The sequence below is a fragment of the Leuconostoc fallax genome, from assembly GCF_004354645.1.
In the GTDB taxonomy this organism is placed as follows: Bacteria; Bacillota; Bacilli; order Lactobacillales; family Lactobacillaceae; genus Leuconostoc_B; species Leuconostoc_B fallax.
The window spans coordinates 1-57,671 of sequence record NZ_PUFI01000002.1; the positions used below are offsets into that span (position 1 = coordinate 1).

58 protein-coding genes, 1 tRNA gene and 1 riboswitch (1 of these 60 running past the window's edge) are annotated in these 57,671 nt (G+C 37.3%); of the genes, 17 read left to right on the forward strand and 42 right to left on the reverse strand.

Features of this window, described 5'->3' with window-relative positions; genetic code table 11:
- Positions 1-5,705, reverse strand: a 5,705-nt coding sequence (locus C5L23_RS00015; RefSeq protein WP_133264108.1) for a glycoside hydrolase family 70 protein, incomplete at its 3' end; no start/stop codon positions are given.
- A gap of 450 nt (positions 5,706-6,155) precedes the next feature.
- On the opposite strand from C5L23_RS00015, the gene C5L23_RS00020 reads away from it, so the two are divergent.
- Positions 6,156-7,511 carry an amino acid permease gene (locus C5L23_RS00020; protein ID WP_029508572.1) on the forward strand — a complete coding sequence of 452 codons (1,356 nt, stop codon included), beginning with the start codon at positions 6,156-6,158 and terminating at the stop codon, positions 7,509-7,511.
- A 45-nt stretch (positions 7,512-7,556) separates the two neighbouring features.
- Here the strand turns inward: C5L23_RS00020 and rlmH are convergent, their stop codons facing one another.
- The 12 genes from rlmH to C5L23_RS00080 form a co-directional block, all read right to left on the reverse strand.
- On the reverse strand, positions 7,557-8,036 hold the full coding sequence (gene rlmH / locus C5L23_RS00025) for a 23S rRNA (pseudouridine(1915)-N(3))-methyltransferase RlmH (RefSeq protein ID WP_010006779.1): 480 nt from the start codon (positions 8,034-8,036) through the stop codon (positions 7,557-7,559).
- 649 nt (positions 8,037-8,685) lie between these two features.
- The gene (locus C5L23_RS00030; RefSeq protein ID WP_010006780.1) at positions 8,686-9,843 is read right to left on the reverse strand and encodes a S1C family serine protease; all 1,158 of its coding nucleotides are present in this window, start codon (positions 9,841-9,843) and stop codon (positions 8,686-8,688) included.
- A gap of 69 nt (positions 9,844-9,912) precedes the next feature.
- Positions 9,913-10,674, reverse strand: a complete 762-nt coding sequence (gene yycI, locus C5L23_RS00035) for a two-component system regulatory protein YycI (RefSeq protein WP_133264109.1) — start codon at positions 10,672-10,674, stop codon at positions 9,913-9,915.
- Between the two features lie 20 nt (positions 10,675-10,694).
- Positions 10,695-11,993, reverse strand: coding sequence for a two-component system activity regulator YycH (gene yycH, locus C5L23_RS00040; RefSeq protein WP_010006783.1), 1,299 nt, complete (start codon positions 11,991-11,993; stop codon positions 10,695-10,697).
- Positions 11,986-13,851, reverse strand: a complete 1,866-nt coding sequence (gene walK, locus C5L23_RS00045; RefSeq protein WP_010006784.1) for a cell wall metabolism sensor histidine kinase WalK — start codon at positions 13,849-13,851, stop codon at positions 11,986-11,988. Before walK ends, yycH begins: the two co-directional genes overlap by 8 nt.
- Before the next feature lie 88 nt (positions 13,852-13,939).
- Positions 13,940-14,647, reverse strand: a complete 708-nt coding sequence (yycF, locus tag C5L23_RS00050) for a response regulator YycF (RefSeq protein ID WP_010006785.1) — start codon at positions 14,645-14,647, stop codon at positions 13,940-13,942.
- A 137-nt stretch (positions 14,648-14,784) separates the two neighbouring features.
- Positions 14,785-15,765, reverse strand: coding sequence for a ribose-phosphate diphosphokinase (locus tag C5L23_RS00055; protein ID WP_010006786.1), 981 nt, complete (start codon positions 15,763-15,765; stop codon positions 14,785-14,787).
- A 116-nt stretch (positions 15,766-15,881) separates the two neighbouring features.
- Positions 15,882-16,379: a thiol peroxidase gene (gene tpx / locus C5L23_RS00060; protein WP_010006788.1), complete on the reverse strand. Its 498-nt coding sequence runs from the start codon at positions 16,377-16,379 to the stop codon at positions 15,882-15,884.
- Positions 16,376-17,200, reverse strand: a complete 825-nt coding sequence (locus C5L23_RS00065) for a Cof-type HAD-IIB family hydrolase (RefSeq protein WP_010006791.1) — start codon at positions 17,198-17,200, stop codon at positions 16,376-16,378. The genes tpx and C5L23_RS00065 overlap by 4 nt, the downstream gene beginning before the upstream one ends.
- Before the next feature lie 78 nt (positions 17,201-17,278).
- Positions 17,279-18,142, reverse strand: coding sequence for a histidinol-phosphatase HisJ (hisJ, locus tag C5L23_RS00070; protein ID WP_133264110.1), 864 nt, complete (start codon positions 18,140-18,142; stop codon positions 17,279-17,281).
- Positions 18,143-18,316: 174 nt separating this feature from the next.
- Positions 18,317-20,758, reverse strand: a complete 2,442-nt coding sequence (locus C5L23_RS00075) for a phosphoketolase family protein (RefSeq protein WP_010006793.1) — start codon at positions 20,756-20,758, stop codon at positions 18,317-18,319.
- 148 nt (positions 20,759-20,906) lie between these two features.
- Complete coding sequence (locus C5L23_RS00080) at positions 20,907-21,635, reverse strand: GntR family transcriptional regulator (RefSeq protein ID WP_010006794.1); 729 nt, start codon at positions 21,633-21,635, stop codon at positions 20,907-20,909.
- 81 nt (positions 21,636-21,716) lie between these two features.
- Here C5L23_RS00080 and C5L23_RS00085 point away from each other — a divergent pair, with 81 nt between their 5' ends.
- Entirely contained in the window at positions 21,717-22,223 is a 507-nt protein-coding gene (locus C5L23_RS00085) for an aminoacyl-tRNA deacylase (RefSeq protein WP_133264111.1), read from the forward strand.
- A 45-nt stretch (positions 22,224-22,268) separates the two neighbouring features.
- On the opposite strand, the gene dnaB is transcribed toward C5L23_RS00085, so the two are convergent.
- From dnaB to C5L23_RS00135, 11 genes are all read right to left on the reverse strand, one after another.
- Positions 22,269-23,738 carry a replicative DNA helicase gene (gene dnaB, locus C5L23_RS00090; RefSeq protein ID WP_133264112.1) on the reverse strand — a complete coding sequence of 490 codons (1,470 nt, stop codon included), beginning with the start codon at positions 23,736-23,738 and terminating at the stop codon, positions 22,269-22,271.
- Positions 23,739-23,740: 2 nt separating this feature from the next.
- Positions 23,741-24,193 (reverse strand): 50S ribosomal protein L9, encoded by a 453-nt coding sequence (rplI, locus tag C5L23_RS00095; RefSeq protein ID WP_010006800.1) that lies wholly within the window; start codon positions 24,191-24,193, stop codon positions 23,741-23,743.
- Positions 24,194-24,216: 23 nt separating this feature from the next.
- On the reverse strand, positions 24,217-26,244 hold the full coding sequence (locus C5L23_RS00100) for a DHH family phosphoesterase (RefSeq protein WP_010006802.1): 2,028 nt from the start codon (positions 26,242-26,244) through the stop codon (positions 24,217-24,219).
- A gap of 183 nt (positions 26,245-26,427) precedes the next feature.
- Positions 26,428-26,709 carry a 30S ribosomal protein S18 gene (gene rpsR, locus C5L23_RS00105; protein ID WP_010006803.1) on the reverse strand — a complete coding sequence of 94 codons (282 nt, stop codon included), beginning with the start codon at positions 26,707-26,709 and terminating at the stop codon, positions 26,428-26,430.
- A gap of 37 nt (positions 26,710-26,746) precedes the next feature.
- A complete protein-coding gene (gene ssb / locus C5L23_RS00110; RefSeq protein ID WP_010006805.1) occupies positions 26,747-27,304 on the reverse strand; it encodes a single-stranded DNA-binding protein in 558 nt (185 codons plus the stop codon).
- 30 nt (positions 27,305-27,334) lie between these two features.
- Complete coding sequence (gene rpsF, locus C5L23_RS00115; RefSeq protein ID WP_010006806.1) at positions 27,335-27,631, reverse strand: 30S ribosomal protein S6; 297 nt, start codon at positions 27,629-27,631, stop codon at positions 27,335-27,337.
- Positions 27,632-28,035: 404 nt separating this feature from the next.
- On the reverse strand, positions 28,036-28,182 hold the full coding sequence (locus C5L23_RS08475; protein WP_010006807.1) for a hypothetical protein: 147 nt from the start codon (positions 28,180-28,182) through the stop codon (positions 28,036-28,038).
- 18 nt (positions 28,183-28,200) lie between these two features.
- The gene (locus tag C5L23_RS00120; RefSeq protein ID WP_133264113.1) at positions 28,201-29,064 is read right to left on the reverse strand and encodes an SDR family oxidoreductase; all 864 of its coding nucleotides are present in this window, start codon (positions 29,062-29,064) and stop codon (positions 28,201-28,203) included.
- A gap of 335 nt (positions 29,065-29,399) precedes the next feature.
- Positions 29,400-31,100, reverse strand: coding sequence for a peptidoglycan amidohydrolase family protein (locus tag C5L23_RS00125; RefSeq protein WP_240034413.1), 1,701 nt, complete (start codon positions 31,098-31,100; stop codon positions 29,400-29,402).
- 188 nt (positions 31,101-31,288) lie between these two features.
- Entirely contained in the window at positions 31,289-31,840 is a 552-nt protein-coding gene (locus tag C5L23_RS00130) for a GNAT family N-acetyltransferase (RefSeq protein ID WP_010006810.1), read from the reverse strand.
- Positions 31,841-31,859: 19 nt separating this feature from the next.
- Entirely contained in the window at positions 31,860-32,549 is a 690-nt protein-coding gene (locus C5L23_RS00135) for a DUF4767 domain-containing protein (protein ID WP_010006811.1), read from the reverse strand.
- Positions 32,550-32,826: 277 nt separating this feature from the next.
- Here C5L23_RS00135 and C5L23_RS00140 point away from each other — a divergent pair, with 277 nt between their 5' ends.
- The 4 genes from C5L23_RS00140 (at position 32,827) to C5L23_RS00155 (ending at position 34,778) form a co-directional block, all read left to right on the forward strand.
- A complete protein-coding gene (locus C5L23_RS00140) occupies positions 32,827-33,162 on the forward strand; it encodes a helix-turn-helix domain-containing protein (RefSeq protein WP_133264115.1) in 336 nt (111 codons plus the stop codon).
- A 24-nt stretch (positions 33,163-33,186) separates the two neighbouring features.
- On the forward strand, positions 33,187-33,750 hold the full coding sequence (locus tag C5L23_RS00145) for an RBBP9/YdeN family alpha/beta hydrolase (protein ID WP_010006815.1): 564 nt from the start codon (positions 33,187-33,189) through the stop codon (positions 33,748-33,750).
- Positions 33,751-33,900: 150 nt separating this feature from the next.
- Complete coding sequence (locus C5L23_RS00150; protein ID WP_170168002.1) at positions 33,901-34,332, forward strand: LytTR family DNA-binding domain-containing protein; 432 nt, start codon at positions 33,901-33,903, stop codon at positions 34,330-34,332.
- Entirely contained in the window at positions 34,329-34,778 is a 450-nt protein-coding gene (locus C5L23_RS00155; protein WP_133264117.1) for a DUF3021 domain-containing protein, read from the forward strand. The genes C5L23_RS00150 and C5L23_RS00155 overlap by 4 nt, the downstream gene beginning before the upstream one ends.
- Before the next feature lie 203 nt (positions 34,779-34,981).
- Here C5L23_RS00155 and C5L23_RS00160 read toward each other — a convergent pair whose 3' ends face one another.
- The 4 genes from C5L23_RS00160 to thiD all read right to left on the reverse strand — a co-directional run bounded on the left by C5L23_RS00160 (position 34,982) and on the right by thiD (position 37,573).
- Positions 34,982-35,488: a folate family ECF transporter S component gene (locus C5L23_RS00160; protein ID WP_010006817.1), complete on the reverse strand. Its 507-nt coding sequence runs from the start codon at positions 35,486-35,488 to the stop codon at positions 34,982-34,984.
- Positions 35,489-35,498: 10 nt separating this feature from the next.
- Positions 35,499-36,104: a TetR/AcrR family transcriptional regulator gene (locus tag C5L23_RS00165; protein WP_133264118.1), complete on the reverse strand. Its 606-nt coding sequence runs from the start codon at positions 36,102-36,104 to the stop codon at positions 35,499-35,501.
- Between the two features lie 181 nt (positions 36,105-36,285).
- Positions 36,286-36,786 (reverse strand): ECF transporter S component, encoded by a 501-nt coding sequence (locus C5L23_RS00170; RefSeq protein WP_010006820.1) that lies wholly within the window; start codon positions 36,784-36,786, stop codon positions 36,286-36,288.
- On the reverse strand, positions 36,731-37,573 hold the full coding sequence (thiD, locus tag C5L23_RS00175; protein WP_010006821.1) for a bifunctional hydroxymethylpyrimidine kinase/phosphomethylpyrimidine kinase: 843 nt from the start codon (positions 37,571-37,573) through the stop codon (positions 36,731-36,733). Before thiD ends, C5L23_RS00170 begins: the two co-directional genes overlap by 56 nt.
- Before the next feature lie 150 nt (positions 37,574-37,723).
- On the opposite strand from thiD, the gene C5L23_RS00180 reads away from it, so the two are divergent.
- Together C5L23_RS00180 and brnQ are read left to right on the forward strand one after the other, a co-directional pair.
- Complete coding sequence (locus tag C5L23_RS00180; RefSeq protein WP_010006822.1) at positions 37,724-38,080, forward strand: hypothetical protein; 357 nt, start codon at positions 37,724-37,726, stop codon at positions 38,078-38,080.
- 301 nt (positions 38,081-38,381) lie between these two features.
- Entirely contained in the window at positions 38,382-39,740 is a 1,359-nt protein-coding gene (gene brnQ / locus C5L23_RS00185; RefSeq protein WP_010006823.1) for a branched-chain amino acid transport system II carrier protein, read from the forward strand.
- 138 nt (positions 39,741-39,878) lie between these two features.
- On the opposite strand, the gene C5L23_RS00190 is transcribed toward brnQ, so the two are convergent.
- The 9 genes from C5L23_RS00190 to C5L23_RS00230 all read right to left on the reverse strand — a co-directional run bounded on the left by C5L23_RS00190 (position 39,879) and on the right by C5L23_RS00230 (position 45,274).
- The gene (locus C5L23_RS00190; RefSeq protein ID WP_133264119.1) at positions 39,879-40,364 is read right to left on the reverse strand and encodes a Gfo/Idh/MocA family protein; all 486 of its coding nucleotides are present in this window, start codon (positions 40,362-40,364) and stop codon (positions 39,879-39,881) included.
- Entirely contained in the window at positions 40,324-40,869 is a 546-nt protein-coding gene (locus C5L23_RS00195; protein ID WP_010006826.1) for a Gfo/Idh/MocA family protein, read from the reverse strand. Before C5L23_RS00195 ends, C5L23_RS00190 begins: the two co-directional genes overlap by 41 nt.
- Positions 40,870-40,970: 101 nt before the next feature.
- On the reverse strand, positions 40,971-41,345 hold the full coding sequence (locus tag C5L23_RS00200; protein ID WP_010006828.1) for an ACT domain-containing protein: 375 nt from the start codon (positions 41,343-41,345) through the stop codon (positions 40,971-40,973).
- 48 nt (positions 41,346-41,393) lie between these two features.
- A riboswitch (guanidine-I (ykkC/yxkD leader) is annotated at positions 41,394-41,493 on the reverse strand.
- Positions 41,494-41,549: 56 nt separating this feature from the next.
- A complete protein-coding gene (murI, locus tag C5L23_RS00205; protein WP_133264120.1) occupies positions 41,550-42,335 on the reverse strand; it encodes a glutamate racemase in 786 nt (261 codons plus the stop codon).
- Between the two features lie 22 nt (positions 42,336-42,357).
- Positions 42,358-43,032, reverse strand: coding sequence for a type 1 glutamine amidotransferase (locus C5L23_RS00210; protein ID WP_133264121.1), 675 nt, complete (start codon positions 43,030-43,032; stop codon positions 42,358-42,360).
- Between the two features lie 171 nt (positions 43,033-43,203).
- Positions 43,204-44,124 (reverse strand): DMT family transporter, encoded by a 921-nt coding sequence (locus C5L23_RS00215; protein ID WP_240034412.1) that lies wholly within the window; start codon positions 44,122-44,124, stop codon positions 43,204-43,206.
- Between the two features lie 146 nt (positions 44,125-44,270).
- A complete protein-coding gene (locus C5L23_RS00220; RefSeq protein ID WP_010006832.1) occupies positions 44,271-44,519 on the reverse strand; it encodes a hypothetical protein in 249 nt (82 codons plus the stop codon).
- 86 nt (positions 44,520-44,605) lie between these two features.
- Positions 44,606-44,938, reverse strand: coding sequence for a DsrE family protein (locus C5L23_RS00225; RefSeq protein ID WP_010006836.1), 333 nt, complete (start codon positions 44,936-44,938; stop codon positions 44,606-44,608).
- Positions 44,939-44,986: 48 nt separating this feature from the next.
- Entirely contained in the window at positions 44,987-45,274 is a 288-nt protein-coding gene (locus C5L23_RS00230; RefSeq protein WP_133264122.1) for a YciI family protein, read from the reverse strand.
- Positions 45,275-45,479: 205 nt separating this feature from the next.
- On the opposite strand from C5L23_RS00230, the gene C5L23_RS00235 reads away from it, so the two are divergent.
- Complete coding sequence (locus C5L23_RS00235; protein ID WP_133264123.1) at positions 45,480-46,118, forward strand: NAD-dependent epimerase/dehydratase family protein; 639 nt, start codon at positions 45,480-45,482, stop codon at positions 46,116-46,118.
- An 85-nt stretch (positions 46,119-46,203) separates the two neighbouring features.
- Here C5L23_RS00235 and C5L23_RS00240 read toward each other — a convergent pair whose 3' ends face one another.
- The 3 genes from C5L23_RS00240 to C5L23_RS00250 form a co-directional block, all read right to left on the reverse strand.
- Entirely contained in the window at positions 46,204-46,698 is a 495-nt protein-coding gene (locus C5L23_RS00240) for a P-loop NTPase family protein (protein ID WP_010006839.1), read from the reverse strand.
- Between the two features lie 54 nt (positions 46,699-46,752).
- Positions 46,753-47,247, reverse strand: coding sequence for a MepB family protein (locus C5L23_RS00245; protein WP_133264124.1), 495 nt, complete (start codon positions 47,245-47,247; stop codon positions 46,753-46,755).
- A gap of 267 nt (positions 47,248-47,514) precedes the next feature.
- A tRNA-Ser gene (locus C5L23_RS00250) sits at positions 47,515-47,602 on the reverse strand.
- A 174-nt stretch (positions 47,603-47,776) separates the two neighbouring features.
- Between C5L23_RS00250 and C5L23_RS00255 the strand changes: the two genes are divergently transcribed.
- The 4 genes from C5L23_RS00255 (at position 47,777) to C5L23_RS00270 (ending at position 51,816) form a co-directional block, all read left to right on the forward strand.
- Positions 47,777-48,427: an NAD(P)H-hydrate epimerase gene (locus tag C5L23_RS00255; protein ID WP_010006840.1), complete on the forward strand. Its 651-nt coding sequence runs from the start codon at positions 47,777-47,779 to the stop codon at positions 48,425-48,427.
- Between the two features lie 127 nt (positions 48,428-48,554).
- The gene (locus C5L23_RS00260) at positions 48,555-50,411 is read left to right on the forward strand and encodes an FAD/NAD(P)-binding protein (protein WP_010006842.1); all 1,857 of its coding nucleotides are present in this window, start codon (positions 48,555-48,557) and stop codon (positions 50,409-50,411) included.
- A gap of 21 nt (positions 50,412-50,432) precedes the next feature.
- Positions 50,433-51,251, forward strand: coding sequence for a Cof-type HAD-IIB family hydrolase (locus C5L23_RS00265; protein ID WP_010006843.1), 819 nt, complete (start codon positions 50,433-50,435; stop codon positions 51,249-51,251).
- Between the two features lie 64 nt (positions 51,252-51,315).
- Positions 51,316-51,816 carry a DUF1440 domain-containing protein gene (locus C5L23_RS00270; RefSeq protein ID WP_010006845.1) on the forward strand — a complete coding sequence of 167 codons (501 nt, stop codon included), beginning with the start codon at positions 51,316-51,318 and terminating at the stop codon, positions 51,814-51,816.
- 27 nt (positions 51,817-51,843) lie between these two features.
- Here the strand turns inward: C5L23_RS00270 and C5L23_RS00275 are convergent, their stop codons facing one another.
- Positions 51,844-52,731 carry an alpha/beta hydrolase gene (locus C5L23_RS00275; RefSeq protein ID WP_133264136.1) on the reverse strand — a complete coding sequence of 296 codons (888 nt, stop codon included), beginning with the start codon at positions 52,729-52,731 and terminating at the stop codon, positions 51,844-51,846.
- A 141-nt stretch (positions 52,732-52,872) separates the two neighbouring features.
- On the opposite strand from C5L23_RS00275, the gene C5L23_RS00280 reads away from it, so the two are divergent.
- The 4 genes from C5L23_RS00280 to C5L23_RS00295 all read left to right on the forward strand — a co-directional run bounded on the left by C5L23_RS00280 (position 52,873) and on the right by C5L23_RS00295 (position 57,297).
- Positions 52,873-54,555, forward strand: coding sequence for an alpha-glucosidase (locus C5L23_RS00280; protein WP_133264125.1), 1,683 nt, complete (start codon positions 52,873-52,875; stop codon positions 54,553-54,555).
- Positions 54,556-54,581: 26 nt separating this feature from the next.
- Positions 54,582-55,982 carry a glycoside-pentoside-hexuronide (GPH):cation symporter gene (locus C5L23_RS00285; protein WP_133264126.1) on the forward strand — a complete coding sequence of 467 codons (1,401 nt, stop codon included), beginning with the start codon at positions 54,582-54,584 and terminating at the stop codon, positions 55,980-55,982.
- A 24-nt stretch (positions 55,983-56,006) separates the two neighbouring features.
- The gene (locus C5L23_RS00290) at positions 56,007-56,249 is read left to right on the forward strand and encodes a hypothetical protein (RefSeq protein ID WP_010006848.1); all 243 of its coding nucleotides are present in this window, start codon (positions 56,007-56,009) and stop codon (positions 56,247-56,249) included.
- Positions 56,250-56,319: 70 nt separating this feature from the next.
- Positions 56,320-57,297 (forward strand): LacI family DNA-binding transcriptional regulator, encoded by a 978-nt coding sequence (locus tag C5L23_RS00295; RefSeq protein ID WP_029508580.1) that lies wholly within the window; start codon positions 56,320-56,322, stop codon positions 57,295-57,297.
- Between the two features lie 182 nt (positions 57,298-57,479).
- On the opposite strand, the gene C5L23_RS00300 is transcribed toward C5L23_RS00295, so the two are convergent.
- Positions 57,480-57,671, reverse strand: partial view of a TetR/AcrR family transcriptional regulator gene (locus C5L23_RS00300; protein WP_133264127.1) — the 3' end only. 372 nt of this gene lie beyond the right edge of the window; 192 of the gene's 564 nt are visible here — the last part of the coding sequence; its start codon lies off the right edge, out of view — the gene reads right to left on this strand; the stop codon is at positions 57,480-57,482.

Here is a 57,671-nt window from a genome sequence, read left to right on the forward strand (position 1 = left end):
TTGTCAATCCACACTTGTTTATTATTAAGGTTTACCAAATACCAAGTTACTCCCTTAGCATCTTTATATTCTTTACTAGCTTTTACACGCTTACCATTGTATGCCTTTGTTGATGCAATACGCTTGGCTTTTTTATTGCCATATGGTGCGTTTAAGTAAATCCCATCATTACGTTTTGAACTGTTCACTTTAACATTGAGCGACACATTACGCGTGAAGGTTGGTGCAAATGCATGGCTGTCTACCCACAACTGCTTACTATCTACCTTAGTGAGATACCAAGTTACACCGTGAGTATCTTTACGTTGTAATGTCACTTGCACACGTTGCCCTGTATATGTCTTCGTTGAAGCATATCGTTTAGCACCTTGTGCACGATATGGTGCATTCAAGTACATACCATCATTACGACTATTGATATACAAGTTTTGGTTAACTTTCTTATCAATAACTGTTGCAAATGCTCGGCTATCTACCCAAAGTGTTTGATTGTTCACAGTCGCCAAATACCAGGTTACGCCATGACTATCTTTACGCTGCTTTGTAACTTGAACCAACTGACCGTTATATGTCTTAGTCGAAGCTGAACGCTTGGCACCTTGTGCACGATATGGTGCATTCAAATACATACCATCGTTACGTTGACTACTATCAATAAACATTTTTTGATTAATGCTTTTCTCAATAGTTGACGCAAATGCACGACTATCTACCCAAAGCTGTTTACCATTCAAAGTAATAAGGTTCCAAATAACACCCTTATTATCGTAATATTGTTGACTAACTGTTACGAGCTTTTCATTATAGAAGCGACTTGATGTTTCTCGCTTATAACCCTTCTGACCATACGGTGCATTCAAGTACATACCATCATTGCGTGTGGCACTATTAATCAACAAATTAATATTTGTCTTATGACTGAAATTAGTACCGACAGCTCGACTGTCTACCCAAACTTGCTTACCATCAAGGCCAACCAAGTACCAAGTTACCTTACGACTACCTGACCCTGTTGTATATTGACCAACAACTTCCAATAACTGTCCTTGGTGTGTTCGTGTAGAAGCAACCCACTTTGACTCAGTTTGCTTATATGGTGCACTAAGATAGAAGCCATCATACTTACCTTGACGCATACCGAATTGAACAAAATGCTTAGTTGGCTTTTGTGATGTAAAGTTAACCGTTACGAGTGCATTACTATCAACCCACCAAGTCTTATTCTCAAAGTTGATCAAATTCCAAACAACACCCTGACTATCTGTGTACTGGCGGCTGACTTGTACTTTCTGGTGGTTATACTCTGACGTATTGCCTACTAATGATGCCGACACAGTTTGGTTATTCTGGTCCTTCACACTAGTACCCAAAGGCGCATCTTTATAAATACCATCTTGACGTATAGCACTTGAAATATATGCTGTGTAATCCGTACGAACACCTATTGTATTAACAGCATCACGCTCAATGGCAATATAGTCATTTGTTGTCCAATTACTTTGCCAACTTTTATTAGCAAAATCAGAATCATTATTTCCGGTATTCGCATCGAAATAATATAACTTATTATCAGTGTCTTTGGCATATACACCCTTTAACTGAACACCGTTAGCAGCAAAGTATTGTAAATTATTATCAATCCAAACCAAGCCACGTGACATCGTACCATCCGAGTTGACATGATAAGTGTTATTTGCCTTATCAAAGATATACTGGTTTGTTACCATTTTACCTAATTTATCAAAGTAATAAGTATTCCCACTATCATCTTGACCAAATCCATCTCTCAACTCAACACCGTTTGGCATGAAGTAGTAAGTACCATTCTTTGTATCAGTATTAGTACTGATAACTGTCAATGGGCTCTTTCCATCTTGAGAACGTGCCATGTATCCCTTGTCATCAAAATAATACCAATTACCGTTACCATCTTCAATAAATGTATCTTTAGCTTGATAACCGCTAGTAGAATAATACTTAACACCTGTCGCATCACTCGTAAAGCCTGTATTAGATTCCTTATTCATTAATTGTAATGGTAAGAAAACTTCATCTGTTTTAGCAATGTTAAAGTATTGATTTGAAGCCCAATCTTTCAAAACATAATGTGCACCGCGACCTTGTAGGCTACTACCATTAAGATACTTAGCTGACCATTCCTTTATTTTGACAGATGGATCAATTGGTTCCCCAGTTGTTGCTTGGATTTCACTAAACAGTGTTGGATACAAACTTTGAAGAAGTGATAGATATTCTCCACCATATTGTGCTTGATATTTGCCACCACCCTTAGTCTTAGCAGCATACAAGACATCGTTCAGTTCAGAATCATTAACCGCATCCCCATTAACTGTACTTTTATTAACCGCAACAACTTCATAATCAGGGAAATTATACAGTTGATCAGGAACCCAATCAGCCATAACTTGAATGCCGGTATTATTGATTGTATTAATAGAATGCAACGCTTTAATGGCATCACGCAATTGTTGAACATTACCATATTTAGTTGGTGTATCAAAACCTAAATCATATCGATCAGTAAATGCATAACCATTATCAATCGTTGAATCAATAAAAGTACCATCTTGACTAGAACGATATTGCGGTGCTAACTGGAAACTCGTAACTCCCCAGCTCTTAAATAATTCCAAACTTTCTGGTTTTGCAATAATTGCATTAGTATATTCATCTGCAGGTGTACTATCTGTTGGTTTCTCTTGGAAATTAGAAAAGCCTTCATAAATCAGTTGCGAGTCCAAACTATCATTTGAGTGGAAACTAGAACCATCATTAGTAACAGTATCCGTACTTTGCGTACGAGCATCTTGATCTGAGGCAGCACCAACAGGAACCCATGCGCCGAGATAACCAGAAACTTGAACATTTTCAACACCATAAATCAAGTCATTACCAAGTATTAGCTGACCATCACTATTTGTACGTAATACCGGTGCACCAGTGTCAGTATTATATACTTTTAGTCCGTCTTTTGTCGTCAAAAGTAACGCTCTATAATCTTGATTGGCATGAGACTTACCCATATTCAAAATAACTTTTTCATTATTGGCTAAGTTCAAATTAGGGTTATTACTGATAACAACGCCGATACCTTCGTGAACACCTTCGGCATTTTTGTCAACGACTGTATTAGCATCATCGATACCTTTACCATATCGAACGCTTGTCAAAATGTCATCATGTCCATTCACAAACTCATCACCAGAATGTTGTGACTGTCCACCTGCTACATACTTAATTCTGGCTTTCATCAAAGCATCAATAGCTTCAAAGTATGGTGTTTTTTCAGCCATATACTTACCGTTATCAGTATATAGATCACCATAATACACACGAGGAATAGTATCTTTATTTGTTAATAGCAATGAATAGGCACTTGGCAAGTTGGAAAGTGTGTAAACTTTGTTGGACCCAAACTCGTCTTCATTATATTTCTTAAAAGCGGCGTCAACTTGTTCCTGAGTTGCCATGAAACCATTTGTCCCAGGATACATCATTGAAATAATGCTAGCAAGATTTTCTTGAACCTTACTATCATGTGCTCGAATAAAACTATAGTTAGGTGTTATAGTGCCATTATCTGCAGTATTCTTACGACTAACTAATGACCCATGATTCAAATAATCTAACATGGACTTTCGATTATTTGCAGAATTAGTCAAACTATCCACTAATGAAAATTGCTGATTAGCATCCATCGTTAGTTGATTATTACCCAATTGAGCGTTTTTATCTACTGAATCAAAATCCCAATTTTCCAGAATTGAAATATGTTGATTAGCGTTCTTATCACTTTGGTCAATCTGATATGCTTGCTTAAAGTAATCACCAGCTATCTTAAGTAGATCGGCATCCACATTTCCAACAGCATCAATACGAATACTATCAAAATTAGCATCCTTATCATTAGCAGTAATCGATCCGAAATTCATCAAGTAATATAGCCAGTTTAGCTGTTCAGCTTGCACAACAGGGTTTGAATTATCTACATCATTTGCAAGCAGTAATTCAAAACCTCCGGCGCTAGGGTTGCTACCATCCAAATTAGCTAACACACGATGGAATAAACGGTACTTAGAGTTTTGATCTGGTGTCGCATCATTATTCAAATATTTAACGAATCCTTTTGTTAACGACGTTGTACTCGTATCTGGATTTTCACTGTCAATATTCCAAGCAGGACGACTATTAACAAATTTCTCCATCTCTGATCGCAACCATGCCGTATTATTCGTTAGCGTAATCTTTCGTTCAATATTAGCTTGAACACCTATAGCTGCTTCGTTCAATGTGTTTTGTGAATCGTCGACAGTATAAACTTTAGGTTGGTCGTTTAGACCAACATTTTGCATATAGTTAAGGTAAGAAACCTGTGTCTCTTTATCCGGCCACCAAGTCATCAATAATGGACGCAAATCAGAATCAGATGATGCGGTCCATGTTTGGCCATCTTTCAAAATATCTGTAGGCCGATACCAAGTATCTGCTGTTAAGAAGCCATCAACATTTTCAAAACTCTTAGCATCATAAGACTTTGCAGCGTTATGTGGTGTGTTTTCGTTATTTTGTGATGTTAATCCTTGTTCAAACTGATACTCAATTGTTGTTTTACCAACACCCGTCTCAGCATCAAAATACATAAATTGCTTATTGAAAATACCGGCATAATTCTTTTTAAGATGCCCTTGCTCATCCAAATAATAGCTTTTACCATTAATTGATTGTAAACCAGTTAGCATTTTACCACTATCATCAAAGTAGTAAGTATTACCGGATGCATCATTACTAAAGGACTTTTTTACTTGATTACCTTGTGCATCATAACCTTGTAGTTGTCCATTAACTTTTTGAGTATTAGCTACTGCATTACCACTGTTAGGATCGAGATAAATGGTCTTGCCATTGGCTTCAACAAACTGTCCCTTGACTTGTAAACCATCGGTACCGAAATACTGTACATTACCATCAATATTTTGTAAGCCAGTTAATTGTTTACCATCTTTTGAGATATAAACAAAACCGTCACCCTTAGCCTCATAATGTCCACCAGTAACAACTTCTTGCTTTTCAGCTGTTACAGCCTTTTTATCTGCTACTTTTTTAGTAGTATTTTTAGACGTATCAGTTGATGTCTTTGTATCTGCGGCCTTATCAGTTGCTGTCTTGCCTGCAACGTCTGTACTTGCTGGCTTAACTGCTTCTTCTACCTTTTTATCAGTAGTAGCGTTTGTATCTGCGGCCTTATCAGTTGCTGTCTTGTCTGCAACATCTGTACTTGCTGGCTTAACTGCTTCTTCTACCTTTTTATCAGTAGTAGCGTTTGTATCTGTGGCCTTATCAGTTGCTGTCTTGTCTGCAACATCTGTACTTGCTGGCTTAACAGCATCTTCTACCTTTTTATCAGTAGTGGCGTTTGTATCTGTGGCCTTATCAGTTGCTGTTGTCGTCTTGGCTGTTTCAACCACGGCTTTAGTGTCTACAGTATTTGTATCTGCTGCAGACTTCGTGGTATCGTCTCCCACCTTAGAATTCGTGGCAACGACTGCGGTATCTTGTTGTACGTCAGCGTGCGCAACTGTTGTAACACTTGCCGTCCCCATTGCGGCGAACATTGTTGCGGCTACAACCCAACTTTTACCGGCTTTGTATAACTTCTTCCGTGTGATTGACTCTTGCTGTCTCATTAATCTCTCCCATTATGGATATGAAAAAATAAATTTTCAAACTTTTGGGCCATGTAAAACCCGTATTTTAATTAAACATTAAATATTCAACGTTGTACACAAAAAAATGGTAAATGTTATGCGAATTTAAATATTGTGACAACATAATGTAATTTATCAAAATGTCTTGACGTCCATGATCTAACCTAGTATAGTTATTGCTAATCTTAAGTTCACTTTGATGAAGAGAGAAAAGCAAATTAAAAATGTTGTAGAGAGCTTATGTTATTGGTGAAAATAAGTACTTTTTAACTTGTTATGGCAACTCTTGGAGAATTGTAATTAAGTCATGATATGAAGTTGCTTGACCCTTGAGTCAAGAAATAGGGTGGAACCGCGTTAATTGACGTCCCTATGTCAAATTACATTTGGCATGGGGATTTTTATATGCCCATGCAAAAGGGGTTTAATATGAACAACGAGAATTCTCGCGAACTATCGCGAAGTTTGAAGTCGCGCCACATTCAAATGATTGCCATTGGTGGTGCTATTGGAACAGGATTGTTCCTTGGATCTGGATCAGCTATTAAATCAGCAGGTCCATCATTAATTTTAGCGTATATGATTACCGGTGGTTTTGCCTATCTGATGATGCGTGCAGTTGGTGAATTATTACTTTCTAACACTAAAATGCGTTCATTCATTGATTTTATCCGTGTCTATCTCGGTGAAAAATGGGAATTCGCCATCGGTTGGGCTTACTGGTTATCATGGGCAAGTTTGGCCATGGCTGATTTAACTGCCACAGGAATTTACTTGCGTTACTGGTTCCCTTGGTTACCACAATGGGTTACACCACTCATTGTCATCCTTTTACTGGTTGCTATGAATCTAATGAATGTGCGCTGGTTTGGTGAATTAGAATCCGGTTTTGCATCAATTAAAATCATTGCCATTTTGGCCTTAATTATTGTTGGTGCCGGTATGATCACAACTGGCTTTCACACTGGTGATAACACCGCTTCTTTAACTAATTTAGTGAACCACGGTGGCTTCTTTGCAACAGGATGGCACGGTTTCCTATTTGCCTTTCCAATGGTCATTTTTGCGTTTACTGGTATCGAAATGGTTGGGTTAACTGCCGGAGAAACTGAAAATCCTGAAAAAGACTTGCCTAAAGCTATTAACTCAGTGCCAATGCGAATCGGTTTGTTCTATGTTGGATCAATGATTGTTATCATGTCAATTTATCCTTGGAATAATATTAACGCTGCACAATCTCCGTTCGTTCAGGTTTTCTCTGGTATGGGTATTAGCTTTGCTGCTACAATTGTTAACTTTGTTGTCTTGACGTCTGCTTTGTCAGCTGCCAACTCGGCTATTTTCTCAACAAGTCGTACCTTGTACGTCCTTGCCAAAAACAAGCAAGCGCCAGCTTTCTTCGGGAAAATTTCACGTCATCAAGTACCGGTGAATGGTTTAATCGTCTCTTCAGCTATCTTTCTAGCTATCGTCCTATTAAATTATTTCTATCCCTCACAGATTTTCACTTTGATTACCGGTGTGGCAACTATGAGCTTTATCTTCGTCTGGATTCTATTACTTGTGGCTCACTTGAAATACCGTCGAACACCTAACCGTAAAGAGCATGCGTTTAAAATGCCGTTTGCACCATACAGCAATTACCTAACCATTGCTTTCTTCGCTAGTGTACTTGTGATCCTCGCCTTCAACCCAGAAACCCGTATCTCAGTCATTGCGACAATCATTTTCTTCATGATGTTAGTTGGTGGCTATTCACTACTTAATTGGAATAAACGTAACTAAATAATGACATAAAAACACGACCCAACTTACGTTGGATCGTGTTTTTTATTTATGATACGGACTACCTTGTTGGATCATAAAGGCGCGATAAATCTGTTCAATTAAAACTAACCGCATTAATTGATGTGGCAAAGTTAATAAACCAAAACTCATCTTAAAATTAGCGCGTTGTTTAATTTCTGGCGTTAAACCTAATGAACCACCAATGATAAACGTAATTGTCGAAAAGCCATCTAACGTAATGTTGGCCATCTTGTCCGCAAACTGTTCCGACGGCACTTGCTTTCCTTCAATTGCTAATGCAATGACATAGTCACGATCACCAATTTTACTTTGAATACGATCACCTTCTTTTAGCATAATTTGTTGGTTTTGTGCAGCACTAGCTTTTTCTGGTGTTTTTTCATCGGCTAATTCAATGATTTCAACATGTGCAAAACGTGATAGACGCTTTGCGTATTCAGCGATACCATCTTTCAAATACTTTTCTTTTAACTTACCCACAGTAATTAACTTAATATTCATTTTAAACCCTCATATATTTTAAATATTTATCAGTTCTCGCTAACTACTCGTTTCGATGTAGTGCATCTTGTTTTTAACAAGTTATCCACACGAACAAATTAATTTTAGATAACGAACAATCCTTATTATATCAGCATTTAATCTGTTCGTCTTATATGTTATCAACAGATAATCCGTTATTTATCAAAAAATGTGGAAAACTTTTTCAACTGTTTTATTTATTGATTTTATCAAAATATGTTGAATCTATTATGATTTATCCACAGTTATCCACATACTTATGAACATCTGTGGATAAGCACACATGTTCGGGTTTATAATCACTGAATTGTTTCTATTTTTCGTTCAGTTTTTGACATCATTTTTCCAAATATTAGATTTAAAATCACTTACTATTTGGTTTTTTACGAACAAATAATTTTATTAACAAAATAAAATACCTCTTTGCTTAACATCCCCTGATTTTAGCCGTAAATTTGTTCGATTTTAATATTTCTTAATAAATAAAGGTACTTTTCAACATTTTATCAAAAGTTTTCCAAAAAATATTAAAAGTTATTATAACTTTTCAACATTTTATTGTATTTATCCACAATTTTGATGTTTCTTAAGCAAAATAAAAAAAGGCTGAGTTCACAGCCCTTTTATTTTAACTTGCTAATTTTTGCGTTAACTTAACATTAACAGTCTTCTTGTCCGAACCATGATAATAAGTCACCTTAATCGTATCACCTAACTTATGCTTATAAAGTTCTTCACGTAACTCACCTTGACCACTAATTGACTGACCATCAATACCGGTAATAACGTCGTATTTCTGTAATCCAGCTTTTTGCGCAGGACCATTCGCTGTTACACTCATAATCACTACGCCACCCGTTACAGTATCAGGTATCTTCAATGTATTCTTCTGTACATCAGCAGGTACTTCAGATAGATTAACAAGGCCAATACCGATGGCAGGTCGAATAACACTACCATCCTTAACTAACTTATTAATAATGTCAACGACTTGATTAGACGGAATAGCAAATCCCATCCCCTCAACATTTGTTCCAGAAGATGACGATGATAATTTCATCGAATTAATCCCGACAACCTGACCGGCCAAGTTGATTAATGGACCGCCCGAATTTCCAGGATTAATCGCTGCATCAGTTTGAATAACAGTAGAACCGCCATAACTCTGACCATTCTCAGACTGCTCTTCAACTAATCGTTTCGTTGCGGACACAATCCCTTGTGTCACTGATGATGCATACTCCGAACCTAACGGTGAACCAATTGCAAGAACGGTCTGTCCCACATTTAATTTATCCGAATCAGCAAAACTCGCTACTGTACTAATATTCGCTGCATCAATTTTTAAAACGGCTAAATCAGTCATTGCATCATGACCAACGAGGGTTGCGTCTAGCTTTTTACCGTTATGTAATAGGACCTGAATCTTACTAGCACCATCAATAACATGGTTATTCGTTGCAATATAAGCTTGACCATTCGCCTGCTTATAAATGACGCCAGAACCTTCTGATGCGGTAGATAGCTGTCCTGTACTACTTGTGCCCGAACGTTGATAATTCAAAACAGATACAACAGCATTGGCAATTTTATTGTATGCTGTGGTGGCGTTATTTTTACTTGTTGAAATCTTCTTTGTTTCTTTAGATGACGTTACCGTTGCTTGATTACTTTGATTGGCTTGCAATTGATTATAGCCGTACTGGCCACCTAAAGTTAACACACCGCCAATGACACCAGCTATGATGCCCGTTCCAATAATTTTTGTTAACGCTTCCTTTTTCATATCAACCCTCATTTCTCACAATAATTACATACAGGATAACATATGGGATTAAAATAACTTTAAATTAACCTAGCTTGTTAGATTTTCACCAGTAAAAGCATTGATTTTAACTAACTGCTGCTTACCATTAGAATGTGTCACAACAAATATCCAAACCGGCAAATAAATGTCATAACCATTAACTGTTAATTGCGTATCATAGCCCAAAAGACCACGGCCAACAACATCCCCACTATTGAGTTCATTAAACTGATACAAATCGATTAAAGCATCTTTTTCGGTAATCGTCACACGTTCATCACGTAGCCGTTTAATATGCGTGACTTTAGTTTGTGTAAAACGAGTCAGTTCTTGTTTCCTATTATACGAGAAAATCAGCTGTCCGCCAACACTTAACACTGGTAAGCCAGCCATAGTTTGTGAGTAATAAGATTGGTCATCAGCCAATTGTGTCAATAAGGCATTATGTTGATAGCCTTGTGCATTGGCAATTTTTTTTGCCACTTTCTGTGTAGGTAATTGTATATTGTGGCGCTGACTAAATTGCACTTCCAATGTATTTTGTCTAATTTTACTAGAATAGGTCGGCAACAATTGATACGTTTCATCAAATTGGTAATCTGGCTTAGCTGCAATGTAGTTCGCATATTCTCTTTTGTTACTAAATTGTGGTAAGTCAATTTTCTGACGACGCATTTCTTGGATCACGTTGCTTGATGCGTTGGTCACTTGCGTATCACTTTGTCGCCCGCTACGCCACCAGTTAAACAGGAACAAATCAACCGCAATAAACAATATAATCATCAAAACTTGAATTCGTTTAAATTGCATTGTTCCTCCTGACTTGTGGGCTATGACTTAGCATGTTCTTTTAAAAATTGTTCTAGACTCATCCATTGATTATGGGTTTCGATCATCCAAGTCGGCTTCATGTCAACCGCAGCATTCGAATTATTATTGGATACCCACTGATAACCAGGCGTAATAGACTGATAATCATTGGCGCTAATTTTAGCATCTTCAAGCTCTTTAAGCACTGTTGCAGTATCTGCCAATGTGACATCCGCACCATCATTAGGTACCGGAATACCGAGTTCATTTAATGAATACGTACTTGTGACACGTCCCTTATTATCGAAGGAAATCGTAATTGCACCACTCGGGGACTGATAATAAACAGGAATGCCTTCTACAATCGTACGGAAAGTCAACTTTTTCCCATCATCAAAATTCTCGTAGAATCGTGTATCAGAAAAATTAATTTTTAGTAAATTCAACTGTGCGAAAGCAATCGCCATACGTTCATTATATTTAGTCACAGTATTACGCGTTTTGTCTGAATCCCGATAACGTACAGTGTTGGCATTGCCATCGTAGACCAAGCTTTGACCAGTGATTTTGTTCACGTATGTGCGTTGCTGATTCTTTGTTGTAATGTCAATTTGGTTTAAAGTACCCAGAAGCGCGGAAACATAAATAGATGGATCACGTCGATTAATCAAATAAGAATAAGTCGGCAAATGAATTTTATCTTGATAAAAGACGCTAATTTTTTGATTAATATTGCCAAAAGTTACCCGCGTTTTTTCTGTTGATTTAACCAACTGCTCTCGTGTTTGGACGGCATTCACATGACTCACTTTGACAGTCGTAATACTGTGAGTTCGTGTATTAATAAAGTATCCAGAACCAGAACTGCCTAATGACAAAACAAAATAATCAAAACTAAAATTTTTCTTAGCTGAAATATCTTGATTATAGTAAGAATTAAAGTATTGCATTGGTATCACATCAGAATAACGGAAAATTTGTGTGTTGGACTGCTTTAACAGTGTCAACATTTCTTGATTACTCGCTTTTTTGGTTCCCACATCCGAAAATTCAAGTTTATTCAGTAAATGATAAATACTGCGTAATTGCCGTGTTTGCGGATGTTGAATGAGATACTGTTTGGCATGTTCATCACTATAAATATATTGCGTTGGTCTAAAAATATCTAATGTTTGGGTAATTGGCGCATCGGGCGTAGTATTTTCCTTCTTTTCAGAATTCATAAAAATCATACCCGTTAATGCAAAACTGCCAAGTAAAAGTACCGATAAAGTGACACCTAAAACCCAAGCTTGTAGTCTTGCATTTTGATTATGCATCCCAATCTTCCCCCTCGATTAAGTCATCCTCAACATAGGCAAGCGAAATATAGAAAGTTGAGCCCCTGTTTTCCACAGAATCTACCCAAATACGACCTTTAAACTTTTCCACAACTTCCTTGGAAATAGCCAATCCTAGTCCCGTACCACCTTGCGCACGTGACCGTGATTTATCAACTCGGAAGAAACGATTAAAGATATTGTCCAAATCCTTACGTGGAATACCTAATCCCTCATCGCTAATACTTAAAATAGCACGCGTCTTGGTTTTGATCAGTCTTGCTGTAATCGTGCCACCATCAGGAGAGTATTTAACCGCATTATTCATAATGTTGTCTAAAACTTGGGTAAATTTATCTGGATCAACTTCCACCCAAACATCTTGTTTTGTAAATTCACGTTGAATTTTATACTGTTTATTGCCGTTATCTTTTTTGGCATCATTTTCCAAAATCATATCAAAGCGATCCAATACAAAATTGAATAAACTATTCAGGTTAACAATCTCTAACTTCACTTCCATAGTGCCTTGATCCAAACGAGAAAGCTCTAGTAAGTCGTTAATCATCCGGATCATGCGCTGTGTTTCATCTTGAACCACACCCAAAAAGTTATGTGACATTTCAGGGTCGTCAATCGCGCCATCAGCTAAAGCATCGACATATGAACGCACTGATGTTAATGGTGTCCGTAGTTCATGTGATACGTTAGAGACAAACATTCTTCTTTCCGAGTCGATACGTTGTTGCTCAGTAATATCATGCAAAACAACCACTAGACCAGAAATAAAACCAGATTGTCGTTTAATCAATGAAACATAAGCTTGCACCAACAAGTCATGACTATCATCCGATAAATCAATGAGAAAATCGTCTAAATTCTCCAGCATGTCTCGTAATTTACGCTTACCTTGTAAATGTAATAGATCAATAACATTGGAACCCAATGCTTCCTCCGGAGTTTTACCCACAAAATTAGCTGCAGCTTGGTTAATAATTGTGATTTCTCCACGACGATTTGCTGCCAAAACACCATCTGCCATATGTGTCAAAACAGAATCAAGCCGATTACGTTCCGAGTTAACGGCTTCCGTGGATTCTTCCACTCTTGTTGATAACTCATTCACAGATATGGCCAACTGACTCAACTCATCAACGCCATAAATATGGTTCACCATTGAATAGTCACCTTGAGCAATACGTGTTGTTTGCTCATTAATTTTTTCAATGGGACGTGTTAAAGTTCGTGCCAAAAATAGCGCTAAGGTAATACTAACAAATAGCGCTAAAGCACCGGCAATCACAAAAAGACGCATCACATTGTTAATATTACGATAGACTTTTGCCAAACTAGCTTTGATCACCACAACACCAATAGCATCGTTCGTTCGGCCAGAATTGACAGTTAAAGGCATGGTTAAGATTTGCTTACGCACACCACTTTCATTGACCATTTGTGACTTTAGATAGGACTGGTCATCAGATAACGCTTTTTGTGCATTAATATCTGTTGTTTTTTGGCCAATTGTTTGTTGACCTGAGACAGATATTGTACCTCTAATAACGCCTGTATTATCAATGACTTGAATTTCTTCAATGTCAGTATTATTTAATCCAGATAGAATATCTTGAATTCTATGATTCGCATCATTGGTATTCGATTTTTGCAATGCCCCATTCAACTGATCCGTCACGTATTTTTGTAACTTGATCTGTTGCTGGAATGTTTGTAAATTCTGCCGTTCCATTTGGCGTACAAAAAAGGCACCCAAAAGTTCGAGCGCCACAATCATCAGTAGCACAAATACAAGCGCAATGCGAAAACGAATAGATTGAAAAAATTTAGTTACATTTTTCACTATTGCATGTCTCCTACTGATTTTTAAAAGAATCGTTATTTGTTAAACGTTTGTCATATATTATCACACATCGTTTATTAAAGACAACTTACTCTTCAGTTGGTCGTAGATAATAACCAACACCTCGACGAGTAGCTAACCAATTTGGATGGCTAGGATTATCTTCAATTTTCTCACGCAAACGACGCACGGTCACATCAACTGTACGGACATCACCGAAATAGTCATAACCCCATACTTGTTGTAATAAATGTTCACGTGTCATGACTTGGCCAATATGTTGTGCTAAATAGTACAATAATTCAAATTCTCGATGCGTCAATTCAATGTCCACACCGTTTTTTGAAACCATATAAGCTTGCGGATGAATCGTTAAGTCCCCTAACTCAATATCCTCAGTGCTATCTACCACTGCATCTGTATTTTGCACGGTTACCTTTTGGCGACGTAAGTTTGCTTTAACACGTGCAACTAATTCCCGATTTGAAAAAGGTTTTGTGACATAATCATCAGCACCCATCTCTAAACCAAGTACCTTATCAATCTCACTATCCTTAGCGGTCACCATAATAACTGGGGTATCATCATTTGATCTAATTTGTCTGAGGACCTCAATACCATCAACTTCTGGTAACATTTGATCCAATAATACCAAATCAGGTGATTCATCGCTATATAAGCTCAATGCCTCTTTACCGTCTGCAGCAGTAATGACATCATAGCCTTCCTTAGTAAGGTTAAATTTAATTATATCTGAAATCGGTTTTTCATCATCGACAACCAAAATTTTACTCATGGCCGTACTCCTTTTTAAAAACGCTTATGCATTATAGTATTACTAATTTAGTATATCATTTTTAAAGACTATGTCATAATTGATCATCTTTGTATACTAAAAAGCAGCCCTTGGCTGCTTTAAAACAGGATATTAGCTTAGTTATCAAGTCTGTGAAAACGCGTCACGAATAATGAACTAATCGCCTCATTATTGCTGACACGACGAATTGCTTCACCAATTAACTCAGCAACTGTTACAATCTCCAACTTATCGAAATATTTATCCTTTGGTAATTGGATTGAATCCGTTAAAATGACCTTAGTAAATGGTGAGTTTTGTAGACGCTCAACGGCTGGTCCAGACAAAACAGCGTGTGAAGCCACAACATAAACTTCCTTGGCGCCATGCTTCATGACGAGTTCGGCACCTTGTGTAATTGTACCGGCAGTGTCAATCATATCATCAACCATGATGGCGATTTTACCATCAACATCACCAACAATACTACCAATTTCAGCCACATTTGGCTTAGGGCGACGCTTATCGATCACAGCCACTGGTGCTTCTAATTCGAGTAAGTTATTCAAATTACGGGCACGCGTCATGCCACCATGATCAGGTGATACAACCACGGCGTTTTCTTTGTCCGCAATACCTGATTCAATTAAATAATCTGCTAATAATGGAGCACCCTGAAGATGATCCATTGGGATATCAAAGAATCCTTGAATTTGAGCAGCATGTAAATCCAAAGCCAAAACACGTGTTGCACCCGCACGTTCTAACATGTTTGCAACAAGTTTTGCCGTAATGGGTTCGCGTGATCGTGCTTTACGATCTTGACGCGCATACCCATAATAAGGCAAGACAACATTAATTTGATTGGCACTCGCACGACGAAGTGCATCAATCATAATTAACAATTCCATCAAATTATCATTAACCGGCGCTGAGGTTGATTGTATCACGAAGACATTGTCTCCTCGAATACTCTCTTCAATGTTAATTTGTACTTCACCATCGCTAAATCGCTTAACTGAAATTTTACTTAGCGGAACACCAACAACGTTCGCAATTTTTTGCGCAAGTGGTTCGTTTGAACTCAATGAAAACAGTTTCAATTTAGGTTCTGTCATGTCTGGCTCCAAATAATTTTTTACGATATATTCTAAATCACACTACTTCTATTTTAGCAAAAAAATCCGACTAAGCCTATAGCTTAATCGAATCTCAATCATGATCGTGGTTAATTTTAAGACATTAGTTGATTCAACACTTTTAGTGCATCGTCATAATCCGGTTCATCTGCAACCTCTGGTACGATTTGTGCATATTGTACAGTGCCTGATGCATCAACAATATAAAGAGCACGCGTATCAAAGCCTAGTGCAGGTACATACAGATTCATGGCATAGCCAAATGACTCTTGTTCGTCAGATAGCATCTTCAAGTTGTTAATACCTTCAGCCGCACACCAATCTTTTTGTTCGGCTGGTGTATTGGTTGATATCGTCAAAAATTGAATATTTGGGTACTGGTCAACGGTTTTATTAAAGTGACGTGTTTGTAATGTACAAGTCCCCGTATTTAAATCTGGTACAACAGAAATCAACGTTAATTGACCAATTAAATCAGCGGTTTTAACTTTATTACCACTGTCATCTTCTAACTTAAAATGTGGTAGTGTTTCGCCAACTGCTACTGGTGTTCCTTCTAATTCAACGATTTTACCTTCTACTGTAACGTTCATAGTTGCACCTCCAATGCATACTGTTCAATTACTCGCGCGACACCTGAGCGATTATTCGTATCTGTTTGACAATTAGCCACTGCCTTAATTTTATCAATTGCGTTGCCCATTGCAACACCAATACCAGCTCGTTCAATCATAGAATAATCATTTTCCTGATCGCCGATGGCCATTGTTTCGGAAATATCAATGCCTAACACCTCGACTAACGCTGCTAAAGCATTACCCTTAGAGGCTTTGGCATCAATAAATTCCAAATTATTGGCAGTTGAACGAATAACATTAACATGATTTGCGATTTCTGCTGGAATGGCTGCTTGAACGGCATCCAATTCATCACTCTCAGCATTGGCAATAGCCTTAATGAAGTCGATTTCATTTAGCTGTGCATCTTGGTCAAGTACATATAGTGGTAAATTAACTAAACTATTTTCAAAACTTGCCCAGCGATGAATTGTATGATGTGTTGTATACGCAGCATCTCGTGTTTCAACTTGAACATATGTTGATTGTTCACGCATAAATTGATTAATTTTATGAAATTCTTTGACATCTAACGGCAGGCTAAATAATGTTTTTCGCCCATCTGCTGTTTGAACCATACCGCCATTATAAGTAATCACATACTGGTCCGAACCATAAATGCCAAGTTCATCTAAAATATCTCGAACACCAGGTAAGGGTCTTCCAGTTGTAATCACAATTTTAATACCTTGTGCTAGCGCTGTTTGAATGGCTTGTTTAACATCAGTCGTAATTTGACGGTCATCATTAAGCAATGTGCCATCAATATCAATTGAAATAACTTTTACTGCGGCCATAATTAGTATCCTTATTTTTAGTTAATAAATTACTTCCATTATACGTTACTCACGTGATTTCACAATACTATTTATCAATCAAGCCTGTTCATCATGAACTATCTTGTCAAAAGATTGCATGGCTTGTTGGATGATATCAAAATGCTGACCAACGTCTTGAACTTGATGTGCATCAGATCCATAAACCAGCGTAATGCCCATCTCATGTGCAGCTTTTGCGATATCCAAGCTAGGGTATGGCTCCCCATTGTATGGTTTGCTGATACCAGCCGCATTAAAATCAAGTTGATAATGGCGATTATGCAACATTTCCAAAATATCACGAATAGTGCTATAAATTTTATGATCAAAATCCGGTAAATCAAAATACTTTTGATACTTTCTAATCAGTGTCATATGGCCAATTCTAATATTAATATTTTGGGGTAACCCTGTAATAAATTCTACACTTTGGGCTAACGTTGCATAATAACGTTGGAAAAGTTCTTGTGGATTTGCTAACTCTAGCTTAAAACCTTCGGCTAATAACTCTGGTGAATAATCAATACCATATAATTGACCAGCACGATTTTTCATAAAATGAACGGACAGCACAATTTCATCAATCCAATCACTATTATCACGTAAAAATGCTCGAATTTGTGGTTCATAATCAGCAATATAATCAATTTCAAAGCCTTGCTTGATATTGATTTTTGCTGCATATTTTTTCTTCAAGCGGGTCACTTCAGCCTGATAGTCATTAAGCTCTTCCCAATGCATCGCACTATCATCTATAGGACCAATCGAATTTTTTAAAAAATCAAGAGGCAACGGCGCATGTTCACTCACTGTATACTCATCAAATCCTAAAGCAATTGCACGTTCTATATATTCTTCTAGTGATTGATTCGAGCCATGATGCGACCATTTTGTATGGGTATGGCCATCTTTTTTTAGCATAATCATTACCTCTTATGATATTAATAGTTTTATTCTATCGTTTGCACGTATAAAAGCAAACTAAAATATCACATTTTTTCAAAATAAAAAGTTAGCTCTTGGTTTTAACCAAAAACTAACTTTTATAAGTTATCCGAAATCATTTAAGTGTTCGAATGCTTCAAAGTAATAAGATTACTTCAAAGGACTCCATTCCCACTTAGTGAATTCTTCAATATCGCGACCTTCGTTACGAGTAACATCAAAGTGCTTTGCCAAAGTCTTATCCATTTGTTCGATGAACAAATCAGCCTTAGCTTGATCAACAACACCATTTGCTGACAATACCTCAACGGCTTGCTTAGCTTGGTGGAAACGATCTAGTTCTGAGTATACACGCATGTCGTAAGTTGTTGTGATGTCACCATCTTCACGGTAACCGTGTGGGTAAACATCGCCGCGGAACTTACGCTCGAAGAAGAAACTTTCGACTAAGTCTTCGAAACCGTGGAAACCAAAGATAACTGGTGTGTCAGGTTGGAAGAACTTGTCAAATTCAGCATCTGTCAATTCACGTTCGTCGTTCATCTTAGGTGTTGACTTCTTTTGCAAACGAAGTAATTCAACAATGTTCACATAACGGAACTTAACATCTGGGAATGCTTGGTTAACTAACCACAAACCAGCCAAAGTTTCGATAGTTGGTTCTGTACCAGCCGATGCAAATGTAATATCTACATCGCCTTCAGGTGCAGTAGAAGCCCAATCAATGATCTTCAAACCTTCGTTAGCCAATTCTTCAGCTTCTTCAACTGTAAACCATTGTTGACGTGGTTGCTTAGAAGCAACTAACAAGTTAACCTTGTGACGTTCTGAGAAAGCACGTTCTTGAACGGCTAACAATGAGTTTCCATCAGCAGGCAAATATTCACGAACGAAGTTACTCTTCTTTTCAGCCAAGTGTGTCAATAGACCTGGATCTTGGTGAGTATAACCGTTGTGATCTTGTTGGAAAGCAGTTGAAGTTGCAATCAAGTTCAATGATGGGTAATCATGACGCCATGATTGTTCTGATGCATGACGCAACCACTTGAAGTGCTGAGTAATCATTGAATCCACAACGCGCAAGAATGATTCGTATGAAGCGAAGATTCCAACACGACCTGTCAAAGTATAACCTTCAAGCCAACCTTCAGCTTGGTGCTCTGACAACTGTGAATCAATAATACGACCTTCTGGTGAAACAAGTTGGTCATTAGGTTCCTTAACTTCTTCCATCCATTGACGAGGTGTTACCTTGAACAAGCCCCACAAACGGTTTGACATTGTTTCATCAGGACCGAAGAAACGGAAACGTGTTGGGTTCAATTCTGAAACGGCACCCAAGTAGTTAGACAATGTTGCCATGTCCATGTTTTGCTTGTTATCTGCAAATTCCTTACCACGTGTATCATCGTTGATATCGTTAGCAAAGTCCTTCCAGTTAGGCAACTTCAAGTCTGAACGGTCCAAGCCACCATTTGTGATAGGGTTAGCTGACATACGCTTGTCACCCTTAGGTGCAATCGCCTTCAACTCATCCTTCAAAGAACCATCAGCATTGAATAATTCTTCTGGCTTGTATGAATTCATCCATTCTTCAAACTTTGGCAATGTAGAAAGATCACCTTGTTCCAAAGGCAATGGCACTTGGTGCGCACGGAATGAATTTTCGATAGGATTACCATCAGCGTCGTGAGTAGGTCCACCCCAACCCTTTGGCAAACGTGCGATAATTACAGGCCATGCAGCAATTGTACCGTCTTGGTACTTACCATTTTCACGTGCATCCTTTTGGATAGCTTGAATATCTTCAATAGCTTGATCCAAAACCTTAGCAGCAAGTTCGTGGTAAGCTGCGTAATCATGGATATCATCGTTTTCGATGAAGCGAGGTGAGTAACCCAAACCTTCAAAGAACTTTGTAATTTCTTCATCACTCATGCGTGAGAAGATTGTTGGGTTTGAAATCTTAAATCCGTTCAAATCCAAGATAGGCAATACGGCACCATCGTTCTTAGGGTTCAAGAACTTGTTTGAATGCCATGAGGCCATTGATGGACCTGTTTCAGATTCACCATCACCAACAACTGCAAAGGCAATTTGATCAGGATTATCAAATACTGCACCGAAAGCGTGGCTCAATGAATAACCCAATTCACCACCTTCGTGCAATGAACCTGGTGTTTGAGCAGTCATGTGTGAACCAATTCCGCCTGGGAATGAGAAACGCTTGAACAAACGGCTCATACCTTCAACGTCCTGAGTAATTTCAGGATAATCATCAGTATATTCACCATCCAAGTATGCGTTTGTAACCATGACTTGACCACCGTGACCAGGGCCACCGATGTAGAACATGTTAACATCATACTTGTTGATCAAACGGTTTGCATGTGCATACAAGAATGTTTGACCTGAGATTGTACCCCAGTGACCAATAGGCTTAACTTTAACATCTTCAGCCTTAATAGGTGTGTTAGTAACTGAGAACAATGGGTTGCTCTTCAAGAAGATCATCCCAGCTGACAAATAGTTTGTTGCACGCCACCACTTATCAACGAGTTCCAAGTACTCTTTTGAATCGTAATCTACCATGAGATTAGTTACTCCTTTAATCTTTGCGAGAATCGTAAACCACGAATCGATTGCTCCGCTATTTACACTATTAATTATAACGCATTTTAGATAAGTGTTTCAACTTTTTAAATCATTGGTGCGACCCAATCGTTATAATGGCTAAAATTTACTCGCCATCCAAGCTTACAAAAGCGCTATAGTGTAAATACTGGTAATGAAGTCGCATAGTTGTATACTCTAATGGCGTCCCATCATCCATAAAAAAGATTCCCTCCATAATACCCACAGGTTCGGTTGGAGACAACTCTAACAATGTTTGATCTTCGTTGTTACTAGGTTCTGCCATAATCGTCATAAATGATTTAGTAACACTACGCTTTTTTGTGCGTTCAACATACTCATAAACTGATCCTGATACATCTTTTTGCGTTAAACTAGGTAATACACGAATCGGCACATACCCATTTTCAATCATGAAGGGTTTACCTGCTAATCGACGTAATCGCTTAATCCAATAAACAAAGTCATCTTCATTTAGAAACAGTGCCAATTGCTGTTCTTTCGTTGCAGGTAAGACCTGAAAATCTAACACTTCAATCGTAGGTGTTTCGCCATGAATACGAAATGAGTCGGTGACCCCAAGATTAGAGCCATTATATCTAAAAATATCTTGATTTTTCAGATATAATGGATTCACAAAAGTACCACTACCACGTTTCTTAAAAATAACACCCTGCTGTGCTAAGACATTCAGTGCTCTTTTAATTGATGAACGCGAGACATGATACTGTTCAGCTAATGTACGCTCATCCGGTAACTTCATACTGGGAAATTCACCACGATATATTTTTTGTTTTAAGTCGGCTTGCACCTTGATATAAATAGCTTCTAACATAACTGTAATAGTATAGCATACTGGTCAGACCAATTAATAGTCAGCAGTAATTAATTCTAATCGTGGTAAAATATTTATATTATGGCAAAGAAAAAAATAAAGAAAACATTACCTGAGCACATTATGGATGCCCATCAGGTTAATTATGAACATCTCGAATTAAATATTTTGGATAAAACTGATGAAGAAATTACACAATTACTTGATCATTTTCAAGTTAAAAAATCAGATATCTACAAAACACTAGCTGCTCACGGTGACAAAACAGGGCCGGTTGTTGCTGTTCTACCAATCACACAACATCTCTCAACTAAAAAATTGGCAAGCGCTTCTCATAATAAAAAAGTCAAAATGATTCCCATGAAAGAATTAGAGAAGACAACTGGTTATATTCACGGTGCCAACAATCCAGTAGGTATTTGGCAAAATAAAAAGTTCCCCATTTATTTTGATATGACCGCACAAAATGCTGACTACATTATTGTCAGTGCTGGTGAACTTGGTCAATCTGATAAAGTAAACCCACAACAAATGGCAACACTCGTGCAAGCCGACTTTGCTGACCTATTAGAGCACAACGATGATTAATATCAACGAATAAAAAAATGAGCTAAATTAATAGCTCATTTTTTATTACCAAACTTTTGGATCTGGCGCTCCAGCAGCCATATCATCACGATATATTGGCGCCATTGGACTAAATTTAAATGTTGGTTTATTAAACATCAATGTTGCAGTGCCTCGAGCACCCGACCGATTTTTTTCAATAATAACTTCAATCGGTCCTGTCTCCTGCTGCTCTTGGTCTCGCGGATCACCTTCATCATCTGATTCGCTATCTCGATAGTAATCTTCACGATACAAGAAAGCCACAATATCTGCATCTTGCTCAATAGAACCCGACTCACGAATATCCGATAATACCGGACGCTTATCTTGACGCGCTTCCACACCTCGACTCAATTGTGATAATGCCAAAATAGGCGTATGTAATTCTTTAGCCAACTTCTTTAAAGAACGTGAAATATCTGACACTTCTTGCTGTCGATTCTCATGATTATTTGATTCAATCAATTGCAAGTAATCAATGACCACCATGCCAACAGGATGCGGATTTTCAATGCGTTGTTCCTTGGTCATTTGATTTAATAAATCTTTTTCTAAGGTACGCAACTTAGCCGTAATCTGGCTCATTTTAATACCTGGTGTATCGTCCATATAAATTTGCATATTTGATAAAGACTGCATAGCTAATGTCAAAGCTTGCCAATCATCATTTGTCATCTGACCAGTAGTCAGATGATTAGAGTCAATAGCACCTTCGGCAGCAACCAAACGATTGACTAATGAAACCGCACCCATTTCCAAACTAAAGATGGCCACAGGTACTTTTTCATTTTTAGCAACATTCTTAGCAAGGTTCAATACAAAAGCTGTCTTTCCCACAGCAGGTCTGGCAGCAACAATGATTAGCTCATCTTCTTTGAAACCATGTGTATAATGATCCAATTCAGGATAACCAGTAGCTAATCCCGTCACATCACTTTCATTATTAGCAGCATTTTCAAGATTTTCGTTGAATTCTTCCAAAACTTTTTTAATTGTTTTGAAATCTTCATCCCCACGGTTATCAGCTATATTATCGATTTGGCGACTTAACTGATCTAAAACCGTATCGCTTGATTCAGAAGCCTCATACGCCGTTGAAATGGTACGGGTCAGGGTCTCGATAATCCGGCGTAAGACAGCTTTTTCACGTACAATATTTGCATAGTGACGCAAATTGGCAGCCGAAGCACTGGCTTCTGATATTTCAGCCAAATAAGCGACTCCCCCAACATTATCTAACTGTTGCATACTGTTAAGTTTGTCTTGAAGGGTTAACATATCGACAGGTCGCTGTTCATCTACCAATAACTGCATGGCTTTAAAAATTTGTTGATGTGCTTGCCGATAAAAATCATCAGGATCTAAAATCGCACTTGCTGCAACCATAGCAGAATCAGAATTGATATCAAAAAAAATCGCACCAAGAACCGCTCTTTCAGCATCAATGTCTTGTGGTACTTGCCGATACTCAGCCCCTAATGCAGGATTATCCATGCTTATCCCTCGCTAACATGAACACGTAGGTTAGCCGTAACTTCGTGATGTAACTTAACCGGTACATCAGTATACCCCAATGTTCTGATTGGCATCTTTAAATCCATCTTACGCTTGTCAATCTTAATACTATATTGATCAGATAGCGCCGCAACAATTTGTTTAGTTGATACTGCACCAAATAGGCGACCATCTTTACCTGTTTTTCCAGTTAACTCAACAACCGTTTTTGCATTTTCTAACTTTGATTTTAGTTGCTTTGCCTCATTCAAAACCGCTGCTGCTGTTTTGGCTTCGAATTTTTCTTTACCAGCTTGTGCTGACACATTGGCTGGTGTTGCTGGTAACGCTTTATGATTTTTAATTAAGAAATTATTGGCATAACCATCCGGAACATTCTTGACTTCCCCGCGCTTACCGCGTCCTTTAACGTCTTCTAAAAATATAACTTTCATATCATCCTCCGAATTTATTGTGATTACTCACTATATTGCTGTGAAATAACATCTAATAATTGTGATTTGACTTCCTCAGGTGTTATATCATCTATTTGAGTAGCCGCATTAGACAGATGTCCACCGCCACCCATTGCTTCCATAATTGTTTGAACGTTACGCTCGCCCGTTGATCGTGCTGAAATACCGACACGACCATCATTACGTTTAGTAATAACAAAGGAAGCATCAACACCACTCACTTGCAATAATTCATCTGCTGCTTGAGCGGTAATAATACCAGAATATATGCTATCATCTTCACCTGTTACGATGGCATTATCTTCTAATATTTCAACCATGTTCACAAGATGTGTCCGTGCTTTAAAATCACTAAATTGCTCTTTCATAAATGATTGTATCAAATTATTATCGGCACCGTTGGCACGCAAGTAACTAGCGGCATCAAACGTTCGCGAACCAGTACGCAACGTAAAGTTTTTCGTGTCAATTTGAATGCCACCTAACATTGCTGTGGCTTCTAATTTGGTAATTGGGGCTTCACTTTGATCTTGATACTGCAAAAGCTCAACTACCAACTCGGAAGTGGATGATGCATAGGGTTCAATATATGACAACAGTGGCTTTTCAGATAATCCGTCTTCTGATAAACGATGATGATCAATCACCACAACACGATTACCTAATCGTTTGAGTAATGTTGGTGCACTAGTAATAGATGCGCGCGCATGATCGACTAAGACGATCAGCGTTTGTTCACGTACAAGCTTTAGCGCCCGAGCCTCATCTACAATCGAATCATTAATCTCACTACCAGGTGCGACAATATCATTTGGTTGTTTCCGTAACTCTTTCAATAATAATATGATATCACTGTATACCGTTTTTTCATCTAACACCAAAAATGCCGGCTTGTTTTTAGTTTGCGCCAATCGCCAAACGCCTAACCCTGAACCAACAGCATCTAAGTCTGGTGAAGCATGTCCAACAATCATCACATTATCTGCTTGTTCAACGAGTTCGCCGATTGTTTGACTAATCATGCGCGCACGTACACGCGTTCTTTTTTCCATTGGATTAGTAGCACCACCATAAAAACGTGCTGCTGCTTTGTTGGATTTCACAACAACCTGATCACCACCTCGACCCAAAGCCAGGTCTAAGTTTGTTTGAGCTAACTTAGCTAACTGATTAATATCTCGTTCGCCATAAGCAATCCCCATGGATAACGTTAGTGGAGAATTTTGTTGAGCCGTTGTTTCTCGAATTACCTTTAAGACACTGAATTTATCATCCTCAACCACTTGCAATGCTTTTTGATAACCAAACATCATATAATGTACAGAATTAAGACGGCGCAAATAAATATCGTTCGCCAATGCCCAATCTGATAAAGCGCGTGTCACGTATGTTCTAAGTCCGGAAGCCTCTGACTCGCTCATACCGTCAGTAACTTCTTCATAGTTATCCACAGAAATCAACCCACTAAATATCTGGTGATCTTTATACTCTTCTGCTATTGCTGCATATTCACTAATATCAGTTAGATAAGCAACTCTCAAATTATGTTGTACATATACTAAGAACTGCTTATCTTGCCAAGTAATCGTATTCGTCTTCTTTGAATCAGAATAACTATCAATACTATTGGCTAATTGTTCGTCGACTTCTTTTAACGTTGAGCCTAAAATATCTCGTTCGCCAAAATACATTTGCATATAGGGATTAATCCAATCGATTTTACCTGCATCATTTAAAAGAATAATACCAATTGGCATGCGAATTAATGCTTCTTGTTCACTACGCAAAATACGATATCCAAGGCCTGATAAATAAGCTTGCGTATTTTCATTTACCTCTCTAAGCGCTCGCGTGCTATAAAAAAGACTTATCACAACAATGACAAACCACAGTAAACCAAATATCCAATTATAAAGTGTTGCAAAAATAACGCTGAGTACGCTGACTGCCAGGAGCAGAAATGCAACTGCTCCTAATTTAGAATTCTGGAAAAATATTGGTAGATTTTTAAAATCAAAAAATTTCTTCAAAGTAATCAACCTCTAACTTTTGGGCAATTTCAAACGACGTTTCGTAATTTACTATCTTTCCTATTTTAACACATTTACAAAATAACCAAGGCTACCATAAACTCAAGCTATTCATAGTGGTAAAAAAAGTGGTATTAACATGTATGTTAATACCACTTTTTGACTGATTAAGTTAAATTAATATTAGTCTTCAGTAACGAATGGTAGCAAGCCCATGATACGAGCACGCTTAACAGCAGTTGTTACTTTACGTTGATTTTTAGCTGATGTTCCAGTCACACGACGTGGCAAAATCTTACCGCGTTCTGAGATGAAGCGTTCCAACAATTCAACATTTTTGTAATCGATATACTCAATGTGATTAGCTGCAATAAAATCAACCTTACGGCGACGACGTGGGCCACCTTGAGGACGGCGTGGGCGTGATGGACGCTCACTGTTTTGTGTCTTTCTTTCTTCTGACATGACAAGACTCCTTTCATTTGTTTGTTATATTCAAAATTTAAAATGGTAAATCATCGTCTGAAATATCAATTTCGTTACCACCGGCCGCAAATGGGTTCGGGGCATCATTATTTTGTGATGATGTTTGATTCTGTTTATTAGAATTATCATTTGCATTAGCAAATGGATCAACACCACTAAAATTATTGTTATTACCAAATGCATTGTTGTCTGAAAAGCCACTATTATTATTATTAGATGAACCGCCACCAGTAGCGCGACGTTTCTCACTTTCAGCACGTGACTCTAGAAGTGAAAAATTATCAACTACAACTTCAGTAACGTAAACACGTTGACCTTGGTTATTTTCGTAATTTCTCGTTTGCAAACGACCTTCAACAGCCACAAGTGACCCCTTGCCAGTAAAGTTTGCAAAATTCTCTGCTGATTTACGCCAAATAACAGCATTAATAAAATCAGCTTCACGTTCACCACTCGCATTGGTAAATTGGCGGTTAACCGCCAACGAGAATGATCCTACTGCCACACCCGACTGGGTGTAACGTAATTCCACATCACGGGTCAATCGCCCAACTAATACAACTCGATTAATCATTAAAAAGCTCCTTTCCCAGTGGAAAATGAATTATTCAGCGTCGCGCTTAACAACCATGTGACGTAAGATATCTTGTGAAATCTTTGCCAAACGGTCAAATTCGTTGATTGCGTCATCGTTGTCCGCGTTGAAGTTGATAACGTGATAAGTACCTTCACGATAACCATCAATTTCATAAGCGAAACGACGTGTTGCCCAATCAGCTGATTTAGTGATCGTTGCACCGTCAGTAGTCAAGATACCATCAAAACGCTCAACAAGCGCCTTTTTAGCATCCGCTTCCAAATCAGGGCGAACGATATAAGTCAATTCGTATGATGTAGCCATGTTTATTTCCTCCTTTTGGTCTCTGGCAGCCTTGGCTGCAAGGAGTGAGCACACTCTTGTGCATTCACAATTTACTATTATACTACACTCACACAAGAAATTTCAAGCGCATATTGCATCTATTTCCAGCTGGTATTATATAGTACGTAATACACTTGACATTATGACACGTCCTCATATTTTAGATAAAAAATAAATTATATTTCTTCGAATTTCACAGGCAAAAAGCATGCAAAAATCTGCATGCTTTTCGTCCAACGAATACATTATTTATTTGTTTTTTCTCGTCGTCGATATGATTTAATCTCTCGCCATATTGCCCATGTTAATTGAAACAATGTTAAAAACAGCGAAAATTTAGACCACCAACTGTAACGATTATTTTTTTGCTTTTTCTTCATTAATTAGTCCGCTTTCTTATAATCAGCCACTTTAGGATTAGCCTCATTTTTATTACTTTCAGTGTTTTTATCTGCCTCAGGTTGCTTGACATCTGTTGTCTTTTGCTTCTTATTATCGGCTTCTTGATATTCTTTTTGCTTATCTGTCATAAATCATTTCTCCTTTGATTATACTAATCCACCCGTCACGTTGAGTGATTCTCCAGTAACATAACTTGCGTCATCTGATGCTAAATAAACATAAGCACTCGCTAATTCAGCTGGTTGACCCGCTCTACCAAGGGGTGTGCGTTGACCAAAATGCGGTAAGTTCTCTTGCAGTTGTCCACCTGCTACCTGCAGCGGTGTCCAAATTGGGCCTGGAGCCACACTATTCACACGAATACCTTGACTAGCTAACTGCTTGGCCAAACTAATTGTTGTATTTCGAATAGCCGCTTTCGTCCCAGCATAATCAACCAAAAATTCAGACGGTTGTACAGCTTGTATTGAATTAGTTGTAATGATGCTGGCCCCTGCTGCTAGATGTGGCACTGCAGCTTTGACAAGCCATATTAAACTGAAAACATTCGTCGTGTACGTGTCGACTAATTGTTGCGTTGACAACTGCACCACATCTTCTTGGGCCTGCTGCTTACCAGCTACAAGCGCCATGATATCCAAGCCACCGAGTTCATTAATCGTACGCGTTATTAAATTTTGATTAAAGGCTTCCGACTTTAAATCACCCGGAATCAAAATAACTGTGCCACCAATAGCTTCAATAATCCGGCGCACGTCTTGTGCATCTTCTTCCTCATCTGGTAAATAATTTAGAACAATATCTGCACCCTCTTTGGCATAAGCAATCGCCACCGCACGTCCTATACCCGAGTCCCCACCGGTAACCAATGCTTTCTTGTGTAATAAACGTTGGGCGCCTTGATACGTCGTGGCACCATCATCAGGTACTGGCATCATCTTTTTTTGTAAACCCGGCTCAGGCTGTGATTGCTTTTCAAAATCCCCTGAAAAATATTTTTGATCTGTCATGAAAGCCTCCTTCCGTTATTACCACTAAATGCAACATGCAATCCCCAAACTGTTCAATAGTCCAGAAAGGAAGTTGCTTTACGTAAACCCTAACAAACGTATCAGAAGCATTGCAAATCATCTGTTTATAACAGCCACAATCGTTATATTTTTTCTTGTGTAAACGCCTTCAAATCAATCTCCTCACTTTCGTCTCATCTTTCTTTAACATTTATGAACTCACCATTAGATATTATTTTGTATAAATATTCATAACATAAATTTACGCATTTTTATACAATTTGTATGCGCCACATCTTTCCCAATAAAAAAGCAGCCCTGCGGCTGCTTTTTTATCAAGCTAATCGATACACATAATAATATGGATAATTTGCACGTTTAACAAAATCATTATAACTCAACTCCTGAACGGCAGTATTTTTCTGACCACCTGTATAATAACATGTTGAAATAAATGCTGGATTATCATCGTCAGAAGAACTGATTAAGCCAACATGACCACCGGCACCTAAACTGTAGCCTTTTTGACCCCAAATGACAACATCCCCATAGTTTGAATGCCATCCATTTTGATCATTATCAACTACCAATTTGAACCCATTGGCTAATAAATAACGATGTAGACCTTCCGTACTATAAAGATAATCTGGTTGTGTTGCACCTGCTTCATACAATGCTTCGGTTACGGAACCAGAACAGTCAGCAGTCCCATCAGTGCCATTCCGAGAGCCATACATGCTGTATGTTAACTTATTCTTATTCGCCTCAAACCACTCAACAGTTTTTACAATATCTACCTTGTGCGCTTGATTAGGTGCATAGATTAATGCACCTGTTATTTTGTTACTCTGATACCATACATTAGCAATGACTTGTTGGCCATACTGCATTTGACCATCTGTTGCATAATAAACGGTCTTATGCTGTTCAGGAATATATTGAATGCCCGTTTGCATGGCACCTGTTTGTTTTTGGAACAAATACCAGTGACGATTAATCCGTTGTTGACCGTATTGCATTCGACCATCGGTTGCATAATAAACGGTCTTCTGTTGATTGGTTATATTTTGAAATCCTGTTTTCATTGCACCCGTTTGTGCATTAAACAAGTACCAATTTTTTTGAATACGCTGTTGACCGTACTGCATCTGTCCATTGCTAGCATAATAAACTGTCTTCTGTTGCTCTGGTATGATTTGAAAACCAGTTTTCATGGCACCAGTTCGTTTATCAAATAAATACCACTTAGATTGAATGCGCTGTTGACCATATTGCATTTGACCATCTGTCGCATAATAAACGGTTTTCTTTTGTTCTGGAATATTTTGAAATCCCACTTGCATGGCGCCATCTGTCGCGTTGAATAAATACCAATTCTGATTTATTTTCTGTTGGCCGTACGTTACTTGCCCTTGATCATTGTAATAATATGTTTTATTTTGGTTCGTAACGAAACCACGATTTTGTACTGGCTGCTGTTGAACAGCGCGCTGCGCTGCGCTTGTAGCTACTGAACGTTCTATATGTACACTTGTTTCTTGTACTGATTTTACATCTATCGACGTTGTTGTTGTCTGATTATCACTAACATTATTTTGTGCTTTTGTGTCTTGTGCTTTTGTGTCACTCGCACCTATTTGTACTACTTTTTCATCATGCGCTGATTGTTCAATGTTAGTAGTATCCTGCTTATCGACTGTTACCGCAACGTTCTGATCGTTTTTAGTAGCCATCTTAACATCACTACTAGTTTGCTGATTATCGACTGTTGACACACTATCCGCTGTGGATACACTATCTGTTGTGTTTTGTTGCGCTACTACTGGTGTCGTTTGCTTACTGTCGTCATGATGCATTGTCGTCTCATCAGGCTGTTTATCTGAAATACCAACTGTCATTGTTTGGGTGTCATGATTAACATCATCTGCAAATGCAGGATGAACGATCGCACTAGCTCCCAATGCTGCGATAGTCGCTGCACCAACACACCAACTTTTACCATTTTTAAATAATTTAAATCTCCGCTTAGCTTCCATCACGTTTCTCTCATCTCCATTTAAATTTAAATTCCTTGGTAACACACAATAATCAGTATAACAATATCTTTGTGTATCACTCAACATGTGGTAACTTATCTGCAAATAAGTATCTTTTCTTACCATATAAAAAAGCGATACTATCCTTTAAGATAGGCATCACTTTTAACCTTAATGGCATTCATATATCATTTATTTTGCCATTCTTCACGTGTAATACGTAAAAAATGTTCATCTTTATAAAGCTTTAATAACGGTACATATTTATCGACAACCGTCAGTTGATAGCTTAAACCACACTTTTCCTGAACCCGTCTTGACTGCTGATTACCTTCATAATAGCCAGCCCAAATTTCAGCTAACTCGAGTTGATTAAAACCGTAAAGTAACAGTCGATTAATAGCCTCTGGCATTAAACCTTGACCCCAGAATGGCACACCAATCCAATAACCAATTTCTGCGCTTTTATCAGTCATAAAAGTTGGATAATCTATACTGTGAGTAAATTTCAATCCCGCACTACCAATAATCATATTCGGTGTTTCTTTAAAAGCCATTGCAAATGTTCCAGTGGTCATCAACACATTTTCAATCACACTTTTACTTTCTTGAACACTGTGATGAGCAGGCCAACCAGCTGCAGGACCTACGCGACTATCTTTAGCATACTGGTAAAGTTGTGGCGCATCATCTAGGCGCCAAGGTCTCAATATTAAACGGTTTGTTTCTAAAATTGTCATGTCAATGCCCTACCTAATACTAAGGATTTACTAAATTCTGAAATTCACTTTTTAAATCAACGTTCGCTGTTTCTTTAAAGTGAATGAGATTATCCGGCATACCTTGATTTTGTTGTGTTACCAAGACTACGGGACGTCCTTCATGAATAGTGAAGAAATACAAATGAGCATTCATCGCAACATTTTTATCTGCCGAATCAGAATAAATCGCAACAATATTATAATCATAATGACCACTACCATCCTGACTCAATCCCATATTCACCTGGTGATCATCAACAGCAAAATTATTTTTAGCCAAATCTCGTGGATAACTAACGCCATAATAATTCATTTCGCCAGCGCCGTTTTCAGGATAATAACGTTTGTAACTTTGCGCCATAGTGACACCCCAGGATGCAATGAAATTATCCAGTTGAGTCAGCTTGGTCGTACTCCATAGTTTAGTTGACTGCATTTTGTCATCACTTGACTGTGATTGGCGACTATCTACATGACTAGTCGAACGACTGCTCATTGCTGCTGAAGACTGTGTATTCTGATTAGAGGTTATCGCAGCCTTTAATGTCGTCTGATTTCCACTGTTTTTCGTCTTTGTCGTTTGATTCTTTAGGCGATTAATCGTTTGGTGTTCTAGTGTATAAACCATGCCAATTAACAAAATAATCACCATGACTGCAATTAACCATTTGACATATGCACGCTTCATACGCTCTCCTCATTCACAACAATTCTATTATACTTTTTCTATTTATGGTGTCTGATGACACTACTTTTATCAGGTAACGTGGCTGTTAATGATAATGTTTCACGTGAAACATTATCAATTAGTCGTCACTAGCCAGGATATGCTTTATAATATAGGTAAATTGTAAACTATCTACGGTCAAATTAACACCTTAAACGCTTTCAAAACAATTGTTTTCATACAATATTCACTATACGTTCAGATCTGAACAAAAAATACAAAAAGGAGAAGATATATCATGACAACAACTTTTTCGGAACAATTTAAAAAAATAAGACGACATCAAGATCTTTCACAGGAAGAAATTGCAAATAAATTGTTCATATCTCGTGAAACAATCAGTCAATGGGAAAATGATGAGGCAACCCCAAATTTAAGTCAATTGGTACAATTATCCCGGCTATTTGATGTTTCATTAGATGAACTTGTATTAAATGATTCGTCTCATCACAGACATAATGAGCACCCCACCAATTTTTGGCAGTTTGCTGAAAGCTATTGGTGGCTCATATTCCCCATCGGTGGTTTCCTATCGTGGTTTATTCCACATATCATCGAGGTAATCAAGCAGTAAATTTCAAATATATTAGAGGTTATCATGACAACAGATCAAAACAACTATCTCATTCACGGTTACTCAGCAACGCCTACAGCCAACTGGTTTCCCTGGTTAAAAACACAGCTCAACATACATTTGAATCAAGAATTAAATATTCTGACAATGCCCGACACCAACCATCCTAATTTAGAAGCATGGCTCGGTGCTTGTGAACGTGATATTGATAGTTCTGATGGCATAACATTGATTGGGCACAGTCTTGGTTGCATTACAGCACTTCGTTTTCTAGAAAAACAAACCATCAAGAATGTCAATTTAATTTTGGTTTCTGGCTTTGATGACAAAATTGAAACTTTGCCTGAATTAGATGGATTTACACAACAGCCGCTCGATATACAGCAACTATTGCCCAAAATCAATCAAATCACTGTTATATCTGCGCGGGATGATGATATCGTACCTTATCGACATACTGAAAAATTAGCACGTGATCTGGATGCTCCATTTATTTTGATGCCACATGGTCAACATTTTATTGATCGCGATGGTACGACAAAGCTTCCCGTTGTCTATGATGTATTCGCTACATTCCGAAAAAATTAATAACAGTTTTATAAAAAAATCTAGAAGATATCTTCTAGACTTTTTGTGTGCAGACCATTTATCTCTGAAATTTAGCCACCTAGCTGATTGCCATATCTATCATAATAATAATATTATATGATAAAAATTAATCAAATAAGGAGCAACCAAATGAAAGTCCAATATCAAACAATGGCTGAGCTAGCACGTGATACGCTACTCATTGGTGCCAAAGAAAAAAACCCTCAGGTCATGTCGATTATTCAAAATATTGAGTTTCACCATTTTTCAGTACGTGGTAAATTTTTGGATAAACATTATATGATACCAAGCGCGCATTGTATACAATTCTTTTCCAAAGACAAAAAAATTTATGTCCGCACAACAGAATCAGAATTCATAACAGCTTACCGCTTATACGAACTAGAACAGAAATTACCAACTAATTTTTTAAGAATATCTCATACTGAAATCATTAATATAGATTTTATCGATCATTTTAGTTTAAGTAAAAATGGTCTTGTACGAATTACTTTTAGTGACAAACAACAAACCTATTCATCTCGACGCTATTTAAAGAAAATTAAGGAAATATTACTATGATTAAAAAAATAATTCAGCATACTTGCTTTGGTATATTTAGTGGTACATTCATTGGCTTATGTTTTTCTTTGTTCTTTTCCTATTTTTACCAGTCCACAACGCTGCTTCCAGCGCCACCTAGATTTATGCATCACTTTGCCTCATCTTTAAATGCCTTTGCCATTTCTATTATATTATGGTCACTAATTGGTATTGTGTTTTCTGTTAGCAGCCTTATTTTTTCAGAGACTGACTGGAGTATCACTAAAATGACCATCACCCATTTTATTATTTGCTATAGTTTATTCCTACCGCTGGCTATTTTAAGTGGCTGGTTTCCAATTAATTTACCCAGCTTTATTTCCTTTACTGTGATTTACATCATCATCTATTGTTTGATATGGACAGTATTTATGTATTCTGCAAAAAAAGAAATACAACATCTTAATGCTGCTATTAAAAGTTAAATCATAACAATTAAAAAGTGCTACTATCTTGTGAGATCGTAGCATTTTTTTGGACAGCAACTGGAAATATATCGTTGTGGGAGAAGAGATATTTATGAGTAAGAGTTAAGAAATGTATGCTTGTTGTCCATGCATTAAGTATGTCCTTACTCGATTAAGTACACTTTAAATAGACGTTAATCTAACATTAAAAGTCCTCTTTTCTACCACACATTCATCGTTAATTTATCTTTAAATTGTTGAAATACTCGATTTCTAAGTAGAATAAAACTCAAAATAATTTGGAACAACAAACTCACAATCATTTTAATTATTCTCACACTTAGCAATGCACTGTAATCAAGATGATAAATAGCCGCAATCAGCCAAGTATTTAAAATAAAGCTAATCCCCACCATAACAACAACGTTAACTAAAATGATGCGTATCCACGTTGGCTTGTCCAATAACCCATAAGTTGCACCCGCCAAAAGTGCTGGTATTAAGAACCAAAAAGAGAATGTTCCATTACCTAACAAAGTAAACGTTAAAACATTAGCCAATCCTGCCACAACTAATGTTGCACGGCTACCATATAAAAAACCTGAGATAATCAATGCAATAAATCCCAAGTTCACCTTGGCAAATTCAGGGCCAAAACTCAACTTGCCTAATATAATATTCAAAGCAATAAGAACCGAAAGAATTGTAATTTTACGGACATTATTCATTTTTATTTTCTCAATTTCTTTTATTATTCATTATCGTTTTTTTCAATAATGCCAATTGGCGATTAATGTATTTCTCATCTGCCTGATGTAAGTAACAAAAGAGACTCAATCCCTCAATCGTTAAAATGCAATAGTCAGCTAAGTCTTCAATCTGTTGATCATGCATTTTTTCTTGATCAACCCCCAGCATCAACAAGCCTAATACTGTTCGACGTGTATCGGCTAAGCTTTTTGTTAAAAATTCTTGCGAACTCGCTGACTTTTCAAAGGCATAATATTCATATCCTGACATTAATAATGATTTTGAAATATTTAATAGCCGCTGCTTTTGAATTGTTAAGTACTGATCTAAGACTTGTAAAAAGTCTTGTTTATCAATGATAGCAGCTCGAATTGGGTCAAATCGATGCTGATCTTTTTCAATTAAGATCGTTTGCATTATTTCTTCTACAGATGAAAAATATAAATACAAACCACCTCTACTAATTCCAGCTGCAGATGCGACATCCAACATCGAAGTATTTGAATATCCCTTTTTTAATAAAATTTGTCTAGCTGCTTTTAAAATATGTTGTCGCTTTTTTTGATGTACTTTTTCATCTACAGTTCTACTCATCACGCTTTAATCCTAATCCACATTATAAAATGACAGATGTGTCATTTTATAAAATAATAGCATGCCCTACACTTTTGGTCAACTATCAAATCAAACAAGGTTAACACCATAACTTAATTCCTTACCCAATAGAAAATAAAAAGCCAGACCGTATTATTGACAATTCGGTCTAGCTCAACTTTCATATTATGCCGTTCACTATAGGTAATCTTTTCACTATGGGTAATAGTATCAAAACCACAATAACACCCATAACATTTTGTGCAATATTACCAGGAATTGAGGCTACTCCAGCAGCCCAATTGTAAAGCACCGCCCCAGCCAATACATAACCAACAATCATCACAAGTGCACCAATCAGAAGTGCGATAGCTTGTTGCCAATAGCCTTTTTTAGCACCAATTAAGCCTACAAGCCATCCCTCCAATCCGTGAATAACCAATGAGAAAATCATCCATTGCGGGTATCCGGCGAGTAAATCAAGTAACAACCCGCTGGCACCGCCGACAATCAGGCCACTGCGGGCACCACCACCCAAAGCAGCTAAAAAGATACCTGCTTCAACCAAATTAACAAAGCCATTCGTAGCAGGTACTGGAATTTTAACAATATATGATAATGCAATATTAAAGGCGATTAACAGTGATAACGTCGTCATTTTCTTGATTCGTTGATTGTTCATTACTTACTCCTTGCCACACATGGCCGACATATTGATTAATTTTAACAGCGTGATATATTGCCCGATGCGTCAATTGCTTAGCATCCGCTACTGCAGTTATAATATCTTTTCCAGATACTAGACCTGCTAATATTGCGGCCGAGAAAGTACACCCTGCCCCATGGTTAGCTTGACCAGCTATGCGTTTCATTTCAAATACATAAAAGTGATGGCCATCATAAAGCAAATCTAACGCCGTGTCACCTTGCCAACGGCTGCCAGTTTTAATAATAATATACTGTGGCCCTTGGTCAAATAATTTCTGAGCAGCTACTTGCATTTCTGTAATGGTATTAATCGATGACATCCCCGTTAAAAGAGCTGCTTCTAAAATATTTGGCGTTATCACCTGTACTTTGGGTAGCAATGCCTCCCGATAGGTATTCAAGGCAATATTATCATGATCTGAAACAGCCAATTTGGTCATTAATACAGGATCAAGTAGGATATACTTTGTCTGTACTTGATCTAGATATTTCACCAAATCCCAAAAATTATCTTGATTTGCTATCATGCCAACTTTAATTCCAGATAATGCAATACCATTCAAAGTATCCAGTTGCGCTTTAAAAATAGTATTTTCTATTGCGTAACGTGTCACGTGCCAGTCCTGTGGTGTCATTGTCACAATATTTTCAATTACAGATAAACCAAACAGCCCGCACTGTTGAAATGTTCGAATATCTGCTTCAATGCCACCGCCACCGCTAGTATCCGATCCTCCAATAGATGTCACCTTATTGACCATAATTAGCCTCCTTACAGTACATTCTCATATAATGTTATGCCTATCTAATGTTGAGCACCCCTTGATTTTACGGCATATTTTATCCTAATTTAATATAAGTAAACTATAATTAAATTGAATTATTGCAAGATAACAATAGAGGATTTAAAAATGATTATAACCCATGATATACAAAATTTGGACATAAATGCTGACGAACTAGCAGAAAGAATTGAAAATATTTTTACTGCTAACAATCAACTGATTATTAACTTTGATGCCCTGCCAGAGGCGCTTGAAAAGCAATCTGGTGCCTATATGAAATCATTTAACAAAGTGAGTCAAAGTAAGATTGTCTTAGAATTAGTGAGTGCAACGCTATTTATCAGAATATTAGGTAATCGTATGGTTGAGGTCACATTAGACGATCACATTTTCTTAGTGGCCATTAACGACACCCATGAACCCTATTTTGAAGCTAAACTGGCAATTAAACTCGTAAAGTTAATGAATCAGCAATTAAAATAACGCGTTATTTCATCAGAAATATCCAAAAATTAAATTGACTTCTTTCGATTATTTCATTTATAATGCTAATTATAGTAAGAGGTTAATGATGTCCATTCAATTTACATCAACTGAACAAATTTTACCTAGCGTCGTCGTCAGTGTCTATTGACGACGGGCGTCGTTTTGTTTTGCCCGTCAATTCTATTTTTGATGGGCAGCTAATAATGGGTAAGTGAAGCACTATTAACTTAAACCTGATCAGCTGTTCTACAGTTCATCAGGTTTTTTATTTGCTAATAACATCTTGAGGAGACTGTTCATGACACACAAAAATGAACGCCAAAAAATATTGCTCGTTGCATCCCTAATTTTCGGTATGTTCTTTGGCGCAGGGAATTTAATCTTTCCCATCCAACTTGGGCAACTTGCTGGAAGTAATTGGTTACCGGCTACATTAGGATTCTTAATTACCGGAACATTAGTGCCATTTTTAGCTATGTTGGCAATCGGTGTAACCAGTAGTAAGGGCATTTATGACATCGCCAAACCCGTTGCCCCATGGTTTGCAACTGCCTTTCTAATTCTCGTACACTTAACATTGGGGCCGTTCTTTGCAACCCCACGTACAGCTGCTACTGCCTATTCCATGGGTATTTCACAATTAATTGGTACGCAATACCAGAGTTTAGGCATGTTTGTCTTCTCATTATGTTTCTTCGTTTTAGCTTATCTTGCAACGGTTCATCGCACAAATCTTACACATTGGATTGGCAAATATTTAAATCCAATATTTCTAATTTTAATTGGTACGGTACTTGTGATTACCTTTACTTTACCAATGGGTAACTTAAATCAGCCAGTACAGGCTGCCTACAAAAACGCTGCATTCTTTCAAGGTTTTCTTGATGGCTATAATACAATGGATGGTTTAGGTTTACTTGCCTTTGCCGTCACCATCGTCTATGCCGTTAAAGGATTAGGCTTTGCTGATCATCATTTACCTAAAACACTAGCCAAAGCAGGATTAATTAGTATTATCGCCGAAGCTATTCTATATACAGGACTCGTACTAATGGGCGTTATGAGCTTAGGTCAACTCGCAATTTATCCCAATGGCGGTGAAACTTTTGCGGCAATTATCACACATTATACTGGTAGCTTCGGTAATATTTTAACAAGTATTGTCATTACATTAGCCGTATTCACTACGGCAATGGGCATCATTTCATCATTTGCACAAGATTTACATCGGGTACTCCCGAAAGTTAGCTATGTTAACTGGTTACGCGTGACATCAATTGGCTCCTTTATCACTGCTAATGCTGGACTCACCAACATTGTGTCCTGGGCCGTCCCCGTCCTTATGTTCTTATATCCATTAGTCCTAACCTTAATCTTATTATCTCTAACTGCTAAATATTTTAACCACTCTGCACTTGTTTATAGAATAACCATTGCTGCAGTAATTCTGCCCGCTATCATGGATGCTCTAACGCACCTTCCCTTAACGCAATCTTCTAGCATGACGCAGTTAACAACCACATACTATGCAATATTCCCTCTAGCCAATCACGGGCTTGGCTGGGTAGTCCCATGTCTGATTGGTTTCGTTCTAGCTATTATGATTCAAAAATTAACCAATCCTATAGTAACCAAAGATGGGTCGATTACTGGATAACCAAAAATAATACAAATAAAAGCAGCCTCCGATAGTTCAGAGGCTGCTTTTTTATACAAATTAAAACAAATAGTTCATAATGTATAAATATTCTAAAATATAAGTATATGAATATTTATACGATGGTGTATTCAGATTTTAATTAAAAGTAATATGCGCTGATTGTCGCATATTTTCTAATATTTCAACTGCCTTATCGGTGAAATGCATTTGCCGCCACATTTTCTGACTCTGATTATCTTGAACCATATTGATAAAATAATCCAATTCCGGCATCATCGTATTGGCCATTTTTGGGTAAGAGGTGCTTTGCTGATTTTGATCATCAGTTATCACTTTAATATGTTCCAAATGTGTCGGATGTTCAAGAATCACTGTCCCATGGTCACCATAAATTTCACTCTTTAATTCACTATATGTATGATTCCCAACAGAAAAATTAATCTGATAGTCATCATAAATGAGTGTCCCGACACCAAAATAATCCGCGCCATCAGGATGATCTACAATACTTGCTTTGTAATGATAATCTAATGGTTCCCCAAACCAGCGCAAGGCATTATGCACCAAATACACGCCTAAATCATACAGGACACCTCTGGCTGCACGCCGCGGATAAAACACTTGGTAATGGCTCCTGCTTAGCAAACTGAATTTTATTTTCATCATATGCTAAATAATTTAAATTAGCACCAATAATGTGACCAATTCCTGGTAATGCCTTTTCAACAGCATGAAATGCAGTAAAGAAAGTTTGCTTCACGGCTTCCATAAAGTATAATTGTGGGTGCTCACGTAGATAATCTTGGATTTGTTGTAATTCTTGTGATGAAATAACTGCTGGTTTTTCAACCAACACATGTTTGTTGGCTTTTAAAGCCATCATAATTTGATCAAAATGAACATGGTTAGGCGAGGCAATATAGACAACATTCATTGATGGATGGTTCAAAAAGCTTTCCAATTGATCATATACCGTAAAATCTATGCCAATATCCGCTTTAAACGCCTGCCCTGATTGCTGACGCCTTGAAAAAACAGCCACTGTTTGTGCATGATGATGTGTTTGCGTGGCGGATATAAATTTCTTTGATATCCAATTTGTACCAATAACGCCAAAATTCAACATAGTGTTTCCTCCAAAGTAGCATACACTGACGACAATACATTTAATTTCACTTTATAAAAATAACTATAAAAGAGCAACCAAATAGGCTGCTCTTTTATAATTTAATCCGCTGTAATTACTGTATAATTCGCATGTTGTAATGCTGCTACGGCATTATGATAATTTTCTTCTTTTACTAGCACATAATCTGTATTATAAGTTGAAATGGCAAATATACTAATTGATTCGTCCGCTAATAATGATGATATTTTAGCTAAAATACCTACCAAACTAAAATCTAATACACCACTGATCTTGAAAGCGCGCCATCCATCTTCACGATTAACAGTCTGTTCAGGTACTGCCGTTGTTGGCGCAACAACAGACAATTCGTCTTGTGTTAAACCAAGGTACAAAGGTCTAACTGACAAATCGATGTCCTTAACGTCATGAATTTGAAAAACAGATAACGGCTCAGCCAATACAACAAGTTCCATAATTTCCTCCTAATATAAAAAGCCCGAGACATACTCCAATTAAGAAATATCTCCCAGGCTTTTATCCTTCCGTGGCTACAATACAATCATATTGTAGGCTTTCTCTTGGACCAGACCTATGAATAGCGGAACCCTAGAAAGCTAGTAAAGCAATTGTACCTAATAATATTAAGGTGGTCAATATTTTACCATGAAATCACACATTTATAATTGAATGCCATTTTTAAATAATTTCTTATACAATTCAAGTTCATCTTGCCCTTTTTTACTCGTTAAAAATTTAATATAACGTTTGTCATGGTTTTCACGCAATAAATTTTTTTGTTCGAGTGTCCGAATTAACTGACGCCCAATTCCCTCATAACCTGTATAGAACTTAATATTATTTTTCTGTGCCAAATACGTTTCAATGAGCGGTTGGATAAATGGATAATGTGTACAGCCCAAAACAACAGCGCTAAACGACCTATTTTGAATATCCTTAAATAAATCAATCAGTAATGCTTTAATATCGGTTAATCGCTTATCACCTTGCTCAATCAAATCTGCTAATCCAGGGCAGGGTAATACTGTAATATGATGATTCTCTTGATATTGGTCCAGTTGCGTTTGGAACTTTGGTAGGCTTAGTGTCAAGGCTGTTCCTAAAACTAAAATATCCTGATGACCATCATCAACCGCTTCTTTTAATGCTGGTTCAATCCCAATAATTGGTACATTCGGATAATGGTCAACTAACCATGGTTTGGCAGAACTTGTCGCAGTATTACAAGCAATAACAATTGCTTTCACGTTTTGCGCCAAAAGCGTGTCCACAACTTTTTGTGATAGATCAACCACCTGTCCTGCTGTTTTACTGCCATATGGTGCATGTAATGAATCCCCAAAGAATATAAAATCTTCATTAGGAAGCATTTGTGTCAGTACCCTTAATGTACTAATACCACCCACACCTGAATCAAAAACCCCAATTGGTTGTTTAGATAACATCTGATTTCCCCCGTTCATTATATTATGACGCTACTTGAGATAAATAATCTAATATCTGAAATAATATTTTTTTGTTTATTGCCGATGGCGTCGTCGCTAATATGTCTGCGACACTTTGTTCTAATTTTGAGTTTTCAACAAATGCAGCATCATTTTTAATGATGTTCTGCAGTGTTTCTAATGTCGTCTCCAAGTGGAACTGTAAGCCAATAGCATTCTTCAACATGAATCCTTGGTTTTCCCACAAATCACTGGTAAAAAGCCGTTGAGCACCCTCAGGCAACGTGAAACCTTCACCATGCCAATGCAAAGCAGTACAATGAACAGCTTCAGAAAACAATGGCTGTATCGCTGCTGAACTAGTGACACTTGCCCAACCCACTTCCTTGGGTGTTGCTACAATGCGGCCACCATAAGCTTTTGCTAATTGTTGAGCACCCAAGCAAATACCCAGCATTGGTTTATTTTGATCCACTACTTCTTTAATCAAGCGGCGTTCTTCAAATAACCATGATATATCATCATCTGCGCTCATCGGTCCACCTAAAACAATTAGCAAATCAAAGTCCTGAATCCTAGGTAACTTTTGCTGTTTAAAAATCTCAATTATATTAACATCATGCTGATGAAATTGCGCCCACTCCGCTATTAAACCTGGTTTTTCAAATGCGACATGCTGAATAATACTTATTTTCATTTTTTTTAATTAACTCCCTATAGGTATTTTACAGCTTACGGCGTTAAATTGTACTCAATCATAATGGTACCTAATGTTGCGTTTGGATATATTGAACTTGATTGTTAAAAATTAGTAATTGTGTTCTGGCCAACGTAATGCGTTTTTCTGAGTAATGTTTCACGTGAAACATTATGCGCGCCGTTTTAAAAATTTTTCAACGATACGTTCCACCGGTAAGCTAATCAAAATAATTGTTGAGAGAATGAGGCACACACCAATCATTTGAACAGGTAATAATTGCACACCCAGCAAAGTAACAGAAATCAACGTAGCCGTGAGCGGCTCAATAATTCCTAGCAAACTTGCGGTTGTTGGTGCGAGATGACATAGGCTCAAAACGTATAAAGCATAGGGCACTAAAGTACCACCAATGATGATAAAGCCAATCATTGACCAATCAATCACTTGTAAATTATTTGGTATATGCCACAGCGGTTGTATCAAATTTTCAGCAATACCACCGATTAATAATCCCCAAGCGACAACTAGCAATGCGTGATGTTGCTGAAGTAATGGTCGTGGTATTAAAGTATATGCTGCTACACCAAATGCTGATATAATACCCCAAAAAAGAGCTTGAGTTGTCACTTTTAAATGTCCAATATCACCATTGGTCACCAATAAAAAGACACCAATTAAAGCAATAATAATCGATACAGTATCCATTCGTACTGGTAATTTTCGATAAAATATACTCAATAAAATAATAATAATAGTGGGTCCCAACGATTGTAAAATAGTTGCCATCGCTGCATTACCAAAATAAACAGATAAGAAAAAACTCGATTGTGCTAATAAAACACCGATAACGCCAAATAAAATAATCAATATAGCATCAGCCTTACGATACCATATGCTAAAAATTGAACCACCGAATTTACACGCTAAAACAAGGATTAATAATAGACCAGACCAAAACATACGCATGCCAACTAACCATTCAGGCACCATATTAATACGTTGAAACAACACACTCGCTAAGATGCCACTGATACCAAATAATATTGCGCTTAGACCACCGAATATAATATTTACATGCTTTCTTTCCAACAAAATCTGTCCCCCTAAAAAGAATCTCCGGTATAATCTAACGCATTTAGAACAAAATGACAATAAAATTAACAAAAAATTATTTTTTTGAAATAATTTTGCAAACCATAATAAAAAAGAACCCTTTCGGATTCTTTGTTTTTAATTTACGCTGATTCAATAATTGCGTGCCTAAATTTGTCGACCAAAATAAGTTTGCTTTTTGGTATCTGTGCTTGAGATCGTACAAAATCCATAATTTTTAATGCATTCTCACTTGAAATTGCACCATCACTAATTGGTTCTGATAATGATAAATGCATAATCGCTTTATCAAAAATTTGGACACCTAAATACTCCCCCAATAAGGCTTTTAGATTATCTAATATTACGCTAATTGCAATACGTTTAGACATAACTATCCTCCTACAACCTATAGCATAAGCCCACAAAATTAAACTCAGTTTAAATGTTCTCTCGTACACAAAAATAGTGATGCAGGTTAAGGTTTAATGTAGCTAAAGCCCTCTGTTTGTTTCATAGCCAACTCGACAACACCAGCAGGTACAATTCTGACACCTTGTTGTAAATCGGTATGCGTTATCTGACGTTGCCGCATGGCATTCTGACACACAGCAACATCAATACCATTATTTACCAATTGCTCAAGATTAATGGCGTCTCCAGTAACAGCCTGCTCAACAGCCTCACCATTAATTAACAACTCAATTGTTCCTTTATCAGCATGTTGTTTTTGCCATTCAGAAAAATTTTTAATATTAGCTAACGCTGTCTGCCATCGATTAGTTTCATCAATATGAAAAATAACATTCATCGTAAAGCACCTCCTTTAGCTCACATTATAATCTAAATATGGCTGATATTAGCCCAAGATGTTTTGAAAATCTGCTGCCCATTTTGAGGGGATGAATGTTGTGACAGTATACGTTGCAATTTCATTTATAAAAAAAGGATCTTCATGATAAATACTTGTTATAGTTTCAAGAGACTCTCCCTTAGCAAGGATTACACCACCTACGCGAGGATCTTTACGACCTGACATCATAAAATGCCCAGATTCATAATATTTTTCCAAATATTGAATATGATCTGGTAAATATTTTTCCACCTCTGATAATGGTTTAGTATAAGTCAAATCAATAATAAACATTGCATACCCCTTGTCTGTATTCGAAATAGTTATAGTGAAGATAATATAACCAAATGGTCCTTGCTTGTCAATGATTAAACGACATTATCATCTTAAGCACAATATTTTATGCATATTGAGCATCTCTGTGTGAAATATAATATCTGATTTGTATACTAAGTACAGCGACGGATTAATCAATAAAAATGTGAAAGGACGTAACGTCATGCAACATTTAGAAAAACAAAAAATTGTTATCGCTGGTGGTACGGGATTCGTAGGCCAGGGTATCATTAAAGCACTTTCACCTGATTTATTTGATATACACAGTTTATCTCGACATGGCTTTAAACCAGGATTGATAGACCATGCCACCTATCATGCTGTTGATTTAAGCCAGCCGGATCAGTGGCAACATATTGCTGCTAATGCTGACTGGGTTATCGATGCTGTGGGAATATTATTACCCAATCCAATCAAAAAGCAAAATTACCATAATAGTAGTTACCAGCCAGCTAAAAATATAATTGATGTCCTCATTCGAGAGCCAAAACCAAAGTTCCTGTTTATCTCAGCCAACAGTGGTCCCTTCTTTATGAAACCATATTTAAATGCTAAGTATGCTGTTGAAAAGGAGATGACAGAGCGCCTACCAAATCGATCATATAGTGTTTATCCTGGTATTATCTTTGATAAAGCACGTAAAAGTTCTTATATTCCTGGTATTATTTTGGCACATCTTACCTGGATAAATTACTTTAAACAACTCCGCCCAGTTTCCCGAGATTTTTTTGCCCAAGAAATTTGTCATATCGTATTAAACAAGCAGAGTGTGCTCATGCACCGAACTGTTCACCGTGAATAATAATTCAGCATGCGATGCCAGACAAACACATAACACGCAATCGTTATGTGCTTGTATTAAAGTCTTATAAAGACACCATTTCGTTCTATATATATCGGCTAACATCTGAAATAATGCGATGACATAAACTATCCACACTATTTTCATTTAATATAATATCTGACTTATTCAAATAATCTTCATTACGCCACCATTTTTTCAAAGTTTCCACACTAAACGGGTGCGCTTTCCAAGCATTGTACTTAATAGTATCTTCGAATGAAACATTCAAATAATATCTAAAATTAGCCTCTGCAAATTGTTTACTGGCATCCAATATCATTTCACCATATACATCTTTACGCAAAATGCCTTCAAGTATAACGACTTTGCAATGATTAAAGCCATATTTAATGAGCACTTCAATCATCCCAACTGCGGGTGTCCCCACATCATCACCTGCATGAAGTATTTCGCGACGAATCGTATCCTGATGTAATAAAAGACAATGATTGTAGCCAAAATATTGTTGCAATTTATTAGCCAATGCTGTTTTTCCACTAGCAGAATTACCACGAATCACAATAAAAATTGGCATCATTTATTTCCTTCTAATCGTGAATAGTCTAATGGCATCTCTCGTTTAGTTGAATAATCAGTACAAATACAATAATTTTTTTATCTTATCCATCGCCATATCTGTTGACAAATCTATAAAATATTCTTGTTGCCATCGTTGCGTATTTAGGGCAGTTTTATTCAATGTATTAACCCAAGTTGGGTAAACTCTAAATGCCATTTTTCCCTTAGATGTTGGTGATCTTAATATTTTTTTATTTTCCAAAATGTCTTTTGGAAATATAAATTGTCCTTTTTTATCATTATCGATAACAGTAATCATCAGTAAATCTGGACTATCTTGATAGTCAAAAGGCTTATTATTATCGTGATTATCTTTTTCCCATGCTACTACAAAATAGCCTGCCTTTGTTGGCGTTTTCTTAGCCAAACGGCTGCGCACACTTATGTTATTAATCAGAAATGTTAAACTTTCATATTCACTATTATATGGTTCTGAAGTTACACATGTCACATCCTGATTTTGGACTTGACTAATGACCTGTCTAACGAGATTCAGTGATTTTTTCATATGTGTTTCCTTTTCATATATCATATTAAAACGTGTATCCATCATACAATATAAATAGCACGCTTCATCTACAACGATTAACTTTAAATGCCGCATGTTGTTTGATATGATAATTTTGATAATTTAGTTTCAAAGTTACAATGAAAATCGACAGGTTCAATTCAGACGTCATTTTCATAACAGCCGTAGAACTATCATATTTATTTTGACAAAAAAAGCGCCACATCAAGGTTTTAAAAACCTTATGCAACGCCATGAAATGCTAAATGGAGAAGAAGGGATTCGAACCCTCGCACGCTTTAACACGTCTACACCCTTAGCAAGGGCGCCTCTTCAGCCGCTTGAGTACTTCTCCAAAGCAATAATAATCATACCAAATTAAACCTTGCTTAGCAACTATTTTCTAACAATTGGTCAATTTTAACAATATTTCATCACGAGATGACACTGGGTCTTTTATCATAGCCCTTTTCCCGATATAATAATGAAAGATAATCAAGCTTCAATAATTGTAGGAATGGTTGAGAAAATGGCACAATTAGTTACCGCAAAAGAAATGCAAGAATTAGATACTTATACAATTCAAACGATTGGTATATCCCAAGACGTTTTAATTGAACGTGCTGCTTTATCTGTCATTGATGTCATCGGTGCTGGTAATTTCGACTTGACACACGTACTTGTATTAGCTGGTTTGGGTAATAATGGTGCTGACGGGGTTGCAATTGCGCGTTTACTTTATTTACAAGGTATTAATGTCACCCTGCAATTTGTAGGTAACGTTAATCGTGCCAAAGAAAGCGTGAAGCATCAACTTCATATCGCTGAACAATACGGCTTACATCGTGCAGAAAAATCTGATTTCAACAATGCTTCTCTTATTATTGATGCCATTTTTGGTGTAGGACTTAATAAACTGCTACCTGAAGGGCTACAGAAAATGATTAAAGCGGCCAATCACATTGAAAAGCCAGTCATCGCTGTTGATATTCCCACCGGTATCGATGCCACAACTGGCGAAGTGCGTGGCGCCACACTCAAAGCAAAAAAGACTGTGACCTTTAGTTTCAATAAAGTTGGTCTAACAAAGGGCAATGGTAAATTTCTATCCGGCGACGTTGTCGTTAAAGATATTGGTATTCTGGCTCCTGAAGATTTTCAATTTAGCATCTCAATTTAACAATCTACGGATTGTTTTTTATTTTTACATCGGACATATCTTTGAAAAGGTTAGTATAAACACTTATAATAAAGTCTGATTACTATCAATTATGTATAAAATCTAATTTGAAAAACAGAGGAAACCTATGCAAGTTGCAATTATTGGTGCTGGTCCACGCGGTCTCACTGTTGCTGAACGCTTATTAAATCTTGCGGATAGTCAATTATCAATTAATATCCAATTGTTCGACAATTATGCGATTGGTGGTCGTGTATGGGATCCATTCCTACCACAAAATGAAAAGTTCTTAATGAATACCATCGTAGAGCAAATTACCTTATTCAGTGACGACTCTATAGTTAATGGCGGTACGCCAATAGCCGGTCCTAATTTATACCAATGGTGTCAAAGCCATGCACAGGACTTTTTAGCACAACATCCTGAATTTCCCAATGCTTATCATGATATTTTAAACAATATTGATGCCAATCAGTTTGTCCCTCGTGGCCTATTTGGCGTGTATGCTGCCTGGTTCTATGAATGGTTACAAAAATACAATAAACTAGCAAATAATCACACGCTAGAATTTACACAACAAAGTATTCAGGATATTAGCCAACTCGCTAATAAATATCAACTGACTTTAAATGATGGTTCAAGCTTTTTGGCTGATCAGGTCGTAATGGCTTTAGGGCACGCTGATAACGAGTTAACAGCTGAAGAACTAAAATTCCAAGATTATGCACATCAGTATCATTTGTCATATATGCCACCTGCACATCCCGCCGAAGTAGAACTACAACATTTTAGTGCTCAAGATACCGTTTTGTTACGGGGATTAGGATTAAGCTTTTTTGATTATATGGCTGCGTTAACCGAGGGTTATGATGGCCAATTTATTCGCCAGGTAGATAATACCTTACGCTACATACCATCTGGTAAAGAGCCAAAAATCATTGCTGGATCACGCAGTGGATTTCCACCTCATGCGCGTGGCGAAAATCAGAAAACCACGAGTGAGCTTTATCAGCCTCAATTCTTTACGTTACCTGCATTAGATGCCTTAAAAGCCGCTAATCATGGTCAACTAGCATATCATGATTTTAAATCACTATTAATTAAAGAATTAACCTATAAACACTTACTTAACATATTAAACAGTGACCAAAATAATTTAGCTTATGCTCAGAGCGAGCAATTAAAGCAAGCCTTATTAACCAGCCCGGATTTACTACAGACGAGCCAATCATTTGGCCTTATTGATACCCCTTTTGATATTGAGACAATCATGCATCCGGAGAAACATTTAGCTGATAATGTCGATTATCAAGCATTCATCATTGATTACCTTAATGATGATATTTTAGATGCTCGCCAAGGTAACAAAGTAGCACCCTTTGCTGGTTCATTTGATACTTTGCGCGATATGCGTGATTTAATTCGTTTATTAGTTGAAAAACACTATTTCTCGGATGAAGACTATGAAACTTTTCTTGAAGACTTTAATGCAATAAATGTCCGCTTATCTGTTGGACCACCTTTATATCGTATTGAACAACTTAAGGCCTTAATTGAAGCTGATATTATAACAATTATGGCCCCTGAAATTAGCATATCAACCGAGAATGGTAAATTTGTCATGCGTGATAAACGCGGGCATAGTGCATTTGGTAATGTGTTAGTTGAAGCACATTTAGGTGCGATTCATTTACAGCTTGCTAAAAATCCCTTGATTCAGAATCTGCGACAAAAAGGTTGGCTGGTTTCCCCTACTTACACTCGTAATGATCAAAGTACTTATACGTTAGATGTTGCAAATATTGACTTACGGACATTTGAAATTTTGAACGCCCAAGGTCAAGTGCAACCCAATATCTATTTATATGGTATTCCAGTTGAGGGCGTTAAGTGGTTTATGACAGTTATTCCTCGACCTGGTGTCAATACTATTATCTTACGTGAAGGTGCTTGGATTGCTCAGCATATTTTGTCACAGGCTTAGCCCGCAAATGTTGGAGAATTTATGTCAATTAAACTGATTGCAACTGATTTAGATGGTACTTTTTTAAGAGATGATAAGTCTTTTGATGCGCCTCTTTTTCAGAAAGTTTTTGAAAAATTAGAACAACAAAATATTGAATTTGCTGTCGCAACAGGTGTTCACCAAAGACGAATTGATATGATTTTTAAACATTTTAAAGATTATCCCATTAACTTTGTCACGAACAATGGTGCGCGTGTTATCCGAAGTGATAATACCGTACTATTCGAAAAGGCATTGCCGCTTGATGTGTTAAAAGATATTCAAATTTTACTCAATCATTATCAACCACGGCCAGATCATGGTCTCGTCTATGCAACGGATCATACAGCCTACATGCCACGTAGTAATCCTAAAGGGATGAATCAGCGCTACTTTCAGTATTTCAATGAAAAGAAATATTTTGATGATGTTGATGAAATTGATCAACCCATTTTTAAAGTAACAATGAACTGGCAAAACCATGATGAATCACTGTTTTATCATGCCGCACACCAAGCACTTGGGCATCGTGTCCATATTACTGAAACAGGAACCGGTGGTATTGACATTGTTCCCGCCCATGTTAATAAAGCATCTGGTCTTAAAATTTTAGCTCAAAATTTAAGTATTGAGCCACAAAATATTGCTGCTTTTGGTGATGGTGGCAATGATCTAGAGATGCTCAATTTTGTTGGCCATCCCTACTTAATGCCAAATACACGACATAAATTAAACCTCTTACAAGATTATCAAATCGTGCATAATGATAATAATCATAGTGGTGTTTTGTATACTATTGACCAATTAATTATAAGCTAATATTATGCAAAAAATACAATTCACGTTAGAATAACTATATCATTTAGATAAGGTGGAGGAAAACATGACAAAAAATATTAATTTCAAAGCTGTCTTAATTGGCGGTATTGCAGCTGGTCTTGTTTCAGGATTAGTCAAACTTGGGTGGGAAAATATTCTCCCACCAAGAACGCAAGAACGTGATGAAACGAATCCACCACAACAATTGTTGGCGCAACTTGGTATCCCTAAAAGTGTGACACATCAAACTTATCGCTATCTTGATCATGAATTACCAATGACAAGTTATGCTATTCATTTTACTTTCTCTATTGTATTTGCCACGTTGTATGCGGCATTAAAGCAATATCAACCTAAAATTGCTGCAGGTGGTGGTACTGTTTTCGGGTTAGCGGTCTGGATCGCTTTCCATCTCGTTTTATTACCAAAAACAAAGACAATTCCTACTGCTAAAGAACAGCCCATGGAAGAACACTTATCCGAAGCCCTTGGTCATGGTATTTGGATGTGGACTAATGATGCCATTGCAACTAAGGTTTATCAGCAATTAACCCATCGTCAATAAAAAGCAACGCCTTTCAGGCGTTGCTTTTTATTTTGTTCTTTGGATGAAAACCAATTTTTTTGCATGAATATCAGCGTTATTATAATCTTTTGGTCCATGATCTCCATGATCAACCCACACTGTTTCAATAGTATCTGGTGAAACTTTTGCTTGATAAGCCTCTGATAATGCAACACTCTGCAAATAAGGGACAACATGATCATGCTTACCAGCAATCAGCATTAATGGTGGCATATGATACGTGAAATAACTTTCAGGATTAGCTTGTGCTACTAAATCGGGTACTAATTTAGGTGCTTGATTACCTAACATAATGCCTTCAAAAGCACTTGCTGTTCCCGTTTCAGAAAATTTAGGTTGTAAACCTAAAGTCGTAAACTCCGATTTAAACTGATCCAGTTTATACGGCCCATACATCGCAATAACGCGCTTGATCTTTGGGATACGATAATCATTGAATGCATCACCCAATATAACATTGGATGAAAAACTAGCAGCACTCAATACAGCTAGCTGCGCCCCACTTGACTCACCAATTACCGTCACATCATCCATATTCAAATGATATTGTTCGGCATGATTATTTAAATAGATTAAAGCCAATCTTAATTCAGAAATCTGATTTGGAAAAACATTATGCTCAGTAGTATTTGGTGTATAGTCGACACTCACAACAGCAAATTTATCGGCTAAAAAACGTAGGCTTGGCTCTAATTTGAGAGACGATTTATCCCCAAATAATAAACCACCGCCATAAATATCAAATATTACTGGAAACGGACCAGGTCCCTGAGGCAAGTACACATCTAATTGATGCCGCTTTCCAGACATATATGGCACGTTTAGATGCATTTTCTCGATTGTTTCAGGTAACTTAGCTGGGACAAATTGATATTTTCGATCTTTAAACAATATATCACTCCTTTTCTTTAGTATAACAAAGCACACTTAAAATCAATTAAATTATTAATTGTAAGCGCTTGCATTTTGCATAAAAACGTTTTATATTGTGTGTATAAATAACTTGGAACGTTCCAAAAAAGAAGGAGTCTATCCATGACAGAAGAAAAATGGTGGCAAAAAGCAGTCGTTTATCAAATTTATCCGCGTAGTTTCCAGGACAGCAATGGTGATGGTATTGGTGATTTAAAAGGTATTATCAGTCGTCTAGACTATGTAAAAAAGTTAGGTGTAGATGTCATTTGGCTAAATCCAATTTATAAAACACCTAATATTGACGGAGGCTATGATATTTCTGATTATCAAGCCATTAACCCTGATTTTGGTAATATGGCAGACTTTGAAGCGTTATTAAGCAAAGCGCATCAACTCGGTCTCAAAATTATGATGGATTTAGTTGTCAACCACAGTTCCTCTGAACACGAATGGTTCAAAAAAAGCCGCCAAGGGCGTCAAGATAATCCCTACCGTGACTATTATATTTGGCATGATCCAGTCGATGGTCATGCGCCCAATAATTGGGGATCATTCTTTTCAGGTCCTGCTTGGACATTTGACAAAGATTCTGGCCAATATTATCTCCATTTATTCGCCAAAGAACAACCTGATTTGAATTGGGAAAATCCTAATGTCCGACAATCTGTCTTTGACATGATGAATTGGTGGGCTAATAAAGGTATTGATGGTTTTAGAATGGATGTCATTTCATTAATTTCCAAGCCAACTGGACTCCCTGATGGCCCACAATCTGCCGAAGCGCCTTTTGGTAACGCTGCAGATGTTGTTGCCAATGGCCCTCGTGTCCACGATTATTTACAAGAAATGCATCAAAAAGTTTTAGGTCGTTATAATTGGATCACAGTAGGTGAAACAGCTGGGGTAACAGTCGAAGAATCTAAAAAGTACGCTAATCTTGATGGCCGTGAATTAAATATGGTTTTCCAATTTGAACATATGGGGTTAGATGGTAACCCTAATCCGGCTTTAGGCAAGTGGTATGACCAACCTGTAACATTAGAAGCATTACGCCATAACTTAACTAAATGGCAAACTGCGTTGTCTGGTACAGCTTGGAATAGTCTATATTGGAACAACCATGATCAACCGCGTGTTGTGTCACGTTTTGGAAATGATAGCCCTGCTTATCGAGTATATTCCGCCAAAATGCTTGCAACGATTCTACATTTCATGCAGGGAACACCATACATTTATCAAGGTGAAGAACTTGGTATGACAAATGTCAACTTTGATCATCTCAGCGATTATCAAGATCTTGAATCAATTAACGCTTATCACGAACTTGTTGACGATACACAATTGGTTGCACCTGAAACCATGATGTCTTACCTACATGCGCGCTCCCGTGACAATGCAAGAACACCCATGCAGTGGGACAATTCCGCACATGCTGGCTTTAGCACCGCAACACCATGGTTAAAAGTTAACCATAATTATCACAACATTAACGTTGAATCGGCCTTAAAAGATCCCAATTCTATCTTCTACTTCTATCAGCGTCTTATTCAGTTACGTCATGAATTACCGGTGATTACCGATGGCCGTTTTGCTTTAGTCCCAGAGAATGAAAATGACAATGCTGTATTTGCTTATACTCGACAAAATAATACGCAAACACTTTTAATCATTGCTAATTTCACTGATCAAACACTCACACGTCATTATCCCTTACCGACTCAACATAAATTACTCATTCAAAACTATTCAGATGACCAAGGTGAGACTTTACGACCATTTGAAGCAAAAGTTTACGCTTATTAGGCTTTCAAATAAAAGGAGTTCAAATTATGGCAAGCAATTCAAAATCAAGTGTCGAAAAACGGCTTTCTAAGGGTATTTTGCCTTGGAATGAACGCTTAAGTTATGGTGCCAGCGATTTTGCCTGTAGTTTCACCTTTAGCTTAATCGGTACTTATTTAATGTATTTTTATACGGATGTATTTGGCATCACCGCTGCGGCAGTTGGTACTTTGATGCTTGTCGCCCGTGTAATTGATGCCTTTGATGGTCCCTTTTGGGGGATTATGATTGATCATACCCATAGCAAATGGGGACGTAGTCGTCCGTTCTTACTATGGTTCAATGCCCCGTTTACGATATTTACGATTCTATGTTTTACAACGCCTGATCTCCCTATGAATTGGAAAATCGTATGGGCCTATGTTACTTATATTGGTATCGGCGTCTTGTACTCTGCCGTTAACATTCCACTAACTTCTATCCTACCGAGCATGACGATCAATCCTGATGAACGTGTTCTTTTATCAACGATCCGCTCTCTTTGTTCTAACTTCGGTGGTACCCTAATTTCGGTTATTGCATTACCACTCGTCACGCTATTTGGCGGCGGTGATAATCCAAGAAGAGGTTTCTTCTTAGTTGCTGTCATGGCCGCTCTAGTCTTCTTTGTTATCTATCTTGTTGTTTTCGCCAATTTGCGCGAACGTGTCCAAACACTTGAATCACAAAAGCCACTCCCTATTAAAAAATCACTGAAAGCATTAAAAAGAAACTGGCCTTGGTTGATTGTTATTGGCTTAAACTTTGTCTACTGGCTAGGCATGCAAACCAAAGGACAAGTCACCATTTATTTCTTTAAATACAACTTGGATCGACCTGAATTAGTATCATTTGCCCTACTATTTAATGCTATTGGTTTAGTTTCTGTTTTCTTAACGCCTTATGTTGTCATGAAATTGGGCAAGAAGAAGACACTGCTAGCTGGGCTCGCTATTAGTATTGTAGGCCAACTCATATTAGGTCTTGGTGCACAAATTCTTAATATTCCAATTGTCATCGTCGGTACTATCGTTGGTAACTTCGGTAATGGCTTCATCGGTGCCTTAATTGCCGTACTATTAGCAGATGCTGTTGACTATGGTGAATGGAAAAACGGTGTGCGTGCTGAAGGTATCGTCACGTCAGCCTCAAGTTTCACAGCCAAATTTGGTATGGGTATCGGCGGTGCCATCACTGGATTACTCTTATCTATGGGACACTACATCCCCAATAAGAGCCAATCACCAGCTGCATTATTTGCCATTGAAGCCAACTATGTCTGGGTGCCAATGCTCGCATTAGTTCTATCCCTCATCCTTATTCTCTTCTATAGCTTGACACCAGCTAAAGAAAAGGAAATGATGGCCGCTCTAACTCAAAAGCATGCTCGTGAAAACCAAACAAATTAATTAACAATAAGGAGAGCTTTATTGATGAATGAAGATAATTTAAAAATCGATCCTAATGAATTTGCAATGAATATTATTAGTCATTCAGTACGTGATCCCAATCTAACCAATCAACGTTTTATTAAACACCAACTGACGTTATACTTGGAGGCTTACTATCTCATTAAGGACTTTAATCAACTGGAAATAAATCAACTTGAGAGTATGAAACAAAAGCAAATATCAGATTTATTTGATAAAATGTTATCTGGAAGGTTTCAACCTTAAGATTAGAAAGGCGCTTTATAATAGAGTGCCTTTTTGTATAGAAAAATGCGGGGTAAAGCAATTGGCAAATATGAATGATGTTTCAAGAGTTGCGGGTGTTTCACGTGGAACAGTTTCAAATTATATTAACGGGCGCAGTGTTCGACCCAATACAAAACTCAAAATCGAAAATGCCATCAAAACATTAAATTATGTTCCCAACGCAACCGCTCGCGCATTAAAAACAAATCGTTCCAATTATGTAGTGTGGATTATTCCTACCGTTAATTCTCCCTTTTTTTCCGAGCTAAGCTATCATATGCAAATTGCACTGGATGCTCTTGGTTATAAAATGATTTTATGCAATTCAAACAGTCAGGCATCAAAGGAAATGGCCTACATTGAAATGGCTAAAACACAAAAAGTCGCGGGTATTATTACCATGTCTTATGCAGATATTAGCCATCTCGTATCGCCAGATATCCCATTAGTTGCAATTGAAAATCGTGTAACCCAAAATTTTCCACTCATTATCTCTGATAACTATCAAGGTGGTTTCATCGCTGCTGAGCAACTTTATCAGCGTGGTGCGCGTCGATTACTCTTTATTTCTAAAACCCCGGTGGTCGGTGTGTCTGCTTTGCGTGAAAAAGGTTTCAAAGATTTTTGTCAGCAAAATCATATCCATTATCATCGCTTTATTGCTTCCGATTCAGTTCAGTTCATTGATGACTTCGAACAATTCATAAACAGCAATATTACTTATAAAAGTTTTAACTATGATGGTATTTTTTCGGATTCGGATGAATATGCTAGCGATTTCTGGCATCTATTATTACAACATCATATTGCCGTACCTGCTGATGTTCAAATTATCGGGTTTGATGCTGCTAAAATTTACGCTCGCCAGCAGCCTATGTTATCTTCAATTCGCCAACCGATTGAAAAAATTGTTCATATAGCAGTGCAACAGCTCCAATATCAATTGTCTAAGCCCAATACCAAATCATCTCTAGTTAAGCCAATTATTCTACCCGTAACGTTTATCGAAGGCATGACAACAAAATAATTATCCGTAAACATGCAGCTGTATCTTTACAGATAGCTCACAAAAAACACCCATTAGTATTTACTCTTAAAAATACTAATGGGTGTTTTTATTTTTCTGTACAATATCTAAACATGAGCTAAATAAACCAAACAAATTTTATCATACTCTAGCCAAAATGATCACATGCGAGGTCAATACTATCATTTACCATCACTTAATTTTTTTGCGATTAACTCCAAATTTTGATTAATTTGTTCTAACGGATCAGAGCCTTTATCATCAGAAACTTTGGCCCAAGCTGCAATAATGACGCCTACTAGTGATCCAATTGTTATCCATATTTCTTCTTCACTGATATTAGAATATTTTTTAGATAATAATTGAACCGCTAG

Excerpts from the sequence above, each read along its gene's own strand:
- C5L23_RS00020 (WP_029508572.1), top strand. The coding sequence starts at position 6,156 with ATGAACAACGAGAATTCTCGCGAACTATCGCGAAGTTTGAAGTCGCGC.
- rlmH (WP_010006779.1), bottom strand. The coding sequence starts at position 8,036 with ATGAATATTAAGTTAATTACTGTGGGTAAGTTAAAAGAAAAGTATTTG.
- C5L23_RS00030 (WP_010006780.1), bottom strand. The coding sequence starts at position 9,843 with ATGAAAAAGGAAGCGTTAACAAAAATTATTGGAACGGGCATCATAGCT.
- yycI (WP_133264109.1), bottom strand. The coding sequence starts at position 10,674 with ATGCAATTTAAACGAATTCAAGTTTTGATGATTATATTGTTTATTGCG.
- yycH (WP_010006783.1), bottom strand. The coding sequence starts at position 11,993 with ATGCATAATCAAAATGCAAGACTACAAGCTTGGGTTTTAGGTGTCACT.
- yycF (WP_010006785.1), bottom strand. The coding sequence starts at position 14,647 with ATGAGTAAAATTTTGGTTGTCGATGATGAAAAACCGATTTCAGATATA.
- C5L23_RS00055 (WP_010006786.1), bottom strand. The coding sequence starts at position 15,765 with ATGACAGAACCTAAATTGAAACTGTTTTCATTGAGTTCAAACGAACCA.
- tpx (WP_010006788.1), bottom strand. The coding sequence starts at position 16,379 with ATGAACGTTACAGTAGAAGGTAAAATCGTTGAATTAGAAGGAACACCA.
- C5L23_RS00065 (WP_010006791.1), bottom strand. The coding sequence starts at position 17,200 with ATGGCCGCAGTAAAAGTTATTTCAATTGATATTGATGGCACATTGCTT.
- hisJ (WP_133264110.1), bottom strand. The coding sequence starts at position 18,142 with ATGCTAAAAAAAGATGGCCATACCCATACAAAATGGTCGCATCATGGC.
- C5L23_RS00075 (WP_010006793.1), bottom strand. The coding sequence starts at position 20,758 with ATGGTAGATTACGATTCAAAAGAGTACTTGGAACTCGTTGATAAGTGG.
- C5L23_RS00080 (WP_010006794.1), bottom strand. The coding sequence starts at position 21,635 with ATGTTAGAAGCTATTTATATCAAGGTGCAAGCCGACTTAAAACAAAAA.
- C5L23_RS00085 (WP_133264111.1), top strand. The coding sequence starts at position 21,717 with ATGGCAAAGAAAAAAATAAAGAAAACATTACCTGAGCACATTATGGAT.
- dnaB (WP_133264112.1), bottom strand. The coding sequence starts at position 23,738 with ATGGATAATCCTGCATTAGGGGCTGAGTATCGGCAAGTACCACAAGAC.
- rplI (WP_010006800.1), bottom strand. The coding sequence starts at position 24,193 with ATGAAAGTTATATTTTTAGAAGACGTTAAAGGACGCGGTAAGCGCGGG.
- rpsR (WP_010006803.1), bottom strand. The coding sequence starts at position 26,709 with ATGTCAGAAGAAAGAAAGACACAAAACAGTGAGCGTCCATCACGCCCA.
- ssb (WP_010006805.1), bottom strand. The coding sequence starts at position 27,304 with ATGATTAATCGAGTTGTATTAGTTGGGCGATTGACCCGTGATGTGGAA.
- rpsF (WP_010006806.1), bottom strand. The coding sequence starts at position 27,631 with ATGGCTACATCATACGAATTGACTTATATCGTTCGCCCTGATTTGGAA.
- C5L23_RS08475 (WP_010006807.1), bottom strand. The coding sequence starts at position 28,182 with ATGACAGATAAGCAAAAAGAATATCAAGAAGCCGATAATAAGAAGCAA.
- C5L23_RS00120 (WP_133264113.1), bottom strand. The coding sequence starts at position 29,064 with ATGACAGATCAAAAATATTTTTCAGGGGATTTTGAAAAGCAATCACAG.
- C5L23_RS00125 (WP_240034413.1), bottom strand. The coding sequence starts at position 31,100 with ATGGAAGCTAAGCGGAGATTTAAATTATTTAAAAATGGTAAAAGTTGG.
- C5L23_RS00130 (WP_010006810.1), bottom strand. The coding sequence starts at position 31,840 with ATGACAATTTTAGAAACAAACCGTTTAATATTGAGACCTTGGCGCCTA.
- C5L23_RS00135 (WP_010006811.1), bottom strand. The coding sequence starts at position 32,549 with ATGAAGCGTGCATATGTCAAATGGTTAATTGCAGTCATGGTGATTATT.
- C5L23_RS00140 (WP_133264115.1), top strand. The coding sequence starts at position 32,827 with ATGACAACAACTTTTTCGGAACAATTTAAAAAAATAAGACGACATCAA.
- C5L23_RS00145 (WP_010006815.1), top strand. The coding sequence starts at position 33,187 with ATGACAACAGATCAAAACAACTATCTCATTCACGGTTACTCAGCAACG.
- C5L23_RS00150 (WP_170168002.1), top strand. The coding sequence starts at position 33,901 with ATGAAAGTCCAATATCAAACAATGGCTGAGCTAGCACGTGATACGCTA.
- C5L23_RS00155 (WP_133264117.1), top strand. The coding sequence starts at position 34,329 with ATGATTAAAAAAATAATTCAGCATACTTGCTTTGGTATATTTAGTGGT.
- C5L23_RS00160 (WP_010006817.1), bottom strand. The coding sequence starts at position 35,488 with ATGAATAATGTCCGTAAAATTACAATTCTTTCGGTTCTTATTGCTTTG.
- C5L23_RS00165 (WP_133264118.1), bottom strand. The coding sequence starts at position 36,104 with ATGAGTAGAACTGTAGATGAAAAAGTACATCAAAAAAAGCGACAACAT.
- C5L23_RS00170 (WP_010006820.1), bottom strand. The coding sequence starts at position 36,786 with ATGAACAATCAACGAATCAAGAAAATGACGACGTTATCACTGTTAATC.
- thiD (WP_010006821.1), bottom strand. The coding sequence starts at position 37,573 with ATGGTCAATAAGGTGACATCTATTGGAGGATCGGATACTAGCGGTGGC.
- C5L23_RS00180 (WP_010006822.1), top strand. The coding sequence starts at position 37,724 with ATGATTATAACCCATGATATACAAAATTTGGACATAAATGCTGACGAA.
- brnQ (WP_010006823.1), top strand. The coding sequence starts at position 38,382 with ATGACACACAAAAATGAACGCCAAAAAATATTGCTCGTTGCATCCCTA.
- C5L23_RS00195 (WP_010006826.1), bottom strand. The coding sequence starts at position 40,869 with ATGTTGAATTTTGGCGTTATTGGTACAAATTGGATATCAAAGAAATTT.
- C5L23_RS00200 (WP_010006828.1), bottom strand. The coding sequence starts at position 41,345 with ATGGAACTTGTTGTATTGGCTGAGCCGTTATCTGTTTTTCAAATTCAT.
- murI (WP_133264120.1), bottom strand. The coding sequence starts at position 42,335 with ATGTTATCTAAACAACCAATTGGGGTTTTTGATTCAGGTGTGGGTGGT.
- C5L23_RS00210 (WP_133264121.1), bottom strand. The coding sequence starts at position 43,032 with ATGAAAATAAGTATTATTCAGCATGTCGCATTTGAAAAACCAGGTTTA.
- C5L23_RS00220 (WP_010006832.1), bottom strand. The coding sequence starts at position 44,519 with ATGTCTAAACGTATTGCAATTAGCGTAATATTAGATAATCTAAAAGCC.
- C5L23_RS00225 (WP_010006836.1), bottom strand. The coding sequence starts at position 44,938 with ATGAATGTTATTTTTCATATTGATGAAACTAATCGATGGCAGACAGCG.
- C5L23_RS00230 (WP_133264122.1), bottom strand. The coding sequence starts at position 45,274 with ATGTTTATTATTGATTTGACTTATACTAAACCATTATCAGAGGTGGAA.
- C5L23_RS00235 (WP_133264123.1), top strand. The coding sequence starts at position 45,480 with ATGCAACATTTAGAAAAACAAAAAATTGTTATCGCTGGTGGTACGGGA.
- C5L23_RS00240 (WP_010006839.1), bottom strand. The coding sequence starts at position 46,698 with ATGATGCCAATTTTTATTGTGATTCGTGGTAATTCTGCTAGTGGAAAA.
- C5L23_RS00245 (WP_133264124.1), bottom strand. The coding sequence starts at position 47,247 with ATGAAAAAATCACTGAATCTCGTTAGACAGGTCATTAGTCAAGTCCAA.
- C5L23_RS00255 (WP_010006840.1), top strand. The coding sequence starts at position 47,777 with ATGGCACAATTAGTTACCGCAAAAGAAATGCAAGAATTAGATACTTAT.
- C5L23_RS00260 (WP_010006842.1), top strand. The coding sequence starts at position 48,555 with ATGCAAGTTGCAATTATTGGTGCTGGTCCACGCGGTCTCACTGTTGCT.
- C5L23_RS00265 (WP_010006843.1), top strand. The coding sequence starts at position 50,433 with ATGTCAATTAAACTGATTGCAACTGATTTAGATGGTACTTTTTTAAGA.
- C5L23_RS00270 (WP_010006845.1), top strand. The coding sequence starts at position 51,316 with ATGACAAAAAATATTAATTTCAAAGCTGTCTTAATTGGCGGTATTGCA.
- C5L23_RS00280 (WP_133264125.1), top strand. The coding sequence starts at position 52,873 with ATGACAGAAGAAAAATGGTGGCAAAAAGCAGTCGTTTATCAAATTTAT.
- C5L23_RS00285 (WP_133264126.1), top strand. The coding sequence starts at position 54,582 with ATGGCAAGCAATTCAAAATCAAGTGTCGAAAAACGGCTTTCTAAGGGT.
- C5L23_RS00290 (WP_010006848.1), top strand. The coding sequence starts at position 56,007 with ATGAATGAAGATAATTTAAAAATCGATCCTAATGAATTTGCAATGAAT.
- C5L23_RS00295 (WP_029508580.1), top strand. The coding sequence starts at position 56,320 with ATGAATGATGTTTCAAGAGTTGCGGGTGTTTCACGTGGAACAGTTTCA.